The sequence below is a fragment of the Haloarchaeobius caseinilyticus genome (assembly GCF_051207395.1).
In the GTDB taxonomy this organism is placed as follows: Archaea; Halobacteriota; Halobacteria; order Halobacteriales; family Natrialbaceae; genus Haloarchaeobius.
The window spans coordinates 57,672-104,089 of sequence record NZ_JBPJZC010000006.1 but is presented as its reverse complement, the minus strand read 5'-3'; the positions used below and the strand labels follow the sequence as shown (position 1 = coordinate 104,089).

Below are 46,418 nucleotides of genomic sequence, written 5' to 3'. Positions count from 1 at the left end.
TCAGTCTCCTCGATAACGTCGATAGTGAGGTTGCTCTCGCGTATCTGTCGCTCCGAACCTGCAGGAGGTTCGACGATAGTGGCGTTCACGCCGCGGACGATACCGGCGACGTGGATGGCTGACCGGTCGACGTCCTGTGACCGGACAGCAAGCCCGTAGGAGGTTGTGTACGACTGCTCGACGACTTCGATGTTGATGTTCTCCCCGAGCGTGCTGGCCGGCGTCGACCGGCCGATGCCCCACACTTCGAGTATCTCTGGGCCGTCGCGAACGGGTTCGGCTCGCGGGCCGATGCGCGATGGGTACGCGTGAACGTACACGGGAATCGCGTCGGACGTGACCTCAGTTGCCCCGGTCGTCGACGACTGGACGAGTGTGTCCCAGTCTGTGTCTCGAGCGGTGTAGAACCGCCACACTCCCCGGACCCGTGTTTCTCCATCGGCGGAGAGCGTGTATCCTTGCCACGGGCGCGTCTGGAACATCGAGACGCCGGTATCGCCGTTCGGGTACTCGGCGTAGTGTGGGTACGCTTCGAGGTCGTACACTTCGACATCGAGCGAGTCGGAGACAGTGAGCGTCTCGTCGCGATAGCTGACCGTCCGGTTTGTCTGATTGCCGTCTTCGCCCGTCGTGACGTTCTGGAGTCGGACGCTAATGTCCGCCTCAAGTGTGAGCGTAGTGCGTCGGTCGTTATCGAGTTGGTAGTCGAGGACTGGCGTGTGGTTCCCGGCTGTTCGAGCGATGACTGTTCCTTCCTCGACGAGTCGAACCTCGTCGATTTCGTGGCTTTGTAGCGACCACTCGACGGTCGTGTTGTTCGTACTACCGCCGCTCGGCACTCGAACGCGATAGTCAACAAAGCCACGGAGCGTCCCGTCCGGAGCGATGTACAGCGGTGTCTCCCCGTCTTCGAGATGGCCTCTCGTCGACGGGTGAACTGCAAACACGCTCGCGTGGGCGTCTTCGATGAAGAGGCCGTCGTCGAGGCTCGCACTCGGTGGATGTACCGACGTGTCTTCGTCACCAGCGGCGAGGTCTGTGAAATCGTGGCTAGTCCACGTCGCCGCCGTATGCGGTGGCCGCTTGAACGTGATGTCGGTGCCGTTCGCAAGTTCGTGGATCGCCGTCCGAGATTCGCCGTACCGACGCTGATACTCCTCTTCGGTGATGTAGTCGTCGGCGTCGCGAGACCAGAGCGTCGCGGACTCGTTCTCGGTGAGTCCGTTCTCCTCGGTCCCGGGTCTGGGTGGCGTCGCCGTGACGCTGCTCATTACGACTGTCGTCACGATGACGATGGCGACCAGAACGGCAATGTCTCGCTGCATGTGACTGCGCTGCTGGACCTACTCACCAGGGTGTGAGGTTGACGCAGTCTGCGAGCGGGAGCCCCATCATTGATCCAGCGACGGTGTACAGCGGGCCAAGTACCAAGAGGACGAGCGCAGACTTCATCGCCGAGCGCTTATGCCGCTTAAGGCCCTTCTTCTGCTCCGGATTAAGCGTGAATATCTCGACGAGCGAGTCGGCCTGCCAGACGACGGCGAGGCCGACGATGCCCAGGCCAGTCGTGAGCTGGAAGAAGCCTTCAATCATCGTTGGGAGCTTGTCCGCGTTACAGACTGCGTTCTGTGCAGCGACTGGCTGGACGGCGAAGAGGCTCAGGAGGAGCGTGGTGAAAGCGAGTTTCCGGGTGTATGTTCGGTCTGTGTTCGGTTCGTCGACGGCTGTGTCGTGTTTGGTCATCGTGATTCGGTTGTAGTTACTCGGTGTTTTCGACGAGTCCTTCCAGGTCAGCTACTCGGCTAGTTTTGGCTGTGATATCTTCGAGCGTGTATCCCTGCTCCTGAGTGCGGTTGAGGAGGTTCCGCAACTCGTGAGGGCTGACGTCTCGGTTCTGCATCTCTTCGCGGAGAGCGCGCCGGTAGAGAGCAGAGGCATTGATGTGGCGGTTCCACTCCAAGTGCAGGTTATCGATTGCTTCGATGGTGACTGACCGTGTTATCATTGTTTATTTCTACCCAGCACAGATTGAACCCATGCTATTTACACTGATTTAATTCTTCCTCGGTAAATATATTTCTAAAATTTATCACCGAATATTATTGTAGTCGATAAGGATAAATGGTTAGATGAAATAGGAGATCGGTGTAAAACTGGAAATTCACAGCAACCAGCGTCGTCATGTAGAGAGGTCGACCCTGCTGAGCCGGCGGGCATTGATTGCGACGATGACCGTCGAGAGAGACATGAACACAGCACCGATTGCCGGAGACAGGAGGATGCCGATGGGCGCGAGAATCCCCGCCGCGAGTGGAAGCGCGACGACGTTGTAGCCGGTTGCCCACACGAGGTTCTCCTGCATCTTCCGATAGCTCGCCTTCGAGAGTCGGATGAGGCGGACTACGTCCAGTGGATTGTTGTCGACGAGGATGATGTCTCCCGATTCGATCGCAACGTCCGTCCCTGAGCCGATAGCGATACCCACGTCAGCTCTGGTCAGCGCTGGGGCGTCGTTGACACCGTCACCAACCATCGCGACCAGTTTCCCCTCCGACTGGAGTTGTTCTACTTTGGTATCCTTTTCCTCTGGCAACACCTCTGCGAAGTACTGGTCGATGCCGAGTTCTTCGGCAACGGCCTTGGCGACGTCCTCGGAGTCACCGGTCAGCATCGCGACTTCGATGCCCATCCCGTGCAACGCCTCGATCGCTTGCCGGCTCTCCTCGCGGATGACGTCCGCAAGGGCGAATGCCGCCACGACCTCGGACTCGTCCCGGATCAGGTAAATGACGGTCTGGGCATTCGAGCCAGCGTTCTCGGCGAACGATACGATATCGTCGGACCGTTCGATGCCGAGTTTCTCTATCAGGTTGGGTCCACCGAGATGAACCGTCTCGCCGCCAACGGCGGCCCGGACACCGAGCCCGCGGAGGTTCTCGAACTCTGAGACTTTGGCTCGCTGGACACCACGTTCCTCGGCGGCGTTCCGGATAGCGCGAGCGATCATGTGCTCGGAGTCACCCTCGACGCTGGCGGCGATTTTGAGCACCCGGTCTTCGTTCCAGTCACCTGCCGTCTGGATGCCGACGACGCCCTGCTCCCCCTTCGTGAGCGTGCCGGTCTTGTCGAACATCACCGTATCGAGGTTTCTAGCCTCCTCCATCGCGATCCGGTCGCGAATGAGCATCCCGTTCTGGGCAGCGGTGGAGGTGTTGATTGCGACGACAAGCGGAACCGCGAGTCCTAGCGCGTGCGGGCAGGCGATGACGAGGACGGTGACGACCCGTTCGAGGACGTCGATGCTAAACCCAACTGCGACGACCCACGCCACGGCCGTGATGCCTGCGACGGCGAGCGCGATGTAGAACAGCCATCCCGCCGCGCGGTCGGCGAGCAATTGCGTGCGGGACTTCGACGACTGGGCCTCTTCGACGAGGCGCATAATTCCGGCGAGTGCCGTCTCGTCCCCGGTTTTCGTCACACGAACACGGAGGCTCCCGTCCTGGTTGACCGTGCCCGCGATGACTTCCGAACCGAGGTCCTTGTCGACGGGTCGCGACTCGCCGGTGATCATCGACTCGTCGACAGACGAATTGCCTTCGACGACCTCGCCGTCCGCAGGGACGGACGCGCCCGGCCGGACGAGCACGACATCATCTTCGGAGAGTTCGGAGACTGGAACCTCTTCCGTGTCTCCGCTCTCGGTGACACGTTCGGCGGTATCGGGCATGAGCTTCGCCAACTCGTTGAGTGCTCCGGAGGCCTGCCGGACCGAGCGCATCTCCATCCAGTGGCCCAACAGCATGATGTCGATCAGCGTGACGAGTTCCCAGAAGAACGGCGTAGTCCCTTCGAGGAACAGACTTGCGATTGAGTAGACAAACGCGACGGTGATAGCCAGGGAAATGAGCATCATCATCCCAGGCTCGCGGTTTTGCAGTTCGGTGCGAGCCATCGAGAGGAAGGGCAGACCACCGTACGCGAAGATGATTACCGAGAGGACGGGCGTAATCCAGACGCTTCCGGGGAACGTCGGTGCGGTGTAGCCGAAGACGTCCTGAATGAATTCGCTAAAGAAGATAACTGGGATCGAGAGGACAAACGAGATCCAAAACCGCCGCCGGAACATCTGTTCATGGCCTGAGTGATCGGTGTGGGCCTCGTGGCGATCGTGGCCGCCTTCGTGAACGTGCGCACCGTGTTCATGCTCAGTCGTGCCGGTGTGGTCATGTTCGGTTTCGTCGTGGCTGTGTCTGGATGTGGGTTCGTGCTTGTGGTGTGCGTGTTCCTCTGTGCGCTCAGGTTCCGCAGTGGTCTCACTATTCTGGGCTTGGTCCGCCTGCCCAGACGAGTTGGCTGGCCGCGTAGCGGACGAGGAAGCCGCCGCTCGCCTGCCACTATCTGCTTCTAGCTGACAAACACGACAGCAGTAGACGGTCTCCTCAGACTGGTTTTCGGACGAGGAACCTCGAGACTCCTCGTGGGCTGAACGGTTGCTCATTGATTGAATATTGGTACTATCTCGTGCCGTATCGTCCAAACCCTGATACTGCGTGATTCAGAAAACGGACTCGGACGAGAACGTCCGGGTTGTCGTCCGTGAGCGGTTGCTCATTGATGTCGGTGCACTCAGGCGTGGGCGGTGTAGCCAGCGTCTTCGACGGCCTGCACGAGGTCCGCGACATCGGCATCGCTGTCGACGCTCGCCTGTTCGACCTCCCGATCGGCGGTCGCGTCGGTCACGCCGGACACGCCTCGAAGTGCCTCCTCTACTGTCTGTTCACAGTGACCGCAGCTCATTCCCTTTACGGTGATTGTCGTCGACATGTTCTGATATTACGTTCTCCGCTTTTATGCAGATTGTTACTTTGAGGAAGTGGGTCGTAGGCAATCCTAACTTTGGAATCGAAGTACCTTCCATCGCGGTACTGAAGTTCTTCGTTGCCGTCGGCCAGCTTTCTGCGACTCAGCGAAAACAATCCTCAGGTTCTGTCCCCTACCGCGCGAAGGCGTTGTACAACCACGCGACGGCGTACACGAGGGCGAAGCTGATTATCGTCGCCTCGACCATGCCTGCGACAGTGCCGACGACGGTCGGTTCGTAGAACATATGCCACTGTTCCATCATCGCGACCGCGCCCTCGTAGACACCGACGGCGCTGAATACGCTGAGCAGGAGCATGACGGCTGCAGAGACCACAGCAGCCGCGCCGCCGAGTGCCAGAGCGTCGAGGTGCATTACACCGACCGTGGGTTCCATTTCGAACGCGTCTTGGCTCGTGGTAGTAGTGCTCATACGTAGTCGTACGCTTGGCTCGTTCAATCGGCTTTCTCTTACGATTCGAAAGCGGGTCCCTCCTTGCCTGAGCCACGGGAGTTCCCTGCGACGAAAGGGCAACACTGCACCCACATCCGTGGTACCTCTCAGCAGCGAGACTAGCGGTGACCAGTACGTGAAACAAGCGACCCCAGCGAACGACGCCTTCGAACCCACAGTACCGAGGAACCGATGGCCCCGGAATACCAAGAACAACGCGCAAATCCGGTGCCTGCGAAGGTATAGATATGCAAGCCGCTCTCGTCGATGGGGTCTTCGAGTCGTTACGGATCGGCGTCGGCTTCCTCTGGACCGCCGCGTGGGCGATCATCATGGGGTTGGTGATTACGAGCTTCGTCCAGGTCTACGTCTCGAAGGAGCGAATGGCGAACGTCCTCGGTGAGGAAAATCTGAGTGGCCTCACAAAGGCGACGGTGTTCGGCGCCGCGAGCAGCGGTTGTAGCTTCGGTGCGGTCGCCATCGGGAAGGGTTTGTTCAAGAAAGGTGCGCACGCGGTGAACGTCCTCGCGTTCATGTTCGCTTCCACGAACCTCATCGTCGAACTCGGACTGATGATCCTGATACTTCTCGGTTGGGAGTTCCTCGTCGCAGAACTCCTCGGCGGTGTTATCCTCATCGCCGTGATGGCGTTGCTCGTCCACCTGACGCTCCCCGAGAACCTCTTCGACGAGGTTCGACAGGAACTGAATCAGCGCGATCACGAAAACGGCATCACCGAGGATTTGACATGCGGAATGGAAGGAAAAGACGAGTACTCGCTCACGACCGACGACGGTGAGACACTGAAGTTCTGCTCTGCAGGTTGTATGTAGACCTACCAGCAGGAAGCCGCCAGTCGCGGTGGGTGGCAGGACGAACTCGGCTCGTGGGGTGGCTGGTACAAGGTCGGCAACCAGTACCGCAAGGAGTGGTCGATGATCTGGAAGGACGTCGTCGCAGGCTTCCTCATCTCGGGTTTCGTCATCGTGTTCGTCCCCCAGTGGGTGTGGAACGTGCTCTTCCTCCAAGGTGATGGACTCTTCGTCAGTGCCGAGAACGCCATTATGGGCGTGGCAATTGCCGTCGTCAGTTTCGTCGGGAGTATGGGAAACGTTCCGTTCGCTGTCGCGCTCTGGGGTGGCGGCATCAGTTTCGCGGGCGTCATCGCGTTCGTCTACGCTGACCTCATCACGATTCCCATCCTGAACGTCTATCGGAAGTACTACGGCTGGAAAGTGATGCTGTACATCCTCGGTGTCTTCTTCGTGACGATGGCGTTCACGGGCTTCCTCATGGAGGAACTGTTCAACGCCTTCGGTATCGTCCCGAACCTCGCCGGCGGCCAGACGGCCACCGAACAGACCTATTTCGAACTCAACTACACGTTCTACCTGAATACCATCGCGTTCGCCCTCTCCGGGTTCCTCCTCTACGTCTACCGGCGCGGACTCGGTGCGCCGGGCCAATATCGCGACCCCGTCTGTGGAATGCGAACCGACGACAGTGGTCCGAGCATCACTCACGATGGGGAAACGTACTACTTCTGCTCGAATCGGTGCAAGCAGTCGTTCGAAAAGAGTCCTGCCGAGTTCGCACAGCATCATCCAACGACCGCTGAGGGTGGCGCTTCGCAGAGCCACGACCATCACTGACCGCGCTCGTTCAGTATTTCAGTTTTAGACCCCCGACGAAGAGTCTTGGGACAGAAAGGCAAAACTGCTACAGCGGTGGCTACCGAAAGAGACGACATGACCAACAGACCGAATGAACCGGGGTGGTGGCGATGAACCAACGCCGGGCGGATATGCTCGTCGGACTACTCGTGGCCGCCGTGCTCTTCGTCGGCGGGGTGTTCAGCTGGCAATCCTACCAGCAGCAGCGCACGTTCGGCCAGATGGACTCGATGATGGGGCCATCCATGGGAGCAGTTCACGGAACGAATCCCCTCTGGTACGTCCTCGGGACCCTCCTCGTGTCGGCGCTCGTCGGCGGCCTCTACCTCGTCGTCCGTGACGACCTGTCTGTCGCGGACGGAAGCAATCACCCAGCGACCGAGTCGCCAAGTGTGAGCACCGCGAAGCCCGACGATTCACCGGGGACTGACGCGCAACCGGGCGAGGTGGTCAATCCGGAAGAGCAGCCTCGAGCCCGCGTGCTCGATCTCCTGCCGGACGATGAACGCCGAATTCTCGAACCAGTTCTCTCCTCACCGGGAATCACACAAATCGAACTCCGGGACCGCTCGGACTTCTCGAAGAGCAAAGTGAGTCAATCGGTCACCGCACTCGAGAAGCGTGGACTACTGTACCGCGAGCGTCAGGGACGGACGTACCGGATTTATCCGAGTGACAGCCTGCGACAGCGTCAAGACTAGCAGTCGCTTTTGATCTCGCTCGAACAGCTTTGTAGTTGCATGGCGTATGCTCTCGTATGTGTAATCGCCACGTCGCACACATGATCGCTGAATACGAAGCGGCGAGGCTCAAAGAAGCCGAGGGAAAGACCGAAAGCACGGAGTCAGGCGACTCGAAGCATCCGACCGGATTGCTGGCATCTTTCAAGGCTAGACTCGTCCGATGATGTCCTCCCTGCCCTGTACACGTGAGACAAACAGAAGCGTCAGTCTGTGGTGTGAGCGTGTTCGCCCTGTTCGTCGTCACCAATAGAGGCCGAGCGGTGAAGCCAGTACAGGAACAGGAAGAAGACGGTCGCGAGAACGTTCAGGACCATCTTGTAGTTCATTTCGATCTTTACTTCTGCAATCTGTACGCTCGCCGGGTCCGGGATGAGGCCCAGACCAAGGAACACGAAGTGGATAATGATCCCAGTGAAAACTGCGCTGACGAAGATCATTCCAGAGAGAACGGCTGCGAACTTCGTCCCGTAATACTCGCGATACGCGTCAATAATCGGGGGAACGATGAGGTCGGCGTAGATGTACGACAGAACCGACCCGAACGGCAGCCCGTTTGAGAACAGGACAGCGCCGAACGGGACGTTCCCGACCGAACAGACGAACGTCACGACACCGATGACGGCCCCGAGCACTGCAGTCCAGAAGATGTACACCGGAAGGCCGAACGTCGGTCCAGAGAACACTGAGGTCCAGACTTGTTCGGGGATGAACCCGGCGATGAGACCAGCAAAGATGAACCCGATGGCGATTTCGTCCCATAGCATCCCCCACTCTTTCCACTGTTTGTCAGCCAGCGCTTTCCAGCCAGCGAGCGAAGTCGCTTGCTCGCGGATAGTCGTGTTCGCTTCTTCGGGGTCGAAACTGTCTTTACAGGACTGCGAGCAGAAGTAGTACGTCTGACCGTCATGTTCGGTAGAAAATTCCGCTTCTTCAGGATTCACATCCATCCCACAGACGGGGTCTTGAACGGTCGGCGAACCGTCGTCGAGGACGTTTTGTCGAGCCTGTTCGACGACCTCGTCGGGGACGAGATACACGAATCCAAAACCCATCATTCCGATGAGCATGAACCCGCCGACGATGTCGGCGAGAAGGAACTGCCAACCCAGCAGGATCCAGATGACTGCGCCGATCTCGATGACGAGGTTCGTCGAGGCGAACATGAACGCGCCGATAGTGGCAGCTGCAGATCCGCCCTTCTTGAACAGGTTTTTCGCGGTGGCGATGGCGCTGTAGGAGCACGAAGACGAGACGAACCCGAACAGCGACCCATAGCCGATTTCGCGTGCACCGTGGCCATCCAACAGGTCTGCAACCTGTTCGTCAGAGGTCCACGCCTCGACACCGCCAGCAATGGCGAATCCGATGACGAGTGCCCACCACGTAATCCACGCCATCGCTGCCGTCGTGGTCACGAACTGCCGTGTACTCTCGACGAAGAACGTTGACAGCGGCTTCGAGGTGGTGAACACACCAACACCGACTGTCGCGAGGGCGATGAGTAGCAGAATCGCGTATTCCTTCTTTTCCATACGTGGAAAATGGGGCTTCTGACTTAACGGGATTTTTACTAGAACAACAGCGATGAACTCGGTGTCAAATTTTGGTATGCAAACGTAGCGACGTTCGATTTCTTGTGGACCAAAGCCGAACGGTGAACTGGCTGTCAGAGCATACCTTTCAAAATCATCGGGGGACATACCGTCAGGAAGTGTACTTCTATTCTGTCGACTCACCACTCGGTGGGTCGTGACGTTCCTGCTGCTTTGTCACGGCAAGCATTGAATAAGGATGCAAACCATCCCTGGCGACGAGGACGGACTGGAGCATTTGACGGCGTCTCTCAATCGGTAGAAAATACGATCGGCCACTCAACCGAATATGCACCAGACGAACGGTTCTATTCTGAAAGAAACGATTAGTGGGCAGTATATACGGTACAGGACAATCTCCTGTGTGCGTTCACACCCATCGGGATAACCCTTGAGCCGTCCTACGAGTAACTGAGGAGAACGACAATGACCAACTTCACTCTCGGACGCTGGCTGGTCGTGGCACTCGTGCTCGTCGCGCTTGTAGTAGCTGCCCCGCTCGTGGGTGCCCACGGCGACGAATCGATCGCTGACGGCGCGCCTCCATACGACGGCACCACCACCGACTGGGTGGCCTGGATGGAGGGACACATGAACGAGCACATGGGTGGGGACTTCGACGAGATGGGTCCCGGCATGGCTGACGGCGCACACGGCCACGGGATGGCTGGGCAAGGTCACGGTTGCTGAGCGCCTCCCGTGAATCAGTTCGGTCGACAGAATTGTTTAAGAAAGATGCACTACGATTACACCGTCGCGAATTCTTTCACTGAACCGTCGTCGAGGACCGAGTAAATCGTCCACTCTCCCGTCTTTTCACCGGGCATCCCTGGTGAACCGCTCGGCATTTCGGGCAATGCGATTCCAGCGATTTCTGGAGCCTCACGAAGCAGGCTGTCTACGACTTTGTACGGGACGTGCCCCTCGACAAAGTAGTCGCCCAAGTCGACAGTATGACAGCTCAGCATGTTCTCAGGAATCCCATACTCGGTCTTGATACCACTCATGTCCACCTTGTCGACGACCGCCACCGACGTACCGAGTTTCTCCTCTAGATAGCCGACGTACTCACTACAGCATGAACAAGTGGGGTCCTTGTACAAGGTAATGCTGTTCACGCTCTCTGAGACAGTTCTGTCCGGAGACACCTCTGATTCGGGAGTCTCATCTGCTCTCTTCTGTCCGAGACACCCACTGAGCAGCCCTGCGGCCGCGACTCCCGCTGCTCTGAGAAGCGTACGTCGAGCCGCGACAGGCTTATTTTTCGTCCGTGACATGATTATCTATGATTGCAGAGAGGTCAGCCAGACGCATATTGGTTACAGTGAGTTTTTGGTTAGTAGAAAATTTGATAAGAATGGTCCAAAGCTGGTGTGTGCCCTTCCAGTCTAACCAACAGGTCCCCCTCAGGGCCACATCGTTAAGACGGTCAAGAGTGTAATGTACTATATGGACTATACTGCACAAACAACTGTGTCTGGAGACTTCGATGAGACTGTCGATGCGACAATCGCCGCACTCAAAGCGGAAGGCTTCGGTGTTCTCTGCGATATCGACGTTCAGGCCACGTTCAAACAGAAACTCGGCGAAGAGTTTCAACAGTATCGAATACTCGGTGCATGTAACCCGCAACTCGCGTACGAAGGGTTAAGTGAGGAGATCGAACTCGGTGCACTCCTTCCCTGTAACGTCATCGTCTACGAAACCGGCGATGGTGAGGTCGTGGTGAGTGCTGTGGACCCGGAACGCCTGGTCGGTATCGCCGACAACTCGGCCCTCGACTCGATCGCGAGCGAGGTCCACGACCGATTCGAGCGCGTCCTCGCCAGCGTCAGTGAGACGTGCGAGTCCGCGTCGGAGGCCTGATAAACTATGTCGTCGTCGAACCAACTCGACACCACGACCATCATCCTCCTCATCCTCGGCGCGCTGATCCTCCTGCCCGTGCTCATGATGGCGGTTGGATTCGGCGGAGTGATGGGGTACGGCGGAATGATGGGGGGATACGAAACTACCAATGGGTGGTGGCCACTCGTCGGGATGCTTGTCCCACTCGTCTTCCTCCTCTTGCTGCTCGGAGGGGGGTACTTCCTCGTCCGTCACGCGACAGAATCACACTCGGCTCAAAACCCCGCGATGGAGGAATTGCGCATGGCATACGCTCGTGGTGATCTCACCGACGAGGAATTTGAAGTTCGCCGTGAAAAGCTCAAACGCTCAGAGTAAACTGCCCGACTTCTGCTTCGTATGAGGCGATGGCAACCCTCGTTCATCGCGTGAACTCCTTTCCCACGCCTCAGCAGGGGCTGAGCATGAGACTCTCTACTTATTCCAGGAGAGGATCGATGAGAACAGTCGCAGTTCCGTCAAGGACGGTCTCACCAGAACCGTTCTTGACGTGCGTTGTGAGTCGATACCGGTTGTCCGCGAGTTTTTCGACGATTTTACACTGAGCCGTCAGTGACTCACCGATGTTGACTGGCCGCCGAAATTCGAGAGTCTGTGAGATATAGATTGTCAGTCCCGGAAAGCACGCAAGGGCGGCACTAATCAAACCCGAAACGAGCGTCCCGTGGACGATTCGATGGCCGAATCGCGTCTTCTCAGCGAATGAGTCATTGAGATGGAGGGCGTTCGTGTCGCTAGTCGCTTCGGCGAATTTTCGGACATCCTCGTCCGTAATCACTTTCGAGAAGCTGACGCTATCGCCCTCTTGGAGTGATGTAGAATCAGTGATTTCAATGTTGAATTCCCCTTTTGCACGGCCATACGGTAGACGAGGGAGAATAGCGCCACTCGCCTCCACGAGGTGGGGGTGGGGTGTCTCGATGTACTTCTGTGGGGAGCCTTCGAAAAGTTTGAGGCAGTCTGGTGAACAGAAGGAAAATCGTTCTCCCTCGTAATTAGAGGTTGTTTCTACGGATTCTGTCGGGATTTCCATCCCGCACACGGGATCAATTGGCATAGGTTTGTTCTGAGTATCCTGTTGATACCGAATCTCTAGGAGTGGCAGGTTTGTCAGATTTGGCAGAATTTTCGGGTATAAACTAGTAGGTGCAGATACTATTTACACGTTCTGTAGATATCCGCATAATCATTTTATGTCGTAGCTTAGTGACCTACTACTTCTTCATCACTGTTTGTTTCTACTCCGAACATTGCTCAGTAACCATAATATTTTGATAGAACGCACTGACGGGCCCACTCGGAGTCTGTAGTCATCTACAAGCAAGAAGAATAGTGATTCCCAGTGTTGCCTACTCGTCGAGGATATCTTCGAGTCGCTTCTTGCGTTCAGCCACACTCTGTTTTCGGTAGGATTCGTGCGTCGTCTCGATAGACTCGTGACGGAGCGTCTCCTGAGCAAGTTCTGCGTCGACAGCGTACAGTTCACTACCCAGTCCGCGCCGACCACCGTGTGGTTTCAGATACTCCCCATCGATTTCGATACTTGCCTCCTCACAGAGTCGTTGCATCAGCGAGCGAGCACCGTTCTTCGAAAGTGCGGGTGGTGCGAGCTCATGTTCACGGAGAAGTTCCATCGACGTCGACTCCTCGAAGGTTGCGGCGATGTCGTCTTCCGTCCAGCCTCGATCCTGCAATCCGTCTCGAACAGCCGTCGCCAGCGACGGATGATGGCGAGTCGGGAACACCGGCCAGTCCGACGTCGCAGGATCAAGCACTCTGTGGTAGCTCTCTAAGCCGTCGACGACTCTCTTAGTGAGCGGAATCGCCTGCTCTTCGCGCGTCTTTCCGAAGACGAGGGCAACCCCGTTCTCGAGATCCAGGTTTCGCCAGCGAATTCCGTTTCGGTGGTCGTCGCGTGGATCGTGGAAGAGTTCTGCACCGCGAGCTCCGGTGAGTGCAAGCATCGTCACAATCGCCCGGTCGCGGAACGCGCGTTCCCGGGTGTCGTCGAACTGGTCCAGGGTATCGTGGGCTCGTTTGTCGACGAAGTTGAGCAGTGCCTTTCGTGCATCAGCGGACCAGAACTGGCGGTCGTGGTCAGCGTGATACTCGGGAAGTGCCTGCTTGACCCGATTCGGTCTAGCCGGATTCGTGTCCAGGCGCTCGTCGTCGACGCACCAGCTGAGGAACGCCCTGACGATGGTGAAGTACGGGCCGTTCGCGTGCGCAGATGCGGCCGAAAGGTCATCTCCGTCATCGTTCACCCGGGTTCGAAGCCACTGGGCGTACCGTCGACAGTCGAGGACTGTGAGGTCTTCGAGGCTGGTGACGTCCCGCTTGTCGCGGAGAAAGATAGCGAATTGAGCGAGGACGAGTTCGTTGTTCGCGCGGTAGTTCCCCGAGTCGAGACTGTCCAGCCGTGCCTGGATGGCCGTTTCGAGGGCATTTTCCTCGGGTGAAGGCCCGGTGTTGTCCGATTCCATCTGGGTGGATTCGTCGACGGCGGCGACCCACTTCAGTGTACTGTGTCTTTCTGCCCTAAGACATAGTAAATCAAAATACCCGCTAATCGCCCGAATTCAGTACTCTAACGCCCCCTAATTCCAGAACATAGTTTTATAAACTTTATTTCGCAATATCGAATTTGAGCGTTGGAAGTTGAGACTACACGGGCTTTAGGACCGCCAGGATGCACGATTTCAACCGAACCAACAAATTCGACGTACTTCAAACTCGGGTCAGGAAGCCTGCTCAAGTTAGTAGCCCAACTCGAATCAGGTATTTAAAGAAATCAGACCAGCGCTGCCGCTCATCACCCTCCATTTACCCTGGCACTACACTCGGTGATTACCCGATTCCAGTCCCCTTCTTCAACAGTGTGAGCGTATTGTCCGCAGTCACAATCGGGGAGTGCTCGTACTCGCCCGTCAGCTCGGCCTGAACCAGCAGATCCACCGCCTGCCAGATAGAATACAGAAGGCACGCGAACGCGAAGTAGAAGAACCGCAAGACGAAGTTCTTGGAGGTTGTCACCGCCATGAACCGTTTGATGCTTCGATAGCCGCTCTCAGTCTCCCAGCGGTAGCCATACTCACTCAGGAACCCCACACTACCGTTGCACATGAACACTGAGTACTACCAGTGGTCAGTGTGCTCGGAGTATTCCTTCCGTCGGTACACAATCGTCGTCTGGTGCCAATCGTTCTTGCCTAAGTGGAGCCTACGGTCGTTCATGTACCGATCTTTATCAGTCTTCAGGACTCGCTTTGCCTGCACCCTCGCTCGTGTGATCCGCTTCGAGGACTAAATCGGCTTGCCTAACGACGACGCACGAGGGGAAATCTTCCACGTACAGTTCCAGGACTTGCCCAGCGATCTGATGACGACGGTGTACGCGTCGCTTGTTGCCCAGTCGACAGAGCCTTCTGCCACCGTCATCGTCGGAATCGTCGACTGTGCAGCGGGTAGCCGTCGAAAGCAACGAGGACGTGATTCGTATAATTACGTTCAACGACCACTTTCCATCTTATATGATATATGAATCAATTATTCAGTTTTGATTAAAATTCCGATGAAAAATGTGACGAGACTGATCATGAACAATATCACCCATAGGTCAGACAAATTCCCCTCAAATATTTGATTGCCGAAGATGGATAATAACGACATCTCCATTCCGAAAAACATCACCTTATTGGGTCTGGTATGGAAGTTTATCATACAAAAAGTGGATACCGGAGTCTACTTAGTTCTGGCTAACAGCAGTTGACGAAATCTGCATCTGCCTGAGAGAGTTTCAAATCTTGGCCGCTCTTATCTCTCTTCCACGTGTCATATGTCATGCTTACACCAGTTACGTCCACGCCTAGGATACCGTATCCGAGGGACAGGCCATTTACATATCCTCCGTATGGTGAGGAGGTTTGTGTATAAACGAGCCAGATATATCGTTGTTCAGGATCTACTGCATCGCTATATGGCTGAATCTCAAGTGAGGCGCTCTGCCATTCTCCAGCACCATCGTTATCGATTGTATGATTGTGGTCATGGTATCGCCATGCATATCCGTTCGCCCAAGGGGCCTCGACATCAAGATCGGCATACTCGGTAGAACTGTATCCATTCGGAGGAACCGCCCACGAGTTTTCTTTATAAGACAAGGCAACACCGTCTAGAGGTCCAAGAGTCTGAGAGTCCCACATCCAATCAGCAGATGCGAAGTACTGACCCGATTGAGAATAATAATTAATGTCTATGTTTAGAGTCAGGTTTTCTCTCGGTTCGTAAGCACTTTGGGTCGAAAAATCTCTATCGGAACTTTCCGGTGAATTATCTCCGACGAAGTCTTCAGCAACTGGGGCTTTCACCTTGGCTGTTTTATTGGCGATTGAAAATCCGTGATTCTTTAGGAATCTCCGTGCCACATCAATGTCATTTGACGACACCAAAATATCTCGTGACTTTTGGTATAGATCACGGGCAGCCTCTTCTTCCGATGGTTGACCACTTACACTGTACGCAAGTGAAGGGATTGAAGAAGCAGCGGCAATAGATTTCAGTGCTTTCCTCCTTGACATCTTCCGACGTTGGTTTGACACCATTACGTACCAATAGTACTGGCTATCGGTGATTAATTGGCTGCATGAAAATTAATGCTATTGTGAAATTCTTTATTTTCATTCATTCAATGGGGCAGAACAGCACAGACATCAGATCTACAACTATTTTTTCTGAAAGGGGTCATCAAGTAGGGTCGATTGACAATTGGTAGTTGACTGCGAGTTTCAACTACACAAGCTAAGGTACCGCTAGAATGCACGATTTTACCTGAACCGGTAAAACCGAACCACCTCAAACACGGGTTGGGACATCAGTTCAGGTCAGTATTTCAACTCAGATTTTTGTGTTTATAAAAACCAGAATGGCGCTTCCGCTAATCAGTTGTTTGAACTACGAGCATGATAGTCACCGATACTCCAAGGTCGCTCGATACGGTAGTAACAGGGATCGCCAATCCACGTCGACAGTCACTAGTCTGTGATTGTTTCATCAACCTTCTCGGAGTTAATAGCGGCCAACAAGACGCCAACCGACCCCACATCATTCACGTCGTGATCTTTCACAAACGACCGGAAATCTCCGTCGCCGGTCAGTCGCGCCATTGAAGCGCCTCCTCTGCGGTTCGTTCGACGGCGGCCCTGCCGAGGACACCGAGAGAGTCGTATCGATTCTCGGGTGAGGAAACGAGTGAGTCCAGCACCGACCCGAGCGGTTCCTCAACGACGGCTGAGACTGTCCGCGTCTCGTCGCCGTCGAACAGCGCGCGCCGAATCGCTGCGTCGACCAACACGCCTATCGACCCGGCGGCGGCCGGGATATCCTTGGCGAGCGCGTCAAGCATCTTCGCCAATCGGTCCTGGAACTCGATGTGGGCTACGACAGTCGGGCGGTTGCCAGATCTCGGTTGTACGACTGGGTCCGATTCGACGGACGCTACGACGAGTTTCGAAACCGCTCGGGCAACGAACTCGGCCATCATCTCGGCGTCGAGTTCGTCGGCCTGAACGGCATGCTGGACCGTGGTATATAGATAGGCGTCGACCTCGTACTCTTCGTCGGCCGGGTACCCGGTCACCACCGTGGAGCCACCGCCTTCCAGCGGGGAGGTTTTCGCCTGTGCCGGTTCGTCGACGATGCCTCGAACGGTCAGGTACCGACCATCAGGGAGCAAGAACACATACGCTGGCTCGGTAGGAGATATCGAGGTAACCCACAGACAGTGCAGCGACACAATCGCGTAGTCGGCGACAGCATTTTTACCTAACCGAACCGCCTTGCTCGTGAAGCGGGATGTCTTAGACAGGGTTCATCAACGGTTTTCTGCTTCAACTTCCTATTTCGAACGGTCGAAGTCGACATCGTCTAGTGATTCATCAAAGCCTTCTAACTGAAGCGGAGCCCGACGTAGTCACCCAAGTCAGACTCCGCCAGTTCGTCGAGCGTGGTAGGGTCTATTCCACTCAAGACAGTTGGTGAGTCAGATAAAAGAGCCTCGACAATCTCCGCGAGCTCGCCTTCAAGGTACGGTTTAAATATCGCTTGCTCCGCAACATCGTACTCTTCCCTACGAGCTTCGCCAAACTCTACGGCTGCGTCAACTGCCTCTTCAATCGGTGTGTCTTCGTCGATATCGAGGTCGTCAGTCCATCGGCCCTCTTCAGCCAAGGTCCTTAGCTCACGAAGGGTCGCTTGGTCAACCACGCCTAGTTGTTCGTTCAGTCGCTCCATAGAATCGAGCCGACTGATGTAGGTGGATAGCGGCTCGGCACGGTTACCTTGCATCCGACTCTCAGCTGCCTCGAGAGCTTCTTCTGCAACCTCGATGTGTTCAGCAACCACTCCCAGATCACCTGCTTCGGCTGCCGACCTCAGCCACGAAATTCGATCTCGAAGTTTATCGTGTGTCACAGCATCGTAATCCAGAACTGCCTCTGCGACCGCTTTCTCTAAGAGAAAGTCACGGAGATCAGCCGCTAGCTCCTCCAACCGCAAGATGAGACTTTGTTGTTGATATTGCCGCTTTACCCGCTTCAGGTGAGCAGTTAAGCTATATTCCCTATTGGTTGACATAATATTTTGCCACCTCCTGGAACCTCGGAGCAACAGACTCGGCTGTCATAGATTCTTCATTGTAAATAGAATCGATCAAGGAAACGAGAGGGTTTGCACGGATTTTCACCAGTCCTAGTACTTGGCGAAGCTGTGGCGTGAACCCATACTGGTTTCTTAATACGGCCCTCGCCCCGTTTCGGAGTCTATCGAAGTCTGTATCATCGTGCTCTGCAAGACTATCTAAGTCCTCAAGGAAGTCAGGAGGAGCGACATCGTCGTAGGATGTCTCAATAGTTGAGTGTATGTCCCTGAGTTCGTCAGCCGTTACACCGTCGAGCCGTGCTATAATTTGCTCAGGGTCGATGTCGATACCACTAGTCGATTTCACGTCGGCGAATACCGAATAGACAGTATTGACTTTCTTCGCGAGCTGTTTGAGTTGCGTCTCATTGTCATCGGAGAAGTGGACCCGCCAATCGATATTGTCGATTCGGGTCTTCGCCAAGTCATCGAGCACTGATAATGGGTTCTCCCCGAGCCTCCGTCGTACTGTCGGTACGTTTAGTTGATTACCCGAAACACTGAATCGGGCTTTAAGTAGCGATTCAATGCAGTCTGCCATTCCGATGAGGTCCTCAAGGACCTCTACGTCAGAATCCGTAACTATCCCATTTGCTAGTTCGTTTTTCAGCGAGGTGTCGAACGAGAAGTCATCGCTATTCGCAAATCGGGAGTTGAGTCGCGTCGCAGTAACCGGTTCCCACGGATCTTCAATTAGACAGATTGCAGCATAGGTGCTAATGATGAAGTCATCAAAGTCTCTGCTCGCATTTTTCGAGAATAATAGTTCTTCATTGTCAATGAGGGCTTCCCGAGACTCTTCCTGCCACCGGACGGCAAGTGAGGTAAACTGAGTCGCGTATTTCTCGATCAGTTCATCACGGTCGGCAGTTCCCTGTTCAAGTCGAATCCCGTGTTCTAAGAGCTTGAACAGCCTCGAGACTCGGAACGACTCAGGGTCAATAACAATTTGACCAGGATCAGCGATATCATCAGTATTCGCAAAGACGAACGGATAGTCTGTACCGGACGGTTTGTAGCTGAGGCTCGATTCGGGCCAGAAGCTATAGCTGGTAGTAAACGTCTCCAGTAAGTCCTCAATTGCGGTTGCGAGATAAGCACCAGTATCTTGGTACTTTTCGTTGCCGGGGTTCCCTTGCCAGCTATCTACTGCTCCCCGGTGTTCCCGAAATATCCTTTGTACCGTGGTGAGCTGTCGAGGTTCATCATCGTCCTCGGTTTCTACATCTTCAGTCTCACTATCATCTTCATCGGTTATCTCTACCGTGACGCTGCCCCCGACATCGTCAATTTCAAAATCCGTTTTTGGGATTCTAACTGTTTCCTCTGTTATTTCGATGCCACCAGAGAGGGTAGTTGGAGCTGTGTCGAACTCATAATCCTCCAAAAAGCCGAATACATCAGGAATTCTGCGGTCTACTTCCCAGACATCACCCTGACTCTCTCCATACCACTTTGCGAGGGAAACGAACTCCTCTACTTCTTCGTATACAGCACTGTGGGGAGTGATTTCAGAGTTCAGGTCGGTGAGTACGCTGGCACTGGAAGGTATCGACGTCGGTCCATAATACGTTTCATTAAGCACCTGTTCAAGAATCCCGATCAATTCTCGAGGGGACCGTTCGCTCGATTCAAGTCCGGGATCGAAGATTCGGGTGATGAACGTTTCCGTAAGTGGGAACAGGGACTTATCCAGCGGCTCTGAGCACAATTCACAGGCACTGCAGATGTTGTCCCCATCACCAAATCCCGAGATTTCCAGTAATCGATTAGAGTCTGAAGGCCGAGCGTAGGTAATACTCCCGTCGTGTGTTTTTGGATACGCGAGATACGGACGGACGAACTCAACGACGTTCTCGTTCGTGAGGAACGGTACTTGATTTGAGTCGGAGCCATTCGTTTGGAAGAACCGGTATCGCCCGAGGAAGGTCTGAGTTCGTAGGGGCCGAATAGAATCGCTTGTACCAGCGATAACGAAGTCCCACGGGTCGCCCTGGATGTCCCGTTCGACGAATTGCCCGATTTGTTTGGCCTGTACGGCAGCAATCGAGAAGTCCTCAAAGACAATAACAGGCCGTACATCGGTGAACTCCTCTCCCACAGTCTCCAGGACCTTTTCAAGCGGAGGTGTGTCGAATTCATCTAGCAGAGCGTTCCAGAGAGCATTATTGAGAACATCGTACTCTGGGTCTTCAGTCGGCTCCTCAAAGATCTGCAAGAATTCATTCTGTTCGTACTCAGTCGACTTTATTAGCCGAGTCCCCTCATCTCGGTCTTCGACATCTTTCATCAGAACTTCCATCTTTCCGTCAAGGAACTCCTGAATTGCGGCATGATCGGTGTTAGGGGACAGCTCATATCCTTCACGATTGAGCAGGGTTGTAGCCTTTCGTGTGATTAGCCCGGGGATGTCTTCGCTGGGATTTCGAAGTGACTTATCAATTTCATCGTAGCTGACCTTGTCGGGGAATTCTTTCCCCAACTCTGATTCGTAGAAGTTAGGAATTCGTTCCGTTACCAGCGTCATCAGGTCATCGCTCTTTCTCACCTCGAGAACTGGCCGCGAGTCCTGAATTTGGTGAATGAGGTAAGAACAAAGTTCAGACTTCCCAGTTCCTGTGTTGCCTTGAATGACGACAGCAAAGTTCTTTGAGCGGGTTTCCTGAAGCTCGCTTAGAATTTCTCGTTCAGAGACTGTCTTTGTGGTATTGTTTGGAACTCCACTACCGGTTTCGTAGACTGTGATTGGCTGATGAGTGAACTCGAAAATGTCTGGGAACGGATCGTCAGACGTGCCGATATTGTTCTGTTCATCATCTGCTGCTCGAATCGCAGCGACTCGGTTGAAAAGCTGGTTAAATCGAGCCTTCGTGAGCTGGTCAAAATGCCCACAATACGAATCCTCTGGGACTCTATCCGGGTTTTCCGGCTGTGATGTAGAAGGTTCTTGTTGACTCATTTGAGTAATCGAATCGCGTTTGCTTCAGCGTCCATGCTACCGGGGGTTGGCGTTTTTTGCAATCCAACAGGACCTTCGTCACCAGCCTCTACGACGCGAATTCGTTCTCGTTCAGATAGGTCAACAAGTGTTTGAGCAAGAATCATTGGAATGTCATTGGAGGAAGTTAGTTCAACGGGGAAGAAGCGTTCGGAGACCAGTTCCAACCAGCTACGAACGCTGATTGCGGCTGGTTCAGACGAGGATGAGGCCTGATCAGGAAGGTACTCAACCCCCACCTGCAGCAATGAGGATACGAGATCAGGTGACAGATAAGTCGTGTATTCCTTGCCATCCCACTTTCGGACGACGCCAAGGAAGTCGGCAAAGAAGACCCAGTTCTGGAGCTTCCGGTCGTTCATATCGTTCGGGTCCCCCTGGTGATCTCGTGGAATATACTCATTATTTCGATGGTAGGTATTGATCTTGTCAGCAAGCGTCTTGTCCATCCGATTGAATCGCTGAAGGTTCTCACTCAGCAGATAAGAAATTGTTAGCGGCAACGCTGCTTGTTTACTCCAATCAGGGGGCGTGCTCTCAGCCATGACGTTATTTAAAATCGTAAGGCCAAACGCGGTTCTCCTCGAATCAGAGGCGGACTCATACGAGAGCTCCACAGCATCGTACTGTTCCCCTCCCTCAAGCATCCGTAATTGGTGAAGCCCGCTCACGACTCTATTTATTTGCTTATCACTGAATCTGGTGTCAGCCTTAATTTCGTCATCAGTCTGCTTCCCCCGGTTGACTGCGTCCCAGAGGATGAACATCCGTTCTGGGTTAGGACCCGAATTTAGAATGTAGCCTTCACTGTTAGAACCGCTCATATCTGTGTGCCCTCATTAAGCCACCTCGCATATAAATAATGGAGCGGTGAAGATCCGTCTGTGAGTTTTGGTAGGTATTCATCGACATCTATCTTTGTTGGATGGTTCACCCTGGTCGGAGCAGCGAAGACGTTGGCATCAGCTAATACTCTCTCGTTCAGTGACTCAGCAACGTCACGAGAAATGGAAGAAGACCAATTTATTCGACGCATCAGCCACTTTCGAAATGCATCTAGTTCCTCACTCGGGATAGCGTCTGATCCCTTGGAGTCATTTCGGTTGAATATCTGGATCAAGGAGCCATACAAGGGTAGATACGGGGCTTCTGAAACAACGTCAAACAATTCCTGTGCTGAAGAAACCGATTTTCTACTCTGTATCTCATTGAAGAGGAAGGCATTATCTTGGAGAAAGATGTTTCGAGTGTCGGAAAGCGGGAATCTGATACCCTGCGATTGGTAGTATTCCTTCAACGCATCATATACTACCGGGTATCCGCCTTCAACCGAGAAGGTATAGTGCTCCTCTCGAAGCGGTCGCGTCGCCGAGTCAATCTGGAACTCTCTGTCGTCGGCGAATACGTATACAGGCCTTCCCGAGCGTCTACATTTCGAAACGAGCTGTCCTATCGAATATGGTAACTTCTGTTCGTACCAAGTGTTTGTGAATATTCCAACCGGGCGGGAAGCTGGCTCTATTTCATCCAGTAATCGCCACTCATGTGGTTCCATCCCAAACTGTTCGACATTGCCTAGCTGTCGCCACTGCTTCGGATAAGTAAATAACCCAGTCGAGCTGGTATCAGCTCCTTCATTTACGTTTCCCTGTTGGACAACCAGATTTATTCGATTGACCGCTGGCAGTGATCTGAGCATCCCGAATCCAAACCTACGTTCCAATGGTTCATCGACATAGACGACTTCAGAATTTGTCCACCAATACTTCAATTGCTCCCAGTTCATTCACTTGCCGATATCGGAGGGGTGACAAACAAATAGTTACCGGAGATTAGTTCAAGAACTTCACAAGTGGTTGGCGGTCCAGAAGACCACTCTCAAGGTATGACGCCGGAGTCCGGGGGAGTAAGAGGCACTCTTCGCAGTAGTGCTGACAGTTATTACAATTCGCGATCTGTTCCAATTGATCCGTGAAGCCCTCTCGTAGGAACTCTCTGAGCCGCCATGCTACACCGGTCCCTCCCTCACGGCCGTCTGTCACAGTGAGCTGAAGCGTGTCATCGACTAGGTTTACCATCACATCGAAATCTGCAAGATCGAATTGTCCCTGAATCGCGATTGCCCGCTTGCAGGCTTGTTGGAGGCTAACCAGAAATTGTGGCCAACGGACGGTATCGGATCCAAAGGCTGCTGCGACCTCACTCATCGGGAACTCGATACGAATTCCACTGGTAGTATACTGCGTTCCGATTGGTGCATATGAAGGCGCATCTTCACTCATCGAGTGGATTTCTGCCTCGCTCTGGAGAATTTTGGCGCCATCACTGCTGGGATGGAACCGTTCATACGCATATACGAAGTTAGTAATTTCGAAGGACCCAGTTAGTAATGTACTGTCGACTCCAAGGACACTGCCTCCGGTTTTTGTGGCATCCCTTGTCTCGAGATACTCTGCACGGCTCGTCTGGAGCGGACTGGTGGTCCAGTTGCGCTCGCCGCCCTTTGCCTCACGGCACTGAATCGACTCGATTTTGTGTACCGTCGTCTCCTCAAGCGGAGTTCCACAGTGAGGGCACTCGCTTTCGCTAGTAGAATAGCTCTGAAACGGCCACTCACACTCGTCGTTTGCACAGATGTTCGTAGTAGTGAGTACACGGCCTCCTGTCGCATCGTTCACGAGGTAGTCAGTCCCACTGAGCGTGAACAACGCCCCGGGCTCGTTTCGAGGCCCAGGAAACATATCGTAGAGCCGCCCTTCACTTTCAAATGAAACCCCATCGCGATATCCTTCGATTTCAACCGGGAAGTCCTGTCCAAAGTTTCGGTAGGAGGCGAGGTATCCAAGTTGGTCAAGCCAGAGGTTGAGTCGTCCTGCTTCGTCATCGATAGTGTCACCGTCGACAGTCTCGTCTGTGTCTCGAAGAGGTCCATAAACGTCTTTCACACGGTGCAGTAGGTTCAAAGAACCAGGCTGTAGGAATACGGCTTCGAACGCTTCCAGTCCCGGCTGGCCGAACACCTCCTCGATGTGGTCTCGAAGACGTTCCTCCCATTCACCAGTGACAAGTTCAACTAATTCGGTCAGGTTGTCCTCTATCGCGTCAACAGCTTCAGCAGCGGTGAAGTCCGAGTTTGCCAGCTCATACCGCCTCTCGAAAACGTTTGATTGGTGTGGGTTGTGGGCGAGGTATGTGAATACTTCGACAACGACATGGGCAGCGACAATGTGCGTGAACTCAGTGGCCTCAGGAACTCGGACGGGGTCGAACTCATCGAAGAAGCGGTTCGTAAGATCCTCGTAGTAGTGAGCATCGACTGGATGCTGACCGCGGATAACAGTGGTTACGAGTGATGAACTTCCTTGGCTCCGGCCAGTACGACCAGCACGCTGAACGTAGTTTGTAAGTGTCGGCGGCATTCCGACTTGTGCGACGGTTTCGAGCGTCCCGATATCGACTCCCAGCTCCATCGTCGGAGTTGAGCTGACAATATTAATTGTTGGGTCGTCCTTACGGAAGCCTTCCTCTATTGCGCCCCTGAGTGTGGCGGGGATGTTCCCCTTATGAATTCCGACGGTGACGAACGGGAGGTCGTCCTCAAGATCAGTTCGGTTCAAGGGCCGCATGATATCGTGGGCCCAGTGGTCAAGTGCGTAGTCCGTCGAATCGTCGACGGGCGCGACGCCGTCTCCAGTGTACTCGCCATCGTCACCCACTGAAAAACGGTCGTAAACGGAGAGAGTGGACCCACAATTAGGACATTCATCGAGACACTTTCTATCACTCGTCGCAGGGAGTGTGCGGTAGCAGTCTCTGCAGAATCCAATAGATGGAATCAGACGAAGCGGAGCGTTGTCTCGCTTGTACTTGTGAACTATGAGCCCGCTCTCAATGAGATCCAACCCAACGATTTCTTGGAATTTATCTCCCTGCTCAATCAGATATTCACGTATCGCAGATGCCTGTTCATCGGTATCTGCCTGCGAGTTGACCCGCGAACGGACCGTATCGAAGTCCTCCTCATGAATGATACCCGCCTCGTGCAGTGCTTGGAGAAATTTATTGACCGTAGGCTCAACATCGTCGACGCTGGTTCCGATGTCGTCAGCGATTCTCTCGTATACCTTGTCGACAGTCAAACAGTAGAGGGTGATTCCGTCCTTACTGAACTTTACATAGTCATCACCGGCCAATCGGGTGTACAGCGCGTGACCGATAGCGAGCTCGAACGCCGTCGACGCTTCTTCATAGACAACGTCCGAAGTGACGATAGCAGACTTCAACAGATGATCTGTGTTGTAGAGGTTAGCTTGGTCTGAAATTCGGTTCCGGGTTCTGACGACCATGTCGTAAGCCGCTCCGGTGTGATTGAGATTTGGGTCGCGAAATGGTTCGAAATATTCCTTCAGGAGTTGCTTAGAGACTGTCGTGTGTAGCTCGTCTAGTTGAGCCACCCCTCCCCGCTCAAGAAGTGCTTTTACGTAGAGCGTCTCCGCCATGAGTCCGTACTCGGTTGTCTGTATTCTCTTCGCGACGCTTTCAGCAGCAGAGTGAGAGTCAGAAAAGACGAGAGTCTTGCTCGACGGCGTTTCTTTCACCATCTCGGACAGCATGTACGACAGAAGTGACGACGTTGGCACACCGATATCCGAACCACGGATTTTTGAACTACAGTCAGGACATCGAGTCACTGGCGTCTCCTTTGAGAGTGGAATATAGGTGCCCCCATCGTCTTCGTCATTAGCGTTCGAGAAACTAAACGGATGGTGACAACTTCGACAAAACCGGATTTCTACGGCTACACAATCGCAGACAACACACTTGTCGGAGGCAGAGAGGCGGTTACAGGATCGACACTGGTAGATCGCTCTTGGCGGTTTTACGAAGGCATGATGGCGGTCGGTAACCATTCCAGCTAATCTTCCGAGTGCCAGGATAGTCTCAAGCGAAGGACTCTCGCCTTCGCCACTTTGCTCTAAAAGGTAGTTCTCGACATCGTCTAAATGTCTGAACCCTACTGGACCAATAGTCCCACCCCGGAACCAATCAATGAGCAGTGGGAGCTCTGGAACCGTGGTTGTGAGATAGTCTCTCCACTGTGAATCGGTCTGTGCGTCGTCAAGCAGGTTGCGAGCGACCCGTTCACGACCTCGACGAGTTGAGAAACACTCCTCAGGGGTAGTAACACCATCAGTGGACAAAACACTCTGTATCGCTCTTCTGGTCGCTGACTGTAGCCATTCGCCGTTCTGAAGGTCAAAGCCTATCTGTGGGGCTGTTGAGACGGTGCCGATCGTCTCGAGAGCAGTTACTGCATTTGTTACACTCTCTGGGGGGTCAACTTGGCCTGTAGCCCCGTCAGCCGCGAGCTGCACATACACAAGCGCACCAGCAATTGCAGATACGTCGCATTGTGGGAACGCTCTGAACCTCTGAGAACTATCAGGGATATCGAAGTGAGCAGGCGTAAAGTCAGTTGCTACGACTTCGTCAGTGTCCGTGAGTGATTGTGCAAGTTGTTCGGGGTTCTTCAGGGTCGCCGAGACTAGCGATATCTGAGGATTTGAGGTATCGAAAAAGTGTTTCAGCCGCTGGTTTAACAGATTAATTCCTGCCCCCATGATGCCGCTCCAAACGTGCGCTTCGTCGTAAACGATGTGCTGGAGTGGAGCCTCTCCTCGATTAGCCCCCAGAATGGAGCGACTGTCCTTGTTGTTGCTGACCATGAGGTGGTCAATCGCTTCGGGGTTCGTTAGGAGAATGTCCACTCCGTCCTCAATTCGATTGCGCGTGACCTTGAGCCACGGAAATGAGCGACTTCCATTGACAGGGACACCGTCTTCATCGACTTGGAGCTTGTTTCCACTATATGGGTCTTCTAGCCCCCGAACGTACGCGCCGCTTTCGAGCTCAAAACTACGAGTCCCGATTCCTCGGGGTGTGTCAGAATCCCAGATACCAACGCTCACTTCGTCTTCCTCCGAGCGGTTCTTGTTGATTGTATTTACGTAGGAGACGATACGGTTGAGCTGGTCGACAGCCAGTGTCTTCGTCGGATAGACGATGAGTGATTTGAGTCCGTCTGCGTCGGTTGAAACGCACGAGTCCAAAACCGGAATGAGGAAAGATTCCGTTTTACCAGTAGCTGTTGGAACAGTTAGAATATTCGTTCCAACACCAGACTCGATAGACTCGATCATCTCTGCTTGGTGTCGATACAATTTGCCAGAGCCGTCACCACTGAATAACACCTGCGTCAGGGCATCGATTACAGAGGAACGAACACCGAGGTCGTCCAACCGGTCCTGCGCGGAAACTGAATCCTTCGCTGGTGGTTCGACGAACTCAAGATACGGACCTTTAGTTTGAATCAGATCCCCCTCAAGAAATTCATCGAGATTTGGAGCGGTCGTATGCTGTCGGAGCTTCGTTAGCCGTCGATTCCACCACGTAATCTCCGAAGCCCGCTCTCGCGCTGCTCCCAATACGTCGCGAGGTACATGCATTCCTTACCATGTGAGAACTCAGTAGGGTGCATTAAAAGTAAGTAAAGAAACACGCCGGAACGTTTAGGGATACGCTGGATAAACCACAGAAGCATCTCACTTACAAATGCGATTTATCGATCATAATACAGACCCAGAGCGCTTTGACAGTAGTGTCGCCCCGCTCATCCAAGGACTTCTACAGAACACCCAAATCTATCAGGAAGGGTCTGAGCCACGCCTGATGACCCAGGCGCTCAAACACGAGAGTCGTCTCCAGAACCGACGTGACCCGAGCCCCTACACTGGAGACAGCGATTTTATTGAACAAATTTTGCAGATTTTTGACTTCGATACGCCACTTGAGTTTCAGACCCAAAGCTGGGAGCTAATCGAAGAGTTTGATAGACGACGACGCGAGAAAGATACGCCCTACGGTGGAGTTTTTGCTGCCCCCACTGGCTTCGGAAAAACCGAGGCGTTCCTCGGTGCATTATATCAGCTTCTCGCCGCTGATGTCCAAGAGTCTGCTGCCCTCGTTTACCCGCGAACTGCGCTTCTACAGGATCAGTTGGGTCGAATCCTCAAGCACATCCACCAGATGGACACGGACTTGAGCGTTGGAATATACATCGGAAGTCGCAATCAGCCGTTCCATATCGAGAGCGTCTCTCCACCAAGCCAAGTGTTCGACTCCAATGGCCGGTTCAAATTGACGAACTGTTGGTGTGGCGAAGAGGAAGAGCACGGGTTCTACTTCGAAGGAGGGAGTAACGAGTATCAGGTTGTTTGTGAAAACAACAGAGACCACCAATTCTCACACAATGAACTCATTCTTTCGAAAAAAGAGATCGCTCACAACGGCCAGCAACCTGATATTCTCCTGACGACGCTCGAATCACTGGAATTGTTCGGACTGAAGCCGAATTACGACATCATCGATAAAATCGATACGGTTGTCTTCGACGAGATTCATATGTATACGGGTCTGCGCGGAGCACATGCAGCCCGTATTATCGAGAACATCAACGCAGTAACTGACCAACCACTGTTATGGCTGGGAGCAAGTGCGACAATCGACAATCCAGAGCGGTTCGCGAAGAAACTGTTTGACTTGCCACCGAACCGGATTCGAGCAATCGAGCCGCCGAAATCAGACTTCGATGAGGAACACAACGACCGCGAGCACTTCTACTTCCTCACCACGTTCGACGAGGGACCAACAGTTTCGGCATTGATGCTTCAGCAGACGATGCTGTTGGGCCACTCAGTGCTCGGCGGAGACGCGGACGACCGGTCGAAAGCGCTCTCGTTCATCGACAGTAAAAGTCAGGTGAATCAAAAATTTGACCAACTACAGGACGCCGAGCGAACGAAAGAGCTCTGGCAGCTTCACCGGGAGGGAGACGGCTACGAGAACTGGGAGCGTGTCGCGAGAGAACTTCATGAGGACCATGCGGACCCGTTCTGGGAAGAGAATCTAGAGTTCCTCCCAGTATCTGCTGATCACGGATTCAATGCTGAAGCCTCCGCTGCAGCGGACATAATGCTCACAACCTCGTTCTTAGAGGTTGGAATCGACGTTGGCACAATCGAGGTTGTAACGCAATACAGAACCCCCCGAGAGCTATCTTCGTTCATCCAACGAAGCGGTCGAGCCGCCCGGAAGAAAGGAATGGACTCGCACATTCTTGTCTTCCTTTCAACGTTGACCAGCGACGCCAACATGTTCTACCGTGCTGATCGATTCCTGGATTCTGAATTGCGGACCCCACTACGACCGGAAAACAAGGTGGTTAAATGGGTTCACAGAAGTCTGCAAGAATTCTACAAATCAGTTCGCAAACTGAGACGACATAAACGACGCTACAACACCCAGCGTGATCAAGAGCAGGCGTTCTTCAAACAGTACCTCGGTGAAGCCCTTGGGTTCGAGTCGATGGTAGAATTCCTGTTGGACCCATCGGCAGCCGTCGGTGACCGGTTCGATGCAGAATTTCCCTCTACATCGCTTCAAGCCTACGACCCAATCGAAGATTGCGACGATGCATTAGACGCGGCCCTGAGTTCACTAAGGGAAGAGTTCAAAGAAGTTGAAAACTTCATTTCCTATGAAGGTGAAAGCCCCGGATTGGGATCCACAGGCGTTCAGGCGTACATCGGTGAGGTTCAGGATGCAATCCTTAGCTTCATCGAGAAGTGCGAGTCAGAAGTCGAAGCTTCCGCCGAGCAGCACAGCAGTCACCCGATGGAAGGCGAGCTTCTCGAACAGCTGGACGACAAGCGAAAGGAGGTTCTTTCGCAACCTGCCGAAAATCTTGAAGCACGCATAGAGACGTTCAGTTCGATCATTGCTGACTTCGGCAGTATCATTGGACAGATAAAGCGGTTAGATGGGAGTACGATTGGGTACGGCGACTTGGGAGAGATTGAGAACGTGGTCCAACAGCTTGAACCGCTAATCAACGACGACCGCTTCGAAGAGAATCAAGCGCGTCGTCGAGAAATTCGGCACCTGAAGCAGTTCTTGGAGGAGCTCCGAGCGTTCTACGATTTCGATGAAAAGCAACAACGGAATACAAATCGGCCATACGAGAGTGTCCATTACGTCAAGTCACTCCTCAGAAGTGCCTACTACTTCGACCGGTACAAGCAGGTTGAAGACGACGGGATAGGTGCAGAGGTTTGGTACGTTCCTCCAAATTACTTCAACAGTAGTGGCCAGTACGTGTCTGTAACAGCTCCCGGCCAGCCTTCACGCGAAGAATCTATTGACTCGATCGTTCACAGCTATGCTCCCCTACGGTCAGAGTACAAACAGTCAGGTCAAATCCACCTGTTCCATCCGCGAACACGCGTCGAGGACGGAGATGTTGTTTTCGACTTCAGTGATGTGCCAGGTGATGAGGAGGAGGGAATCAAAATTCCGAGTGAAATCCCCCTTTCTGCGTTCCAAGATCAGAGCGACGACGCGAAAGACGTCGTCCAGTACTGTCCCGTGTGCTACCAAATTCTTGAGAGAGGGAATTGTTCGAGCCACGGAGACAGTGCCCATGGCAAAATACACTCAGACCCGCAGGTATCGACGGACGTAGAAACAGTGGACTCCGACGGAGAGTACGAGCGGCTTTCACTCGGCACCTTAGATGGGACTGTAACACTCGAAGGCGTTTCTCTAGATATCACTCCGGCACGATATACGGAGGATGGAATACTCTTTACTGGGGAGGAGAAGATACGTACAGAGATTTCGAGCCCCACAACGCCGCTCGGCTTTTCGTTAACCACGCGTGGGCTCACGATCGATATCAGCGAGTTCATCCAGGAGATTACGCAAAACGACAGTCTCCGAGGTCGAGTCAGTCGCTACAAGAACCTCGGCCGAACCAGCGTGGAGGAGTTGGGCTATCACACTGCAGCGCACTTCTTCCTACAGTTAGTCGCCGACATCAGCGGAGTCGATACGACGATGCTGTTCTATGGAGTCGACGAAGGTGCTGGTGAGGTGTACGTGTTCGAACGAACCGAAGGTGGGCAGGGACTGACTGACCTGGTATTCGACGAACTCGAAATCGACCCCGGGAACGTGCTCGAATCGATGACCCGAATCGGGTATAACACTCAAGTCATCAATGAGCGACTATGGGCGGACAGGTCGTTCGCCACTGATGTTGCATCTACAGACCGGAGCGAGCAGGCCGTTCAGGAGGTCGTCGACGAACACCTGAGTCCAGAGGTACCCTACGACGACATCCGAGAACGAGTCGCACAAGAGGTAGTCCTAACCGCTGACCGAGCATATCGGCTCGCCCAAGAGGAAGGCGTGGAATTTGAAGATACATGTGAAGTCAAGCACACGATTGCTGACGCACAAATCGACGGTGAAACTGACTTCCCAGCGGAGGCAGTAGGCGACTTAGAACCAGGAATTGAAAATATCGATCGTGCCCGTACCCGGTTCTTCTCACCCGACATCGATGGCTGTGTCGAGAACCTGCACATCTCTGAGTGTATTTCCGGTCACAACCAGGAGGATGCCCTGAGCTATGTTTTGCTCGAAGTCCTCCGGGACCACTTCCTCACTCGTGTACCAGCAACAGAAGCAGGAGAGATGATGTTTGACAACGAGATAATTTCAGCAGCAGAGGTGAACGATGAGAGCATTTTCCTTAGATTCTGATGCCCTCAGCTACTTTCTGGGCTTCACGCTTCTCCACTACGACCGCCCGGCGATCGTTTCCGCGTGGTTGAGCGACGTCGAAGTGAAACTGCCGGTGAACAATCGTTTTGACGAGCGCCAGTACCGACTGTCAGAGCTTATCCCAATGCTCGATACCAAACCGACGGTAGTAGTCAACAGTACTGAATCGCACAACGACTACATCGTATCTCGGTTGAAGAACCACGCCGAAGTCATCGGTGTAGACGACCTTCATGCGAAAGCAATTATCTCGGATGAAGCGCTTTACGCAGGGTCAGCCAATATCACACAACGTGGGTTCGGCGTCAACCGAGAGCTGTGTAAAATCGTAGAGAACGAGCACGGTTCTACGACGGAGTATCTGAAGAAGGAACTCGGTATCGCACGACAATAACAATCGTGGGACTCACCTCTTTTGAAGCTTAGAAAGCCGGGTTGTCTGAGTGACTGTTCTGTACTTCTACGAGATTCACTCGGGGTTCAAAAGTGCCGATGAGACGTTACAAACTGTTGTTTCAAATGGTTGTTTCAAACGTTTTCGTAGAGTTTGAGCACCCTCAAGTGCCAAATTTCTGCGCTTCACCGAAGTCGTAGAATCCCAGCTAAGGCGATTACAAATAGTTGTTTCAAATGTTTGCTTCAAACACATGCTTCAATTGTGGGGAGCAATTGCATGGTGCATTTGGTTTGATTGGCAAAAACTTATAATCGAAGTATGTAATTGTATGACCATGCTCTCGTACGCGGTATACAGTGAGGCAGGGGGCGTTGGGAAGACGACGCTCACCGCAAATCTAGCGGTTGCCCATGCTCGAGCTGGACTTAATGTATTGGCAATACCACTCGACCCTCAGGACGGTGACCTAAGCTATCTGTTCGACGTAGACCACGACCGCTCTGACAGCGAAGTCGATACGCTCGTCCACCACCTAGTGGGGCGAGCGAAAGGCGACTTCGGAGGTCTCATTAAAACGGTTGAACACGGCATCGACATCATTCCCGAACACAACCGTCTTGAAGATCTTGGTGAAGCACTCAGAAAAGAGAAGGAAGCACGAGGGGACTTTGGTGAGTCATTCCCGATGTGGACTCAACTCCAGCGTGTTCTGCGTGAATCCGATGTCCACAAACGGTACGACGTCTTGCTCGTCGACCCTCCTGCAAGTTCTGGACCACACCTCTACAACGCACTCGATGCGACGCGGAATCTTGTAATTCCAGTCGAACCCTCAGGGAAAGGGCAAGCCTCAGTTAGCGGACTCGACGACCTCGTCACAAACTTAGAAAAGCAACTCGATATCAACATCGGTGTTCTCGCTGCAGTCCCGAATCAATTCAAGGGCACCCGAGACCAAGAAGAGATCATCACGGAGGTAAGAGACCAAGGGTTCGATGTCCCCGTCGTTCTTCGCGATAGAACTTCTCTGTTGGAAGGCTGCTGGCGCCAGAGGTGTAGTGCTTTCACGTACGTGCGTGACCATCGCGAAAGGCAACGCGACTATGAGCTGGAAACGTTGGCTCAGTTCGACGAGCTAGCGCGATTCTTGGAACAACAAGGAAACATCGAAGCACCGAGTCCCCCCGAACCAGGAAGCCTCGATGATGATTTGGAGGTTAGTGCATGACTGGTCTGAAGTCTGGGTCTGGTGACGACCTATGGGGAGATGAATCAGAAGAACCTGATGAGGACTCGGATGTAGAAGACGAACCTGCCTCCGATAGCACTTCAAATGAACAAACTGAGTCAGATTCATCCTCAGCAACGACCAGTCAGGAATCTTCTTCTGACTCTGGTTCGGCCACGTCCTCCGCCTCGTCGCCAGTTCAGCCGTACATTGTCCGTCGTGCAGTCCAAGATAAGTCAGTTCAGTTCGAGCGCGACGAGCGCCTGACGTTTTTTGTTCACGACGATGTTGCTGACGGAGAGCGAGATCTGCTCATGGAACTGGAGTCGAAGCTTGGTCGAGACCTTCCAAAGTTCGACGTTCGAGAGGCTGTGTATCGCGCAGCATTGAAGAACCGTGAAGACGTCCTCAAGGAACTCTTAGAGATGGGGTACGCATTAGACGAAGGGTGAACCCCAATCAGCCAATTTGGAAAAGACATTACAATCAGATATTACAAACGTGTGTTACAAGCGTTCGTTACAAATTGGAAGGAGCGGTTTAGCTTTTTAGCACCCTCAAACCTGAAGGTTCAAAGACAACGTTAGATTGGTGGTTCAATCGCTAAAACAAAGCCATTTCAATTCGCGTCTGATAGTGGGCGTCAATAGATGCCGGAGTTTACCGTCAAGTTGGACGAGGAAGGTGAGTTCGGTCGGCTCGGTACATTAGATGTTCCTCACGGGCCGGTAGAGACTCCCGCACTGTTCCCCGTCGTCAATATCATAGGCGGCTCCACGCCACAGTCTGGCGCTGCGTGGCGACATTTCCGCGACAATCTTCTCGATAAAGACCACGTGCAAGGAGTGATGTTCCAAGCGATGAGTTTCTTGGACTACGGTGTGACAGCGAACACCCTGGGTAGGTGGCGGAAGGAAACCTTCCGTGAAAAGCTCAAAGAGGACTTCGTTGACATTCAGTGTCCGATCTTCATTGACTCGGGGGGATTCAGCCTGATGAATTCGGATACATTTGGTGAACCGCCATCAGAGGGCGGCAACGAGAACGAGTGGGGGCTGTACACGAACCCGGATAGTATTCTAAAGCTACAGACAGATTTTGGCGGGGATATCATCGCCACGCTAGATTATCCAATTCCACCGAAGCTCCGAGAGACCGAAAAAACGGACCGGATGCAACGGAGCATCGAAAGTGCAGTTCGATGTCTCCAACTGCTTGAAGACCCGGACCAGATTGAGGTTCGTAACGACGAAGATGAAGCGAGCATCGAGCGGCTCAAAGAGAGCAAGGAGAACGGCGATGAACCGGGTGTGTTCATCGCGATCCACGGCCACGACTACGAAACGATCAGCTGGTACGTCCGTAACTTCCTCGACCGGATTCAAGAGGAGGAAGTGACGCAACACTTTGATGGCTTCGCGATAGGCTCACTCGTCCCTCTGCGTAGTCGAACGAAGCTGCTCGTAGATATCGTTCAGGGTGGGAAAGACGCAATTCCAGCCCACTTGGAAGATGAGGTTGCGCTTCACATCTTCGGCGTTGGAGGAAAACAGGTATCTTTACTATCACTTCTCGGAGCTGATTCCTTTGACTGTTCGACGCACATGCAGACAGCGAGGTACAAGAAATTCGTCATCCCGGGCACGTGGGAGCACGTGAATCTGGACGAGATTGACCCATACCTCGAGGACGGACGTTTCCCATGTAATCTGGAACACTGCACGCTTCATGACCACCCTGAGTGGGACCCAATCTCGTTACGTGACAGACTGAATATGGAGCCCACATACGGGGCGGGTCCGACAAAAACAGAAGCATACGGGTTGTTAGCACGCCACAATTTCGAGGTATATAACGACGAAATGCGGCGAGTCCGTGAGAAGATTCAGAAGGGGGAGTTGCTGGATTATATCATTGAGTTCGCTAGAAAACACGAGCAAGTGAAGCAGGGGCTGAAATATGCTCAGATACGAGATACTGAACTTCAAGAGCGACTCCGGGAACGGAAGGCGTACGACTTGATTGTCGGGCCAGATATCGCGACAGACCAGTCGAAGCTTACTGAGTTTGGGATAGAAATCGAGCAACCAAATCGGCAGCGACGTATTTCTCTCGAGCATACACCGAACAGCTTCAATATCCTCAGTCAGCGATACGCACCCCCAGAAGACAAGAGAATACTGCTGATTATCCCTTGTAGCAAGCGAAAGCCGTACGGCGAATCACGGACCCATCGAGTAATCATCGAACGGCTGAGAGAGAAACGTGAGGAAGTCCACAAGGTAACTGTCTCCGGCATGTATGGTCCTGTTCCAGAGGAGAAAGAGACTGTAGACGAGGTGATGGAATACGAGTACGTACTGAACGAACAAGATTTAGACCAGATCAGGTTAGTCCGTGATCGACTGGTGTCGTATCTGCAGGAGCACGGAGACTCATACGACGAGATTATCGGCTATGCGGCGAGCAGTACGTATCGTCGAGTGATTACAGAAGCAATCAATTCGTATGGGCGCGGAGTTGTTTTCCCGCAGGACCCAGAAGCACTGCGGCTAACTGAGCATTTCCGACGGGAAAACATCAAGGAGCTAATGGAATATCTCGAAATTCCTACTGACGATATGGACCTGTAGTAGCTCTACCCCCCTATATCGGGATAAGCCCTCTGACTGATGCACTATTCAATACCCCCAAAGTTAAGGCCTCCGTAGTCAAAGAGAATTTCATGCAAACTTTATTGGTACAGTCCTGCTCAAAGTCGAAGATTGAGCCCTCTGAGCCGGTTCCTGCGTTTGAGTTGTACTCCGGATATTTCTACAAAATTATAAAAAAGGCCAAGAAAGAAGGAGAGTTCAATCGTTCAGTTGACATTCTAATTCTATCCGCCGAGCATGGAATCCTGAATCCGTCGACGGAAATCGAGCACTACGACAGAAAAATGGATGCCTCAAGGGCAGAAGAGTTGCGTCCAGAAGTTGTGGCTGACCTCACTCGGGAAATCGAATCAGGGGATTATGACGAAGTAATCTTAAACATGGGACAGCAGTACCACAACGCACTCTCTGGATTAGAGGAGAACGTCTCAGTCAAAGTTGAGTCATTTACTGGTCGGCTCGGAGAACGTGGGAGTCAACTCAAGCAGTATATCAGAACTCCACTTTCAGCGGCAGGACAGACGGTGAAGAACTGATGAGTTTCGGGTCAACACTAGCGAAGGCGACCGATTTTTCTGTTACCGCAACGGCAGGTGACGCCCGGGCTTGTCGTCTCACAGTCAATGGGATGACGATGGAGACCCCCAGCCTCTTCCCTGTCATCAATTTCTATGGTGGCGGCCGAAAAGGGAGTCTCTTCGGTGGAAGCACTCATCGGACAGTCAAGGAGTTAATCAATGGAGACGACCGCGTAGACGGCGTCGACTGTAGCTCGTTTTTTGAAGGAGCAATGATGTCAGTCGGCTCATTGACCGACTACGGTATCAGGCGGGACTTGCTCGATGAGTATTTGGCTGATCCAGTCAAGAGCCGACCGGAATTTGAGGGATTCGACGGGATGCTCTTTACTGATTCTGGCGGATACAAAAACCTCACACAGGGAGGTCTCGACGGAAGTGACTTCGAGATAGAATTGAATCAGCAGACGGTGTTCGAGATGCAAAAAGCGCTTGGCGGAGAGATTCTCGTCAATTTAGACCTTCCAATCCAGCCAGACGATAGCTTCGATGAACGGGTTCAGAAGGCCCGACAGACGGCAGAGAACGCTATCGAATTCCTCAGGGTTTCTAAAGACTATCCTGCTGCACGCTTCCTCACAGTCCAGGGATACAACTACTCGATGATAGACACGTTCTTCGATGAACTCCAGGCTGTGTTCGGAAATATGGAGATCTCAAAGTACTTCGATGGAATCGCTCTCGGAGGGTTAGTCCCGAAGAAGGACAATAAGGGGGTACTCATCGACGCAGTTCAGGGCTGTCGTCAAGTCATGAACGAACGGGGACTGAGTGGGCTTCCACTTCACGTACTTGGGATTTCAAGAAGCTCTATCCCTATCCTCGCCGCCGTTGGTGCTGATACGTTTGACTCCTCCTCGTATATTCAGGCAGCAATCAACGGGAAGTACTACCGTTCGCTTTTCGATACTGTACGCGTGGACGAAGTGGATTTGAGCAAATGCGACTGTCCAGTCTGTTCCTCAGAAGAGCTTCGTTCACGGATGCGCGGGAACGCTGAGTATCGTAAGGATAAGATGGGCCCAGTAGCTGTTCATAATCAGTACGTACAGATGCAGGAACTAGAAAAGATTCGAAATTGCATCCGTGACGGCGGGAAAGCTGGACTCGTCGAATATATTGATAATACGGTCGGTCGTAATCGGTCGACTCGCCGATTTGCACATCGAGTGGTGAACGAGTCACTTGGAGGGTATTTCTAATGAAGCAACTACCGAAAGTCAACGAAGTCAACGAGTTTCTTGAGATAGCAAGCGATTTCGAGGACCCATTAGAGCTGCTCCGTGAATCGCTCTCGAACTCCTTTGACGCACGAGCAGAGCGGGTAGACATCACGATCAGGTCTCATTCCAACGGGTCAGATATCATCATAGAGGACGATGGGGAAGGGATGGACCATGGGAATCTCGAGTCCTTCTTCGACCTCGGCAATTCGAAGAAAACCGACTCAATCGGCTACAAAGGCCACGGGACGAAGATTTTCTACAAGAGTGACAAAATTGTCGTAAATACGACGAAAGATGGAACGACCCTCCACGCCACAATGGAGAAGCCGTGGGAGAAGCTCAATGACCGAACTCTTCCTGAGTATGAAGTTCGTGAATCCGACGCACCCCAGTCACGGTCTGGGACGTACATCAAAATCAGCGGGTTCAAATCAGGACACGGATTCAATCCAGGGTCTCTCACCTACCCCAAGATCCACAACTACCTGAAGTGGAAGACAATCGCAGGCTCCACTGCTCACTTCTTCGATGACGACTTCCACGAAATGGAGATCCACGTAAAACTGGATGAGGAAATCGACGACTCCCAAGAGAAGTTGACGACGACGAATAAGTTCACGTTCCCATCTCAGCAACTCCAACCAGGTAACGGGGATTTCCCCGCGAAACGGATGTGTAAACGGTACGGCCCGGAAGAACTTGAGATCGAACACGACGATGGGACGTCGACGGTTGAGGTCGTCGGGATGGCAGGCGGGAAAGACACGAGGAACGAACTCCCGACATTTGGCCGCCATTCTACTCAGTTCGGGATCTGGCTCGCCAAAGACCACATCAAAGTCGAAAGGCTCAACGAGGCGATTGCCCACGACAACGAGTTCATCCACTTCCTCTTCGTCGCAAACTGTCAAGATATAGAACTTTCTGCAAATCGAGAGAAGATTCGGAACAAGTCCAGCAGCGTCTATCAGGAACTCGAAGAAGAGCTTGGTCACTATCTCTCCAAGGTGACTCACGACCCCTGGTTTAAAGGCTATCTCAACGCGCGTAGAGAGGGAGAGATCGTTCGAAAGGCGTCCTCAGAATCCGCAAACGTCGTCGATAGGGTCAAGCGTATCGAAGGAGGTAGCTTCGAGCCAACGAACCAGGCGGAAATTCTATTCACCCTTCAACAGGCAGCAGCACAGAGTGAAGACCGTTCATTCGTCGTGGAGGACTTCCGGCCTGGGGATGATGTTACAGCAATCGTGCGCCGGGACGATACTCTCGAAGGTGCGGCTGTCTGGGAGAGCCTCTACGAACACTTCGATAACGAATCGCCACTGTCGCCAATCGACGTAGTTGTTTGCTGGGATTGGGGCGACAAGGACAGTCTTCGAGAGCTGGAACGAAGTGGATACCTCGGGACGAGTATTAGCTTCGACTTCGACAATAATTCACTTACATACAGTCGAGACGAGGAAGAAGGAACTTGCGATATTATTGTCGTAAGCGATATTCGGAGTGTTGACCAGCAGTCCATAGAACAGGTAGCGTCAACCTCGGCACTCGACTAATGATATAACGGCTATACTCTAACTTAGTCTTGTGATATAATCAGACAGGTATACTGTTCCTTAACCGTAGCCCGACGTTTCTTTGAAATTCGCCCGGATGATTTTATCACTTCGATCAGTCGGTTTAGGAAACAGCAGAAAGTGGCCCGTACAAACTTCGTTCTTGACTGTCGTCTCGAAGAGTTCGAGCTCGGTTTGGAGTTGGCCCTTCGACAGACACGTATATACCGATTCGAGAAATCTGGGGTTCAGAGGGGCAACGATATCGAATGAGTCTGTTCTTAAAACTTCTTGCCCTTCTTCAGAAAGCCCTTGTTTGAGATGCTCCTCAACTGGATACAAGATGATTTCATTGCCGCCCAGTGCAAGAAAGTCTTCGAACAACCACAGCTCATAACTGTCCTTAGTTTCAACAACGCTGTCAAATAGCGAGCAAGGGTTTGAAGAGAGTGTCTCAAAGACGAGTTTCACGACGAGAGCAAGAAGCGTAGTATCGTATTCTTCGACATCTGGAGGGTAACCAGGAGAGTACATATCAGCCCACGTTTCAATGTTAAGAATTGTGTCAGGGTCAAACGGTGTCCCTTCAAGTATTTAAGCTAGGAGTAGGTTGTACCCAGAAGTTCTAGGAGGAAGTGATTGATACAGCTCAAGAATCTGTTCCGACCGGACGAGGCGCTCCACAGGCTCGTGTTTGGCCAAACCGCATGCAAAGGCAACTCGCTGTTCTGGCGAGAGCTTTTCCAGCGACTCGTCATCAGCAGGCTGTAAATCGATATCAGTAGAGTCAGACGTATCGCCTTTTGTATAGAGAAGATTGAGTTCGTTAAGCGTGTAGTAGAGGTCCCAATCCACGAAAGTAGTACGCTTGGGCGTATTATCGTGGTCCAGGTTTGCACTCAGTAGAATATCTCTGCCAGTCGAGCGAACCTGAAGTGTGGACACTGGTTGCCCCGCACCGTAGTTTGGTATATTTATATACCATTCTCCGGGAGTTCCAGATCCCTTCTTCCGTTTCAATTTTGGCATATTTCCCACCTTCGTTCCATATTATTAATAGTTTGGGTGCTAGTCTGCGAAAATAAATTATATCAAACATCAGGCTAACTCGGCTCAGAATCACTGAATCGGGCTGATACGATCCACGGCTTCGTCTGGGGATCGTATTCACCTAGCGCCTCAGCGTGACCTACCACCTCCGGCGACAGAACACCAATGTGTTTCAGTTGCTGGACAAAATTTGAGATGAAGTTACTGTGGAGAACTTCTTCCCAGACATCTCGATCTGAGTACAGCTGCTGTCTCTCCCCGCTCTCAATTAGTTCACGAGCAGTATCCCAACTTTGCTGTCGACAGACGAGATTCAAAAAGACGTTTGGATAGTACTTGACCAGCTCTTCGAGCAGCGTAGGCAACGTAAATTGAGCCTCCAGCGTTTGCACTGCCTCAAGGAGCAATCTGAAATCTGGATGTTGTCGGTACAACGACCGGAGTAAGGTCGCAATCGCTGGCTCCTCGACGGCGACGACAGACCCATGTGTTCGAGATTTCAACGCTTTCAACTCATCGAGGTTCCGTACACCTACTCCCTCAAGCGCTGCCATCGCTAATTCCCCCTGTTCTGTGAGAGACACTGAGTTGGACTGGATGAGATTCAACATCCTTGCACCCTGAATCGCGTATGCAGTCGCCGAAAAGCCGAACTCCGATTCAATTCGATGGGCAAGTTCGTCCCGATTCGGAACGTGGGCTTCGGAAAGGACGAATACAGGTGCGAAAAAATTTAGCGGCTGCGCCAACGCGACCGTCGAGACGTTGGACACCGTCGCATCGTGGCGAAGCTGATAGGTCAACCGTCCCTGAACGTCCGTCAGTTCTGCTGGGACTGTATTCCCACGTGGCTCATGCCTAGCAACGTCCCCATCTGGTGAAACCGCAAGGCCACCAATACCGTGGCCGGCCAAGTGGTCGATGTGGGGTTCGAGGTGTGACTCCGGCGCAGCCAGGTAGGTTTGATGGCTACCTCTCTTGTACGTCACCGCCTGGCCTATTCCCTTCAAGATATTTGAGGATCCTTTGACTTCGACGGTAAAGACGGCATCCGACGGAGTGAAACCGATGATGTCCGGGTACCGTCCCGCAATCGTGATTTGATGTCGGTCATAGGACTCAGTGATGCTTTCGTAGTCCTCTGCATGAGCGGTCGGGAAGTGGACTAAGCAGTCGTATCCGTGTTTTTCCAGCTCTGTGAGTACGTTTTTGAATACGGTCGGTTCATTCATGAGTGTCACACTCGGCTCTGGATCACTCGCCCTAGCTCGTCTTCCGAAACATCGGAGAACAGCTGGTCGAATCGAGAGTCCTCGAGAATCGTCTCCTTCACGAGCCCTGCGTCGTCGATGAGCCGGTGAGCATTGTATCGCCCTCCACCTCGTCCACGGCTCCGGGGCTCAGAGTACAGAATCTCGAGGAAATTCTGCTCGCTTATGAGGTCGCGGACACGCCGTTCGGAGAGGGTGTCCATGTCGACTTGAGTGCAGATGAATTTGTAGACAGCAAAGATATCGCCCGTAGTGAACGTATCCTCTTCAGTAGAGATTGTCAACAATGCGAGCGAAAGGACCACAGCTTTCGACTGTGTTGGGGCTTCTCCGATAAGTTCACGGAACCGCTCCTTCTCGGCGAGGTCTTGTGCGTCGCGAACGTGGACTTCGGTCACCTGCTCTTCTCCTCGCTCGTAGGCGAGCTTACCGGCGTTCCGGAGGATGTCTAGCGCGCGTCGAGCGTCGCCATGTTCCTGAGCTGCGAACGCGGCACAGAGCGGGATGACGTCGTCGGTGAGAACGTCTTCGCGGAAGGCGTCAGCGCGGTTGCGCATAATCTCCCGAAGCTGGTTTGCGTCGTACGGTGGGAAGAATAGTTCTGTCTCCTGGAAGCTGCTCTTGACGCGCTCGTCGAGTCCTTCGACGTACTGAATTTTGTTGCTGATGGCGATGAGCCCGATGTCGCAATCGACCTTGCCTGCTTCCTCGGCACGGGTGAGTTTCATCACTACTTTGTCGTCGTCGTCGAGCATGTCCACCTCGTCGAGGATCACGATGACGACGTCGTGTAGTGCATCCATCACGGACCAGAGTCGCTTGTAGTACTGGCCGGTTGAGAGCCCGGTTGGAGGGATAGAAATCTCTGTCCCAGCATTGTTGAGCGAACTGGCGATGGTAGCGATAGTCTGTGCCTCGGTTGTGTCCTCTGCACAGTCGATGTAGACAGTGCCGACAGAAACGTCGCTGTCGCGTTCAGCTTTCCACTTCGTGACCCGGGTCACGTATTTCGAAACAAGAGACTTTCCGGTCCCGGTTTTCCCGTAGATAATGACGTTCTCAGGTGAGTTACCCTGCGTAGCGTCGATAAGCTGGTTCGCCAGGGACTGAATCTCTTCATCGCGACCGACAATCCGATCTCCCTCAGGAATGTGGCCGATTTGAAGGAGTTCCTTGCGCGCGAAGATGGGATGCTCATCTGGGAATAATTCTGCAGCGGCCGCATCGAGGGTTGCTGCCTCGGTTGTGCCAGGGTCGTCGCCAGTGCCCTCCCCAGGGTCAGTCAGTTCACCCTTCTCTTCCGAAGTCATGTCTCACACCGTATATTCACTACATATTAAAGATGCATGGTTAGTGTACACGACGTTTCCTGTGTAAAGCCCCGATAGAGTTCTGTTGAAACCAGTACACACGCTTTTCTGAATTCCTCGATGTATCCTATGCTTCCGCTGTATCGTTCGCCGACGTTGGAAGGAAACTGAGAGTAGTCACCCCACGTTTCCGCTGTAACAATTATCAACGACAGGATAGACGAATGGGCCACACCCCTCGTTTCCGCTGTAACAAAGATGTCGCTCAGTACTAACGAATACGGACAACAGACCCCACGTTTCCGCTGTAAATCGAGAGCGCGTTCTTAGAATTTAAGCGCTGTCCCCCCACCCCTCGTTTCCGCTGTAACTTGGATAAGGATAGGTGACTCTTTTGCCGCTACTTCAGCCTCGATGTCGGAGTCATAGTTCTCGATTCGGACGGAAGGGTTCCTTGAGCACTCGAGGTAGCCACGAAAGGAGGCTCGACACCCTACGTTTCCGCTGTAAATGTTGTGGCCGTATTGACCATTTCTACGCGATACTCACGAGCCGAAGTGAACACACCCACCCCGCGTTTCCGCTGTAAACCACAGGAAGGTGTGGGGTGGCTCCTGTACAGCCAAGTTTAGGCGAGAATGCTGGTTTCAATCTGTTTCTCTTTATTCTAGAACACTAGTACTTAGACCAACACTTAAGTAGTAATAGTTTTAACCAGAACCGTAGTACACTTCGTCATATTTGAAGTGAGAATGAGGACTTCGAACGAAGCAACCGACGTTATAGATGGATCTTACTGCGAATTCCAGGGTTTTAGGCCTAACTTGGCAGCTTTCGGCTCCACATCACCCCACCCTCTTTCTCGCTCTTACAGCGGAAACGTGGGGTGGGTGTGTAGCATCGGAACCGAGATCCGTTCCTATGATCGTCTTAACCAACGAGAGTAGGCCAAGACTGTTTGTTGGTTAACTACCTGATTTTGTTCCGTGGTGGCGCTCCGATCTACTGATTCTCGTCAACGGGACCCTTGTACTTCGACTTGATCGACTCACCTTCCCGCCACTGCCAGTAGTAGTACCGATTATCGTTGATTTCCTTAATCGTCGTTGTGGCTTTTGATGGGACACCGTCCGGGAGGTTCTCTATCTGCTCGTCGACCCGTTCATTTTCGTCTTGGGCTTCTTCCTCTCGTTCGCGGTATTCCGCCAGTTCTTCGGCGTAGGATGCGATCTGGAAGAGTGTCGTCGACTGGTGCTCGTCGAGCATCGCGACGGTGTCTTCTGGAAGCTCTGCTGGTGGGGTCGGTGGAGTGTTGGTCATCGGTCTCGACTCGTTAACCAACACGGACTACTCTATCTTAGAAATGTTGGTTAAGACTGAATCAGTCGGCGGGAAGTACACATTCCGCTCGTCGACGGCTTGCTCCATACCGCCTGCGTGTTGGTTCCGTTCTAGAACCCACTTCCAACCGTCTGCAGGTGAAGGAGACAGAGCTGCACGTTGTAACAGTTCTCGAAACTCATTTATAAATCGGTTTCGTAATATGTTACAGCATGCTCGGGGAGGTCGAACTCGAGATTCTCGCGACGGTCGAACGTGGCGACACAGTCTCCGACTTGGCAGCGGAACTTGACCACAGCGATAGCTACGTCTCTCGCGCGGTTGCAGACCTCTCGGAGAAGGGGCTCATCTATACGGAGCGCGACGGCCGGTGGAAGCGGGTCGATGTCTCCAATGCACGTGCTATAGAGATCTATCAGGACCTCGTGCGTCAACACTCTCATATCGGCTTCGCAGAGCTGCTGACCGGGAAGACCCTGGAGGTGCTCTACTACTTCGACGAACCGGCGACCGTCACCGAGCTAGCTGCAGCGAGCGACAACTACCGGAACACAGTCAACCGTATCATGAAACGCCTTCGCGACCGAGGGCTTGTTGGGGTCGACGACGGTCAGTACGACTACAACGGGGACTTCGACCAGCTACACGAGTTCGCCAGGGAACTTGTTCACCACCTCCATCGGCAGCAACTCATCGCCCTCGCCCCGAGTGGGACGATCCTCTGGGAGAGCTACGACGAGTTTCTCGTGCAAGCAGATTCCGAAATCGAGGTGGACCATTTCCACGAGACCGGGCTGGCCAGATTCGCAGCGTTCGACCTCCAGTTTCTGCTGACCAGCCATCGATACTACTTCTACTCCGAGCACATCGACGCTGTCACACCGGCAGACCTCTGTTGTCACACTCTGCTAATCGACGACGACACCCGCTACCGTACGTACTGTCTGCTCCTGCTCAGTCACACCGACGTCGACGAAGAATCGCTCCGAGAGAAAGCAGCGAAGTACGGCGTTGTGGACACGGTCGAGGCTTTGCTTCAGTATCTCGACACTGCTGGTGAGGTCGCGAACGTACGACTCCCAGCGTGGTCCGAGTTCCAGGAAACAGCCGCTGACTACGAGGTGCAGCTCCCGACATGAGACCAACATTCGGACGAGAATACATCGAAGAAGAGTTTCAAGAAATCAGCCAGGGGCTGACTGACCCGCTCACAGTCTACCTAATCGGGGGTGGAGCGATGTCGCTCCGTGACTTGAAGGGTGCGACGAAAGACATCGACCTCGTCGTCGCTGACGGCGATGCCTACGGGCAGCTCTGGGCCGTCTTGATGGACGTCGGGTACTCAGAGGTCCAGTCGTTGGACGCTGACTATCGGGCACTGGGGGCGACGAGTTGCGTCGAGAACAGCGATAGGTGTCGCCTCGATATCTTCAACCAGCAAGTCGCGAATAAACTCGTTCTCACCGTGGGAATGATCGACCGTAGTGAACCGTTCCTCACAGAAGGACAGCTGACGGTCAGACTCGTGAGTAACGAAGACATCTTCCTGTTCAAGATGGTCGCAGGGCGTGAGGACGACATCGGCGACATGAATATACTCGTGCAGTCCGGTCTCGACTATGACGTCATCCAGAGCGAACTTGAGACTCAGATACAGCGACTCGGCGACGACCAGTTCGTCACTTTCGCGAGCGGGGCCCTGGTCGACCTCGACGATGAGTACGGGGTGACCACACCGATCGAGGACCGTGTTCAAGAACTGACGATCCGGTACTACCACGGACTCGAAATCCTCCAGGTGCTTGACGGGCCGGAGACCGTCGATAACTTGGCGACGAGTCTCGATATCGACGCGGCCGAAGTCGAGGAGCGAGTCGCGTATCTCGAAGAGTTTGACCGGGTCGTCTTCGATGGTGAGCGTGTTCGTCTACTTGGATAGGGGTCGAAGCATCACGAAGCCAAAGGATAACGGAATTGGCTTCCTCACCTGAGAGGATTCCTTAGAGCTAGGACCTTCTGATAGCCGATTCGTGTCGAATCATCCCGTCGGTGTTCACTGCGCCAGCGTTAAGCAGAGGGTTCGGCAGCAATCGCTTCCTCAGAGGGATACCACGTGCGCTTCTTTCGCTCAGCGAGGCCAACATTCCGCAGACGGCCGAGGATTGATCCTACCTCACTCCGTTCCTGCCCGTTCGAC

37 protein-coding genes and 3 pseudogenes (1 of these 40 only partly in view) are annotated in these 46,418 nt (G+C 53.2%); 15 read left to right on the top strand and 25 right to left on the bottom strand.

The features are described from left to right. The 6 genes from ACSC1P_RS22070 to ACSC1P_RS22045 form a co-directional block, all read right to left on the bottom strand. A partial coding sequence (locus tag ACSC1P_RS22070; RefSeq protein WP_435362381.1) for a DUF8186 domain-containing protein occupies positions 1 to 1,325 on the bottom strand: 1,325 nt, incomplete at its 3' end. A 22-nt stretch (positions 1,326 to 1,347) separates the two neighbouring features. Then, entirely contained in the window at positions 1,348 to 1,743 is a 396-nt protein-coding gene (locus tag ACSC1P_RS22065) for a DUF7985 family protein (protein ID WP_435362380.1), read from the bottom strand. Positions 1,744 to 1,759: 16 nt separating this feature from the next. After that, positions 1,760 to 2,005, bottom strand: a complete 246-nt coding sequence (locus ACSC1P_RS22060) for a hypothetical protein (RefSeq protein ID WP_435362379.1) — start codon at positions 2,003 to 2,005, stop codon at positions 1,760 to 1,762. 174 nt (positions 2,006 to 2,179) lie between these two features. Next, a complete protein-coding gene (locus ACSC1P_RS22055; RefSeq protein WP_435362378.1) occupies positions 2,180 to 4,129 on the bottom strand; it encodes a heavy metal translocating P-type ATPase in 1,950 nt (649 codons plus the stop codon). 500 nt (positions 4,130 to 4,629) lie between these two features. Then, positions 4,630 to 4,827, bottom strand: coding sequence for a heavy-metal-associated domain-containing protein (locus tag ACSC1P_RS22050; protein WP_435362377.1), 198 nt, complete (start codon positions 4,825 to 4,827; stop codon positions 4,630 to 4,632). A 169-nt stretch (positions 4,828 to 4,996) separates the two neighbouring features. Then, positions 4,997 to 5,296, bottom strand: a complete 300-nt coding sequence (locus ACSC1P_RS22045; protein WP_435362376.1) for a hypothetical protein — start codon at positions 5,294 to 5,296, stop codon at positions 4,997 to 4,999. Positions 5,297 to 5,565: 269 nt separating this feature from the next. Here ACSC1P_RS22045 and ACSC1P_RS22040 point away from each other — a divergent pair. Together ACSC1P_RS22040 and ACSC1P_RS22035 are read left to right on the top strand one after the other, a co-directional pair. Next, a pseudogene (locus tag ACSC1P_RS22040) lies at positions 5,566 to 6,969 on the top strand (permease). A gap of 131 nt (positions 6,970 to 7,100) precedes the next feature. Beyond that, positions 7,101 to 7,691, top strand: a complete 591-nt coding sequence (locus ACSC1P_RS22035; RefSeq protein ID WP_435362375.1) for a helix-turn-helix transcriptional regulator — start codon at positions 7,101 to 7,103, stop codon at positions 7,689 to 7,691. A 245-nt stretch (positions 7,692 to 7,936) separates the two neighbouring features. On the opposite strand, the gene ACSC1P_RS22030 is transcribed toward ACSC1P_RS22035, so the two are convergent. Next, on the bottom strand, positions 7,937 to 9,265 hold the full coding sequence (locus ACSC1P_RS22030) for a permease (RefSeq protein ID WP_435362385.1): 1,329 nt from the start codon (positions 9,263 to 9,265) through the stop codon (positions 7,937 to 7,939). A gap of 486 nt (positions 9,266 to 9,751) precedes the next feature. On the opposite strand from ACSC1P_RS22030, the gene ACSC1P_RS22025 reads away from it, so the two are divergent. Beyond that, positions 9,752 to 10,015 carry a hypothetical protein gene (locus tag ACSC1P_RS22025; protein ID WP_435362374.1) on the top strand — a complete coding sequence of 88 codons (264 nt, stop codon included), beginning with the start codon at positions 9,752 to 9,754 and terminating at the stop codon, positions 10,013 to 10,015. A gap of 56 nt (positions 10,016 to 10,071) precedes the next feature. Here the strand turns inward: ACSC1P_RS22025 and ACSC1P_RS22020 are convergent, their stop codons facing one another. Next, positions 10,072 to 10,602 carry a DUF411 domain-containing protein gene (locus ACSC1P_RS22020; RefSeq protein WP_435362373.1) on the bottom strand — a complete coding sequence of 177 codons (531 nt, stop codon included), beginning with the start codon at positions 10,600 to 10,602 and terminating at the stop codon, positions 10,072 to 10,074. A gap of 172 nt (positions 10,603 to 10,774) precedes the next feature. Between ACSC1P_RS22020 and ACSC1P_RS22015 the strand changes: the two genes are divergently transcribed. Together ACSC1P_RS22015 and ACSC1P_RS22010 are read left to right on the top strand one after the other, a co-directional pair. Continuing rightward, positions 10,775 to 11,191: a DUF302 domain-containing protein gene (locus ACSC1P_RS22015; RefSeq protein WP_435362372.1), complete on the top strand. Its 417-nt coding sequence runs from the start codon at positions 10,775 to 10,777 to the stop codon at positions 11,189 to 11,191. Between the two features lie 6 nt (positions 11,192 to 11,197). Beyond that, positions 11,198 to 11,551 (top strand): SHOCT domain-containing protein, encoded by a 354-nt coding sequence (locus tag ACSC1P_RS22010; RefSeq protein ID WP_435362371.1) that lies wholly within the window; start codon positions 11,198 to 11,200, stop codon positions 11,549 to 11,551. 100 nt (positions 11,552 to 11,651) lie between these two features. Here ACSC1P_RS22010 and ACSC1P_RS22005 read toward each other — a convergent pair whose 3' ends face one another. From ACSC1P_RS22005 to ACSC1P_RS21955, 11 genes and pseudogenes are all read right to left on the bottom strand, one after another. Then, positions 11,652 to 12,290 (bottom strand): MaoC/PaaZ C-terminal domain-containing protein, encoded by a 639-nt coding sequence (locus tag ACSC1P_RS22005; protein WP_435362370.1) that lies wholly within the window; start codon positions 12,288 to 12,290, stop codon positions 11,652 to 11,654. 292 nt (positions 12,291 to 12,582) lie between these two features. After that, positions 12,583 to 13,716 carry a tyrosine-type recombinase/integrase gene (locus tag ACSC1P_RS22000; protein WP_435362369.1) on the bottom strand — a complete coding sequence of 378 codons (1,134 nt, stop codon included), beginning with the start codon at positions 13,714 to 13,716 and terminating at the stop codon, positions 12,583 to 12,585. A gap of 364 nt (positions 13,717 to 14,080) precedes the next feature. Continuing rightward, positions 14,081 to 14,521, bottom strand: a pseudogene (locus ACSC1P_RS21995) (transposase); the annotation flags it as partial. Positions 14,522 to 14,988: 467 nt separating this feature from the next. Next, the gene (locus ACSC1P_RS21990) at positions 14,989 to 15,657 is read right to left on the bottom strand and encodes a hypothetical protein (RefSeq protein ID WP_435362368.1); all 669 of its coding nucleotides are present in this window, start codon (positions 15,655 to 15,657) and stop codon (positions 14,989 to 14,991) included. A 725-nt stretch (positions 15,658 to 16,382) separates the two neighbouring features. After that, positions 16,383 to 16,970, bottom strand: coding sequence for a hypothetical protein (locus ACSC1P_RS21985; protein ID WP_435362367.1), 588 nt, complete (start codon positions 16,968 to 16,970; stop codon positions 16,383 to 16,385). Beyond that, positions 16,960 to 17,096: pseudogene (locus ACSC1P_RS21980) on the bottom strand (IS5/IS1182 family transposase); the annotation flags it as partial. The gene ACSC1P_RS21985 and the pseudogene ACSC1P_RS21980, both read right to left, overlap by 11 nt. Before the next feature lie 80 nt (positions 17,097 to 17,176). Next, on the bottom strand, positions 17,177 to 17,863 hold the full coding sequence (locus ACSC1P_RS21975) for a hypothetical protein (protein ID WP_435362366.1): 687 nt from the start codon (positions 17,861 to 17,863) through the stop codon (positions 17,177 to 17,179). Further along, positions 17,850 to 20,885 carry a hypothetical protein gene (locus ACSC1P_RS21970; protein ID WP_435362365.1) on the bottom strand — a complete coding sequence of 1,012 codons (3,036 nt, stop codon included), beginning with the start codon at positions 20,883 to 20,885 and terminating at the stop codon, positions 17,850 to 17,852. The genes ACSC1P_RS21975 and ACSC1P_RS21970 overlap by 14 nt, the downstream gene beginning before the upstream one ends. Then, a complete protein-coding gene (locus tag ACSC1P_RS21965) occupies positions 20,882 to 21,748 on the bottom strand; it encodes a hypothetical protein (RefSeq protein ID WP_435362364.1) in 867 nt (288 codons plus the stop codon). The genes ACSC1P_RS21970 and ACSC1P_RS21965 overlap by 4 nt, the downstream gene beginning before the upstream one ends. Further along, complete coding sequence (locus ACSC1P_RS21960; protein WP_435362363.1) at positions 21,745 to 22,710, bottom strand: hypothetical protein; 966 nt, start codon at positions 22,708 to 22,710, stop codon at positions 21,745 to 21,747. Before ACSC1P_RS21960 ends, ACSC1P_RS21965 begins: the two co-directional genes overlap by 4 nt. Before the next feature lie 46 nt (positions 22,711 to 22,756). Then, a complete protein-coding gene (locus ACSC1P_RS21955) occupies positions 22,757 to 27,430 on the bottom strand; it encodes a DEAD/DEAH box helicase (protein WP_435362362.1) in 4,674 nt (1,557 codons plus the stop codon). Between the two features lie 223 nt (positions 27,431 to 27,653). Between ACSC1P_RS21955 and ACSC1P_RS21950 the strand changes: the two genes are divergently transcribed. The 8 genes from ACSC1P_RS21950 to ACSC1P_RS21915 all read left to right on the top strand — a co-directional run bounded on the left by ACSC1P_RS21950 (position 27,654) and on the right by ACSC1P_RS21915 (position 39,249). Further along, positions 27,654 to 31,589: a DEAD/DEAH box helicase gene (locus ACSC1P_RS21950; RefSeq protein ID WP_435362361.1), complete on the top strand. Its 3,936-nt coding sequence runs from the start codon at positions 27,654 to 27,656 to the stop codon at positions 31,587 to 31,589. Next, the gene (locus ACSC1P_RS21945) at positions 31,564 to 32,004 is read left to right on the top strand and encodes a phospholipase D-like domain-containing protein (protein ID WP_435362360.1); all 441 of its coding nucleotides are present in this window, start codon (positions 31,564 to 31,566) and stop codon (positions 32,002 to 32,004) included. Before ACSC1P_RS21950 ends, ACSC1P_RS21945 begins: the two co-directional genes overlap by 26 nt. Before the next feature lie 337 nt (positions 32,005 to 32,341). Further along, positions 32,342 to 33,235 (top strand): ParA family protein, encoded by an 894-nt coding sequence (locus tag ACSC1P_RS21940; protein WP_435362359.1) that lies wholly within the window; start codon positions 32,342 to 32,344, stop codon positions 33,233 to 33,235. Further along, complete coding sequence (locus ACSC1P_RS21935; RefSeq protein ID WP_435362358.1) at positions 33,232 to 33,687, top strand: DUF7970 domain-containing protein; 456 nt, start codon at positions 33,232 to 33,234, stop codon at positions 33,685 to 33,687. Before ACSC1P_RS21940 ends, ACSC1P_RS21935 begins: the two co-directional genes overlap by 4 nt. Before the next feature lie 198 nt (positions 33,688 to 33,885). Next, a complete protein-coding gene (locus tag ACSC1P_RS21930) occupies positions 33,886 to 35,868 on the top strand; it encodes a DUF5591 domain-containing protein (protein WP_435362357.1) in 1,983 nt (660 codons plus the stop codon). Positions 35,869 to 35,960: 92 nt separating this feature from the next. After that, a complete protein-coding gene (locus tag ACSC1P_RS21925) occupies positions 35,961 to 36,425 on the top strand; it encodes a DUF6884 domain-containing protein (protein ID WP_435362356.1) in 465 nt (154 codons plus the stop codon). Continuing rightward, positions 36,425 to 37,669 carry a tRNA-guanine transglycosylase gene (locus tag ACSC1P_RS21920; RefSeq protein WP_435362355.1) on the top strand — a complete coding sequence of 415 codons (1,245 nt, stop codon included), beginning with the start codon at positions 36,425 to 36,427 and terminating at the stop codon, positions 37,667 to 37,669. The genes ACSC1P_RS21925 and ACSC1P_RS21920 overlap by 1 nt, the downstream gene beginning before the upstream one ends. Beyond that, positions 37,669 to 39,249, top strand: coding sequence for an ATP-binding protein (locus tag ACSC1P_RS21915; RefSeq protein WP_435362354.1), 1,581 nt, complete (start codon positions 37,669 to 37,671; stop codon positions 39,247 to 39,249). The genes ACSC1P_RS21920 and ACSC1P_RS21915 overlap by 1 nt, the downstream gene beginning before the upstream one ends. Positions 39,250 to 39,309: 60 nt before the next feature. Here the strand turns inward: ACSC1P_RS21915 and ACSC1P_RS21910 are convergent, their stop codons facing one another. The 5 genes from ACSC1P_RS21910 to ACSC1P_RS21890 form a co-directional block, all read right to left on the bottom strand. Then, entirely contained in the window at positions 39,310 to 39,783 is a 474-nt protein-coding gene (locus tag ACSC1P_RS21910) for a hypothetical protein (protein ID WP_435362353.1), read from the bottom strand. A 60-nt stretch (positions 39,784 to 39,843) separates the two neighbouring features. After that, positions 39,844 to 40,278 carry a hypothetical protein gene (locus ACSC1P_RS21905; RefSeq protein ID WP_435362352.1) on the bottom strand — a complete coding sequence of 145 codons (435 nt, stop codon included), beginning with the start codon at positions 40,276 to 40,278 and terminating at the stop codon, positions 39,844 to 39,846. Positions 40,279 to 40,352: 74 nt separating this feature from the next. Further along, entirely contained in the window at positions 40,353 to 41,531 is a 1,179-nt protein-coding gene (locus ACSC1P_RS21900) for a hypothetical protein (RefSeq protein WP_435362351.1), read from the bottom strand. 5 nt (positions 41,532 to 41,536) lie between these two features. Then, the gene (locus ACSC1P_RS21895; RefSeq protein WP_435362350.1) at positions 41,537 to 42,880 is read right to left on the bottom strand and encodes an orc1/cdc6 family replication initiation protein; all 1,344 of its coding nucleotides are present in this window, start codon (positions 42,878 to 42,880) and stop codon (positions 41,537 to 41,539) included. A 1,002-nt stretch (positions 42,881 to 43,882) separates the two neighbouring features. Further along, positions 43,883 to 44,200, bottom strand: a complete 318-nt coding sequence (locus tag ACSC1P_RS21890; RefSeq protein WP_435362349.1) for a DUF6788 family protein — start codon at positions 44,198 to 44,200, stop codon at positions 43,883 to 43,885. Between the two features lie 233 nt (positions 44,201 to 44,433). On the opposite strand from ACSC1P_RS21890, the gene ACSC1P_RS21885 reads away from it, so the two are divergent. Together ACSC1P_RS21885 and ACSC1P_RS21880 are read left to right on the top strand one after the other, a co-directional pair. Next, a complete protein-coding gene (locus ACSC1P_RS21885) occupies positions 44,434 to 45,360 on the top strand; it encodes a helix-turn-helix transcriptional regulator (RefSeq protein WP_435362348.1) in 927 nt (308 codons plus the stop codon). Next, the gene (locus tag ACSC1P_RS21880; RefSeq protein WP_435362347.1) at positions 45,357 to 46,160 is read left to right on the top strand and encodes a DUF6036 family nucleotidyltransferase; all 804 of its coding nucleotides are present in this window, start codon (positions 45,357 to 45,359) and stop codon (positions 46,158 to 46,160) included. The genes ACSC1P_RS21885 and ACSC1P_RS21880 overlap by 4 nt, the downstream gene beginning before the upstream one ends. Before the next feature lie 128 nt (positions 46,161 to 46,288). Here the strand turns inward: ACSC1P_RS21880 and ACSC1P_RS21875 are convergent, their stop codons facing one another. After that, positions 46,289 to 46,418, bottom strand: the 3' end of a protein-coding gene (locus ACSC1P_RS21875) for a DUF262 domain-containing protein (RefSeq protein WP_435362346.1). It continues 2,000 nt past the right edge of the window; only the last 130 of its 2,130 coding nucleotides appear in the window; its start codon lies off the right edge, out of view; the stop codon is at positions 46,289 to 46,291.

Coding starts and splice junctions, on each gene's coding strand:
- ACSC1P_RS22065 (WP_435362380.1), bottom strand. CDS start 1,743: ATGACCAAACACGACACAGCCGTCGACGAACCGAACACAGACCGAACA.
- ACSC1P_RS22060 (WP_435362379.1), bottom strand. CDS start 2,005: ATGATAACACGGTCAGTCACCATCGAAGCAATCGATAACCTGCACTTG.
- ACSC1P_RS22055 (WP_435362378.1), bottom strand. CDS start 4,129: ATGTTCCGGCGGCGGTTTTGGATCTCGTTTGTCCTCTCGATCCCAGTT.
- ACSC1P_RS22050 (WP_435362377.1), bottom strand. CDS start 4,827: ATGTCGACGACAATCACCGTAAAGGGAATGAGCTGCGGTCACTGTGAA.
- ACSC1P_RS22045 (WP_435362376.1), bottom strand. CDS start 5,296: ATGAGCACTACTACCACGAGCCAAGACGCGTTCGAAATGGAACCCACG.
- ACSC1P_RS22035 (WP_435362375.1), top strand. CDS start 7,101: ATGAACCAACGCCGGGCGGATATGCTCGTCGGACTACTCGTGGCCGCC.
- ACSC1P_RS22030 (WP_435362385.1), bottom strand. CDS start 9,265: ATGGAAAAGAAGGAATACGCGATTCTGCTACTCATCGCCCTCGCGACA.
- ACSC1P_RS22025 (WP_435362374.1), top strand. CDS start 9,752: ATGACCAACTTCACTCTCGGACGCTGGCTGGTCGTGGCACTCGTGCTC.
- ACSC1P_RS22020 (WP_435362373.1), bottom strand. CDS start 10,602: ATGTCACGGACGAAAAATAAGCCTGTCGCGGCTCGACGTACGCTTCTC.
- ACSC1P_RS22015 (WP_435362372.1), top strand. CDS start 10,775: ATGGACTATACTGCACAAACAACTGTGTCTGGAGACTTCGATGAGACT.
- ACSC1P_RS22010 (WP_435362371.1), top strand. CDS start 11,198: ATGTCGTCGTCGAACCAACTCGACACCACGACCATCATCCTCCTCATC.
- ACSC1P_RS22005 (WP_435362370.1), bottom strand. CDS start 12,290: ATGCCAATTGATCCCGTGTGCGGGATGGAAATCCCGACAGAATCCGTA.
- ACSC1P_RS22000 (WP_435362369.1), bottom strand. CDS start 13,716: ATGGAATCGGACAACACCGGGCCTTCACCCGAGGAAAATGCCCTCGAA.
- ACSC1P_RS21975 (WP_435362366.1), bottom strand. CDS start 17,863: ATGTCAACCAATAGGGAATATAGCTTAACTGCTCACCTGAAGCGGGTA.
- ACSC1P_RS21970 (WP_435362365.1), bottom strand. CDS start 20,885: ATGAGTCAACAAGAACCTTCTACATCACAGCCGGAAAACCCGGATAGA.
- ACSC1P_RS21965 (WP_435362364.1), bottom strand. CDS start 21,748: ATGAGCGGTTCTAACAGTGAAGGCTACATTCTAAATTCGGGTCCTAAC.
- ACSC1P_RS21960 (WP_435362363.1), bottom strand. CDS start 22,710: ATGAACTGGGAGCAATTGAAGTATTGGTGGACAAATTCTGAAGTCGTC.
- ACSC1P_RS21955 (WP_435362362.1), bottom strand. CDS start 27,430: ATGCATGTACCTCGCGACGTATTGGGAGCAGCGCGAGAGCGGGCTTCG.
- ACSC1P_RS21950 (WP_435362361.1), top strand. CDS start 27,654: ATGACCCAGGCGCTCAAACACGAGAGTCGTCTCCAGAACCGACGTGAC.
- ACSC1P_RS21945 (WP_435362360.1), top strand. CDS start 31,564: ATGAGAGCATTTTCCTTAGATTCTGATGCCCTCAGCTACTTTCTGGGC.
- ACSC1P_RS21940 (WP_435362359.1), top strand. CDS start 32,342: ATGCTCTCGTACGCGGTATACAGTGAGGCAGGGGGCGTTGGGAAGACG.
- ACSC1P_RS21935 (WP_435362358.1), top strand. CDS start 33,232: ATGACTGGTCTGAAGTCTGGGTCTGGTGACGACCTATGGGGAGATGAA.
- ACSC1P_RS21930 (WP_435362357.1), top strand. CDS start 33,886: ATGCCGGAGTTTACCGTCAAGTTGGACGAGGAAGGTGAGTTCGGTCGG.
- ACSC1P_RS21925 (WP_435362356.1), top strand. CDS start 35,961: ATGCAAACTTTATTGGTACAGTCCTGCTCAAAGTCGAAGATTGAGCCC.
- ACSC1P_RS21920 (WP_435362355.1), top strand. CDS start 36,425: ATGAGTTTCGGGTCAACACTAGCGAAGGCGACCGATTTTTCTGTTACC.
- ACSC1P_RS21915 (WP_435362354.1), top strand. CDS start 37,669: ATGAAGCAACTACCGAAAGTCAACGAAGTCAACGAGTTTCTTGAGATA.
- ACSC1P_RS21910 (WP_435362353.1), bottom strand. CDS start 39,783: ATGTACTCTCCTGGTTACCCTCCAGATGTCGAAGAATACGATACTACG.
- ACSC1P_RS21905 (WP_435362352.1), bottom strand. CDS start 40,278: ATGCCAAAATTGAAACGGAAGAAGGGATCTGGAACTCCCGGAGAATGG.
- ACSC1P_RS21900 (WP_435362351.1), bottom strand. CDS start 41,531: ATGAATGAACCGACCGTATTCAAAAACGTACTCACAGAGCTGGAAAAA.
- ACSC1P_RS21895 (WP_435362350.1), bottom strand. CDS start 42,880: ATGACTTCGGAAGAGAAGGGTGAACTGACTGACCCTGGGGAGGGCACT.
- ACSC1P_RS21890 (WP_435362349.1), bottom strand. CDS start 44,200: ATGACCAACACTCCACCGACCCCACCAGCAGAGCTTCCAGAAGACACC.
- ACSC1P_RS21885 (WP_435362348.1), top strand. CDS start 44,434: ATGCTCGGGGAGGTCGAACTCGAGATTCTCGCGACGGTCGAACGTGGC.
- ACSC1P_RS21880 (WP_435362347.1), top strand. CDS start 45,357: ATGAGACCAACATTCGGACGAGAATACATCGAAGAAGAGTTTCAAGAA.